Genomic DNA, 54,678 nt, shown 5'->3' with positions numbered 1-54,678 from the left:
CCGTCCGTTCTGCTACCAACACATTGTACGAACCAGAATCCTTTATAAACCACTGGACAGGTCAAATACATATCAGTGTCCATTTCCCGCGACATCACTGCGCGGGTCGCCGCGCTGCGGGAACAACAACGCTTGCGCGAGGCGCTGGAGCGGCATCGCGAGACGCTGGAGGAGCGGGTTGAAGAGGCAATGAAGGCCTTGCGGGCGATCGAAGCGGAGCAGCGCGAAACGGCGGCTGCGCTGGCGCAATCGCAGAAAATGGATGCGGTCGGCAAGCTGACCGGCGGCGTGGCCCACGATTTCAACAACGTGCTGCAGGTGATTGGCGGAAACCTTCAACTTGCCGTGCAGGAATCGAACGGCAACGAAACCCTGACGCGGCGCCTCGCATGCGCGCATGAAGCGGTGGAGCGCGGCGCGAAGCTCGCGTCGCAACTGCTCGCGTTCGCGCGCCGGCAACCGCTTGAGCCGGTGGCGCTGGATATCTCGCGGCTGCTGCGCAGCTCCGGCGACATGCTGCGCCGCGTGCCGGGCGAAACCATCGAACTGGAAACGGTGGTGTCGGGCGGCCTGTGGAATACGCTGGCCGACCCGAATCATTTGCAGAACGTGATCGTGAATCTGGCGATCAACGCACGTGACGCAATGGACGGCGCGGGCCGGCTGACCATCGAGGCCGGCAACGCGATGCTCGACGACGACTACACGCGCCATCATGACGACCTGGCGAGCGGCCAGTACGTGATGATCGCCGTCTCCGACACCGGTTGCGGCATGACGCCGGAAGTCCTCGCGAGCGCGTTCGAACCCTTCTATACGACCAAGCCCGAAGGCCGCGGCACGGGCCTGGGCCTGAGCATGGCGTACGGTTTCATGAAGCAGACGGGCGGCCACATCAAGCTGTATAGCGAGCCGGGCCACGGCACGACGGTCAAGCTCTATCTGCCGCGCTCGATGGAAGACGAGACCGCGCGCGCGGAAGCCGCGAACGATCCGGTCACGGGCGGCACGGAAACGATCCTGGTGGTGGAAGACGATCCGAACGTGCGGGCGACCGCGGTGGACATGCTGACCCAGCTGGGTTACCAGGTGCTGAAAGCCGTGGATGCCCAGAGCGCGCTGAGCGTGCTCGAAAGCGGCGTGCACGTCGATTTGCTGTTCAGCGACGTCGTGATGCCGGGACCGATGCGCAGTGTCGAACTGGCGCGGCGCGCGAAGGAAATGCTGCCGGCGCTGGAGGTGCTGTTCACGTCGGGGTACACCGAAAACGCGATTGTCCACGGCGGGCGGCTTGATCCGGGCGTGGCGTTGATCAGCAAGCCGTATCGGCGGGATGCGTTGGCGCGCAAGGTGCGCTGGATGTTCCGCACGCGGGTCTATGAAGCGCCCGATATGCCGGACGCGCCGCAGGCGTCTCACGCTCCCGCCGTGCCAGAGCCTCAGCCGCTGCGCGTCCTGATTGTGGAGGACGACGCCAACACCCGCGAAGCGACGCGCGAGCTGCTTGAACTGCTCGACGCCAAAGTAATCGCGGTGGACAGCGCGCAGGCAGCGCTGGACCTGATCACACAGCAATTATTCGATGTCCTGCTCACCGATGTCCGCATGCCCGGCATGTCGGGCCTCGACCTGGCGCGCGCGATGAAGCGCGTGCAGCCGCACGTGCATGTGGTGCTGGCATCGGGTTATGGGACGGGCATTGCGGCGGAGCTTGGCGACGAGCTGAGCAGTGCGACGCTGCTGCCAAAGCCGTTCAACTTCGATGAACTCGAACAGGCGGTGTTCAGGAAGCCATGACGGCTTCAGGTGCGCTGGCAGCATGCACGACCGGGCCGCAACCCGGCCGGGCGGGTTCGCCCATTGGAATGACGATCCGCACGGTCAGGCCACCGTCTGCCGCGTTGCCGATATCGCAGCGGCCGCCAAGCTGGTGCGCGAGGCGTCCGACAATGGCGAGCCCCAGGCCGCAATGACCGTCACCCGCACGTGCCGGGTCCAGGCGGACAAACGGCTTGCGGGCATCGTCCAGACGCTCGGGCGGGATGCCGTCGCCGTAATCGCGCACCGTGATGAACCACTCGCCGTGGCGCTTTCCCGTGCTGATATCGACGGGCGGGGCGCCGTGTTCCAGCGCGTTATCGACCAGATTGGTCACCAGCCGGTCCAGCAAGGTGCGCTGCAAGTGGAAGCCATGGCCTGCGGCCAGGTCGAGGCGGAACAGGGGGGTATCATCGCCGGCTTCATCCTGCGCAAACTGCTCTGCGAGAAAAGCGTCCACGTTGATGGCCGGTCCGCTGGTCGACGCGTTGCCCGCGAATTCGAGGAATTGCTGAACGATGCGCGTGAGTGAGTCGATGTCGCGAATGAAATGCGCGCGCTCGGCGTCGTCCTGAACCAGGACGCTTGCACGCAGCTTCAGGCGCGTCAGCGGCGCTTTCAGATCGTGCGCGATGCCGGCGAGCATGACGGCTTTCTCGTCGTCGGCGTCGTTGATTCGCCGCATCATCTGGTTGAATGCCCGGATCAGGTCGCGTAGCTCACGCGGGCCGCGCTCGTCCACCGGGACTGGCCGCTCACCCGCGCCGAACTGACGCGCGCCTTGCGCCACGCGCGACAACGGCCGCTGCAGTTGCCATGCGGCGACCAGCGACAGGATCACGGCCGCCAGCAACATTCCCACCGATTCAACCAGGATAGGCGGCGCGGGCGGCAGGTCGACCGGCGTCACGATCCAGTTCGGGCTGTTTGGGTAACGCACCCAGAGACGCTGGGCGTGCTTGGGGCCATCGACGGCGAGCCGTGTACCCGGCGGCAGGACGTTCCTCAACTCACGCAACAAATGCACGACGGGACCGTTGTCGGGCTCGCGCAGCGTGATGCCTTCGGGCAGGTTCGACGACAACACCAACTGCACGCTCAGCGCGGGCGCGAGCCGTACGCCTTGACGCGCGTCGTCGTTGGCGGCGGCGAGTACGAGCATCAAGCCGCGCGCGTAACCTTCTGCATCGTGATGCGGCCGCTGCACGGTGAGCACCGCGAACCAGCAGGCTTGCACGGCGAACAGCACGACCAGGGAAATGAGCGCCATGCGCCCGAACAGCGTATTGAACGGATTGCCGCGACCCGAGCCGTTACGGCTCCAGGCACGGCCCGGGGCGGCATGACCTGACCCGATGCGGGCGCGTTTGCTGCCGCGCGAATCCGCCGTGCCGAAAATGCTCATACCGTCGACGCGCGGTCGGGCGTGGATGCAGCGGGCGCCGGCTGCGTCGCCGTGTCCGCCGCCGCGTTTGTATTGCGCGCGCCGTCGGGATCGGGAATGAACACGTAACCCTGGCCGCGGACGGTTTGCACATGACGTGGGCTGGCCGGATCTTCCTCGATGATTCTGCGCAACCGCCAGATTGGTACGTCGAGGCTGCGGTCGCTGAAAGTGCTGTCGTCGCGATGCACGAGATCGTGGATCAGCACGCGGGACAAGACTTTATAAGGATGCCGTACGAGCACCTTGAGCAACGCGAATTCGCTGTCGCGCAGGGGAATGCGCTCGTCGCCGCTTACGAGCGCACGCGTGACGAAGTCGAGTTCGAAGCGGCCGAAGCGTTCGCTTGCGACGGCTTCCGGACGTCCCGTGGACGCAGGCGCGCGCCGCCGCAACACGGTATCTATGCGCGCGAGCAGTTCGCGGGGATCGAAGGGCTTGGCCAAATAGTCGTCCGCGCCGAGTTCCAGCCCCTCCACCTTGTCTGTCACGCTGTCGCGAGCAGTGACGAAGATCACAGGGATGTCGTCACCGGCAGCGCGCACCTGGCGAAGCGCTGCAATACCGTCCATGTTCGGCATCATGATGTCGAGCACCACGATGGACGGACGGACATATTCCAGCCGCCGGCGCAGGCCGGTGCCATCGTGAAGGACGGAAACGTCGAGCCCGCGCGCTTTCAGGAAGCGGCTTAGCAGATCGCACACCGCCAGGTCGTCGTCGACGATCAATACAGAGGTAGTCATGGTGAAATTTTAGCTGGCATCGTAAAAGTGCGGTTTTTCATCTACTCGAAGATAGTTACCGATTCTTACTCGAAACTGCCGCAAAAATGACCTCCCGGTGCGGCCCGAAAAGCCCGTGCGCGTTGACCCGGGCGGCTAAGCGCTTTGATCCGATGTATTAAGCGCCCGCTTGCCGTGCAATTCGATGAAAGAAGCGGAAAGGAATCAGTGTCGCGAAAAGGCGCTTTGGCGTCTTAGAATGAATCACATGACTCATCATGTTCTCCTCGTCGACGACGACCCCGTAGTGCGCGACCTGGTTCGCGAATATCTGCAAGGCAACGGCCTTGCAGTCTCGGTGCTGCACGACGGTACTGGCCTCAAGCGGCGCCTCGACGCCGAGCGGCCGTCCATTGTCGTGCTCGACGTAATGATGCCCGAGCAGGATGGCATCAGTGCGTTGCGCGAATTGCGCGCGGCCGGCGACGACATCCCCGTGATCTTCCTGACAGCGCGTTCGGACGTGATCGATCGCGTGATCGGCCTCGAACTCGGCGCGGACGACTATCTGGCCAAACCTTTCGATCCGCGCGAACTGCTCGCGCGCATCCGTACGGTCCTCAGACGTCGCGATGCAGCGGCGCCGGGTGCGCCGGAGGACCGGCCTCCTTACCGCTTTGGCCCCTATGAAGTCGATTTTGCCGCCCGCGAATTGCGTCACAACGGCGAACGGGTGCCGTTGCGTTCCGGCGAATTTGCCACGCTGAAGATCTTCGTGAAAAACGAGATGGTCGTACTGACGCGTGCGCAACTGAACGAGAAGCTGCGCGGTCAGGCCGGAACGTACCGGGACCGCAGCCTCGACGTATCCATATGGCGGCTGCGGCGCCTGCTGGAAGCCGATCCCTCCGATCCGCGCTACGTCCAGACCGTATGGGGACAGGGTTATATCTTCGTGCCGCACGGCGAGACCGGCGCGGTGGAGCGTGCCATCCGGCGCGCGTCGACCGAAGCGTGACAACGCGCGAGGCCGTCCCGGGCCTTGCATGCAAAAACCTGCGAACGGCCGATGAAGATGTATCCGCTGAAATGATCCGTTACCAACTGCATCAGTTATTTCTTCTGTACACGCATAAGATCGGTTCCATAGTCCCGACCACGGGATATGGAGAACTCAAATGAAACGCGTAGCTGCAGTGTTGGTGTTGGCCGGAAGTCTTGCCATGTCAGGTCAGGCGTCCGCGCACGGGGACGGTGGTGCGGTAGTCGGCGCGCTGCTGGGCGGGGCGGTGATTGGCGCGCTGGTGGGGTCCGCGGTGGCTCAGCCGGTATACGCGCAACCTGTGTACGCACAGCCGGTGTATCAGCCGGTCTATGCACAACCTGTTTATGCGCAGCCGGCCTACCAAGCCGGCCCGCCGCCGGGATACTGCTTCGACGACTATCGCCGTGCCTATGTGCCGTGCGGCCCGCAACCGGGCTATTACCAGCAAGGCTGGTAAGACCGAAATACCTCGCAATGACAAAACCGGGCTGGTCAAGCCCGGTTTTTTTGTTTTGCGCGTATCGAAACAGGTGGGTGTTCCAGGCAAAAGCGGGTCAACAAGCCAACTCACGGTCACAAATACTGCTGGTGCATGATGCCCGGAATGCCCGCCACGCAAGCTTTATCGGCCAAAATTATCGGTCAAAAAATAGCCGCTCGCGCGGCATACTCCTTGCGCTTGGATCGACTGCGAACAGCAACTCGACCACTGCATCGCCAGAAGGTAGTGGGACAATGTCGAAGCCGCTGCTGATAGCTGCTGTTGGCTGTCGGAAGGACTGCCCAATGTGCGATCAAACCAACCCTGGCGCGAGCGGACACAACCTTGGAGCCCTGACGCTTTGCACTCTTCGGATTCCGCCGCACTCGACTTGCCGCTGCCGCTGCGCAGTTTCGCTGCAACCCGGCGAATCCTGCTGGTCGTGCTGGCGGCATCGATCCTGTTTCCGGTCGTGTTCCTGCTCGGCTACGGTTATTACGACTACCAGCGCCGCATGAACGAATCCGACGACGTCGCCGACCGCGTGTCCCGAGTCGCTGACGAGCAAGCCGTCAAGGTGCTCGATCTCAATCGCGAAATCTCGACGCGTATCGTGGAAATGCTCGCTGACAGCGACGACGTCCAGATCCGTGCAAACCAGAAAGCCATCCATGACCGCCTGAGCGTGATTGGCGAATCGTTTGCGCAGGTGGCGGCAATCACCATCTTCGGCGTGAATGGCGAGATGCTTGCCAGCAACCGTTATTTCCCCGTGCCGGCCGTTTCGATCGCCAATCGCGACGACTTCATCTCCGCTCGGGCCATCCGCCCCGACCCGTATTTCTCCCTGCCGCTGGTCGGCCGCGTCCAGCAAACCGATGTATTCACGACCAGCGTCGGGCGCAGCTTGAACGACGGCCGGTTTGCGGGCGTCGTGTCGATTGCGCTGAAACGCGATTATTTCACCGGGTTTTATCGCGACCTGTCGAATGGTGAACCCGGCATGAGCGTCGGCCTGTTTCGCCGCGACGGCGGCATTCTCGTGCGCGAACCTCCCAGCCGTGCCGGCATCACCCACGCTCACGACACAGAGTTCACCAGCGCCATGCGCAACAACGAATTGTTTGGGCGCGTGCGGATACGCTCGAGTATCGACGGCCTGGAGCGCGTGGTGGCTTTTCGTCGTGTGGGGGACTACCCGCTCTACGTGACGAGCGGCATTCCCACCGGCGCGATCTTCGCGCAATGGCGCCAGCACTACACGCTGATCGCCGTGATTACGGCGATACCGTGCATCGCGGTCTGGCTGCTCGTGCTGTTCTCGCTGCGCCAGTTACGGGCGCAGCAAGCCGCGTGGGAGCGCTGGCAGGCGGAGGTCGCCATGCGGCTGTCGGCCGAGGCATCCAGCCGCCAGTTGCGGCGCATGGGCGCGCTCGGCAACCTGGTCGCCAACGTGGCGCACGACTTCAATAACCTGCTGATGGTCGTGGCGGCGAATATGGAGCTTGCGCGCCGCAAGAATTTCAACGGACTGGAAAGGGAAGTGCTGGCAGTCGAACGGGCGACCGCCGGCGCTGAAGCGCTCGCTCGGCGCTTGCTCAGCGTCGCGCGCAAGCAACCACTCAAGCAGGCGCCGATCGACCTCTCTGTCTGGTTGTCCGCGGCAACCGGGTTGATCGAAACGGCGGCCGGCGAGAAGGTGCAGGTGAGGGTCCAGGTGTCGTCGGACATGTGGCAGGTTCGCGCGGACGCCACCGAACTCGAGTTCGCGATCATCAACATTGCCGTGAATGCCCGCGATGCCATGCCCCAGGGCGGCCGGTTCGTGATCCGCTGCCAGAACGTTCGCGTGACGGCCGACAACGTCTTGCCCGACGGTGAATATGCGCTGCTCGCTTTCACCGACAGCGGCGAGGGCATGCCTGAAACCACAGCGCGGCGCGCGTTCGAGCCGTTGTTCACGACCAAGCTGAGCGGATCGGGCACGGGCCTGGGGCTCGCGCAGGTGCTGGCGGCGTGCGAGCAGGCGGGGGGCACGGCGCGACTCGCCAGCGTGCCGGGGCGCGGCACGACCGTGCGGCTTTATCTGCCCCGGTACCACGGCCCGGCCGCCGCGCCGGTGACGGCTGCGGTGGACGCAGCCGGCATCGATACACCGGACATCCCGGGTGCAGCAGATTCCACGGGCAGGACGGCGCCGGCGGGGCGGCACCCGGGGTCGATCCTGCTGGTTGAGGACAACGAGGAAGTCGCGGCGGGCGTGGCGGCGGTGCTCGCCACCTTTGGCTGCGACGTACGCCACGAACTCACCGCGGACAAAGCCTTCGACTTGCTCAACGAAGGCAGCCGCTTCGACCTCGTGTTGTCGGATATACAGATGCCTGGGCGGCTCAACGGCATCGATCTGGCGGAGAAAGTCCGCGGGACCTGGCCCACGCAGCGGATCGTATTGATGACCGGCTATGCCGACGAATTCGAGCGCGCGCGTCACACCGGGGTGACGATTCTCGCGAAGCCATTCAATATCGACGAGTTGCGGGAACTCGTGCTGCGCTAATTTTGCGATGGGCCATTCGAGCGGACGGGATAACGGCTGAGCGTTGAAGCGAGGAAGCTGGAATCAGTCGCGGGTCGTTTCGGTGTCGGCGTCAGCCGCGGCGTCGGAGCCGAATTGCGGGGCGAACGCCTTGGCTCGCAGGCTGACTTTCTCCGCGTAGGCTTTTGAGCCGCCATAGCTCTTCAGGGCCGCGCCCACGTCACCGCGAGCGGACTGGACATAACCGTGAAGAATCGCCGATCCGGCTTCTATATTCGCAGTCGCTTCAGTCAGGTCGATGTGGCGCACGAGTTGTTTGTGCGCGGTCGGCACGACCTGCATCAGGCCGGTTGCGCCATTGGCGCCACGGGCTTTTTCCTTGAAGCGGGATTCAACGGAGATGATGGCGAGAAGGAGGGCGGGAGGAAGGGAGTATTTGGATGCCGCGGACATGACCGCGGCTGAAATCTGCTCCGCTTTTGCCCGCGCGACGCCGAACTTCTGGGAGATCAGGCGGGAGACCTGGTGAGTGGCCTCGGTGGTGGCGTCGCTGGCTGCGGCGTCTTGCTGGACCGCTTCCGGGGCTCGTTCCTGGGCCACCGCGCCTTGCATCGGTCCTAGCGTTGCGCCTAGTGTCAGCGCAGCAAGCCAAAGGAGTCTGCTCATGGGAAGTGGCCTTGGAAGGGAAGGTCGCATTATACAGACGAGAAAAATCCTTGCAAATCATGTGTTTGCTTGGTCGCGAGAGCGGTCCGGGTGGTATTTGGGCGGTATTTGGCGCGCAGGCCCGCGCGCACCCCGGCGTGCTCAGGCACTCGTTACCGCGGCCGACGTGTGGGCCGACGGCCGGACGCAGTCCCGCCCTGCGGCCTTCGCTTTGTAGAGCTGCTGGTCGGCGGCGCCTAGCAAGCCGTACGCACCGCCGAGGCCCGGCGGCGACGCCGTCGCGCAGCCAATGCTGACGGTCACCGTGCCAAGCGGGCTGGCCCGGTGGGGGATCGCGCAGGCCAGCACGTGCTGCCGGATTGCTTCGGCAATATGCAGCGCGCCTTCGGACGGTGTATCGGGCAGCAGCACGACGAACTCTTCGCCGCCGTAGCGCGCGGGGACATCGCCCGGACGGTGTACGGCCGTGGCAATGCTGTGCGCGATAGTGGCGAGCGCGTCGTCGCCGAGGGCGTGGCCGTAGGTGTCGTTGTAGGGCTTGAAATAATCCACGTCGATGAACAACATCGACAACGGCGTGCCCGCCCGCCTCCCGCGGCGCCATTCGTCGTCCATGCGTTCGTCGAACGCGCGCCGGTTTGGCAGGCCGGTGAGCGCATCCGTGCCGGCCAGCAGGACGAGTTCCTCCTGCGCGCGGCCGCGCTCGCGCAGCGACAGTGCAAGCAGCCACGACACTGCGACGAAACTCAAACCCGACAGCAGCGTCAACGCGCCGACAATCCGGCTGCGCTCGCGCCACGGTCCCAGTACGTCGTCTTCCGCCGGGGCCACGGCCGCGATGAACGGCGTCCCCGGGACGCGCGAGAACGTGTAGAGGCGGCGCACGCCGTCGACCGGTGAGACCGCCACGTACGATCCCGACCCGGCATTCGCCATGCGCGAGAAAGTGAGCGAGCTGGCGATCTTGTGGCCGACGATGTTCTCGCGGAAAGGCTTGCGGGCGATCATCGTGCCGTCCTGATGGATGATGAAGATCGATCCCTCGGCGCCCACGTTGAGCTTGTCCAGCAGCGAATTGAAATAAGCGAGGTTCATTGCCAGCAGCGCGATGCCGGCGAATGAACCGTCAGGCGCGTTGACGCGCCGGCTCATGCCGATCGTCGGGGTGCCGCGCAAACGCGACGCAAACGGATGCGAGAAGTACAGGCCGGCCGACGGGCTGCGTTGCTGGGCGTAGAAATATTCGCGGTCGGCGAAGGAGCCCGCCGGGAAGGGGGCGTCCTTGGCCTCCGCCGTGACGTTGCCGTGCGCGTCCAGCACGTAGGCGCCGCTGATGTAGGCCGCGGAGATTGCGCGGTCGAAAAGGATCTGGTGGCGCAGGGCGGGCGGGAGCTCCATGATGGCCGGATTCTGCGCGCCCTCGACCATCGCATTGAGTGACAGATTGTAGATTTCGACGTTGCGGGCGATGTCGCTGCTGATGATCGCGACGAGGTTCGCCGAGGTTTCGCGCGCGTGGTCGAGCACGCCCTGGCGCCCCTGATACAACGTGCCGATGGACAAGCTCGCCATCAGCACCGCGACGACGGTACCGGCAACGCCCGCAAGCAGCGGATGGCGCGAGAGCGCGCTCGCCATGCCGACCGCCGTCCAGCGCGGCCGGATGCGGCGCTTCCTCAAACCCGTGGCGGGGGGCGAGAGAGGGTTCATCGCGGGCGGCTCGTCGCGATGCATGGACTGCGCCGCGAACGACAGGACCGGCAGCACGGCGCGCAGTGCGGCGCGGGGCGCGCACAGTCAAACAACGGCATGGATTTCGGGTTTGGCATCGTGCGGCAGGTTGGATCGGGAGGTTCACTACGTCTGGCTTGCAGGCCGCATTGTATCGGCTCGAACTTTCTTTCCCGCGCGGCCGGCGGCCAAGATTAGCCGGGTTTGCCACCTGCGTGGACCGGTGCGGACCCTTGATCCATGTCTATGCGCACAGCAGAAGCGATCCGGAAGTGTGCCAAAAGTATCCCTTCACGTTGCCGGCGAAATCTTACAAACTCATTTCAGTCGTGATAGCCTCCATCCGTCTTTGGGGAGTAGCCGGCTTCCATTCACTGGGAGCGCTCATGTCAACACGCTTGGTTCGATCGAACCGTGGCATGAGCAACCGTTAGCTTTTTGGTTGGCAAGACCATCGATGTGTCGGGGAGACCGGTCGGGCTCGCCGCTGCATCGCATGTTCTCGCCCGACCTGAATGGCTTAACAACAACCCACATCCCCATGAATATCGCTTCTACTCTCCTGCTCGCCTTCGCCATGTCGACGGACGCCTTCGCCGCTGCTGTCGGCAAGGGCGCCACGCTGCACCGCCCGCGGATTCGCGAGGCGCTCCGTACCGGGCTGATCTTCGGCGTGATTGAAGCCCTCACACCGCTGGTTGGATGGGCGCTCGGCAAGGCCGCCGCGCCGTATGTCGCGTCGTGGGATCACTGGATCGCGTTCAGCCTGCTGCTTGTGCTGGGCGTACGCATGATCAGATCGGGCCTGCGCACGCCTGCGCCGGACGTCGAGAAACCCGGCAGTCACGGTTTCTGGCTGCTGGCGCTCACCGGATTCGCGACGAGTATCGACGCAATGGCGGTGGGAGCGGGACTCGCTTTCATCGATGTGAATATCCTGTCGACCGCCGCGACCATCGGACTGGCGACGCTGATCATGGTGACCCTGGGCGTGATGATCGGGCGTTTTCTCGGCAAGGCTGTCGGGCAACGCGCGGAGATTGCGGGCGGGTTCATTCTTGTTGTTATCGGGTCGGTGATCCTGGCCGAGCATCTCGGCTATATCAGTTGAGGTAGCAAGCGGATCGGAGGTTGCCCCGGCGCTGAGCAAGAGCGAAGGCCGGGGCAGCGAGCACCGATAAAGCCACTTGATAATTGATAAGGGTTGCGAAATAGTTACCAGGGCGAGCCGGCTTTGAAAGCGCCGTGTCCTGTATATGGAGCCATGATGGTGTCGATAGAGTCAGGCTTTGTCGAGCCTCATCATGGCAGCATCCTTTCCATCAGGCGGTCGCGATCTATCAACTGATGTTTGAGCGCGCCCGCTGCATGCAACACGATCAGCGCAATCAGGATCCAGGCGGAGAACATATGCACCGTGAAGAAAATCTTGCGCAGGCCGGGGTCGTCCCAGCCCCACATGGGCAGTGGGATGCCCCAGAAGCGCGTGGCGAACTTGTTGAATGTCGAGCCCAGGTAACCCGTCAGCGGCATGACGATCATCGCCACGTATAAAAGACCCTGCGTCATGATGGCGGCGGCGCGTTGCCACGCTGGCATGGGGGGAAGCGGAGGCCGGCCTGCAACCAGGCGAACCACGATGCGAATCAGCACAAGCAGGAAAACGGTCAAGCCAAGCGACTTGTGGAAATTGATCAGGCTCGACTTGAAATCGAGCCCTTTCGGCAGCCCGACCATATAGAGACCAATGCCGAGCATGATGATGATTGCCAACCCGATCACCCAGTGCAGCGCTATCTGCGCGGGTGAATAACGCGGCTCGCCCGCACTTGCGTCGAGCGGCGTGTTGGACGAATGCGCGATGTTCATGCTCGCCTCCTTCCGTTGGTTGCGGCGTGGGCCGCGTCGCGGCTTTTCTTTACTGGCTTCCTTACTCGAACCCGTACGCGGTGCCCCGGGAATCGCTTTGCGGACTGCTCCACATTATGCCGAATTCGGTGTTCGTCCAGCAGGCGCTCTTCGGCGACAGGCTGCCATATATCAGACAAAAGGCGTCGTGCGTGAATGCGGGAGGAACAGCATATTTCGAGCACGCTTGGGAACGGCGCGCACCAATGAAACGCTTACGTGCCGCAACTTCCTGGTCCTGCGAGCGGGACCAGGAAGACCGGGGTTCCGTCAGAAATTAACGACGGTACGTATCCCGATCACCGCTTCGTCATGCACTCGCCCGGACGGATTCACGGGGTTAGGAATTCCACCTGCCGGCCGGAACGCGTATTGGAAGTCGGCCTGCAATTGCCACCATGGCGCGACCTGATACTGATAGGTCGCTTCAATGATCGTTTCAGCACTGCGCTGCGGATAACCGGGCGTTGAAAACGATGCAGTATCCTGAGCGAGGCCCTGTGCATTCGACCCGATTTTGGCGTAGCCAACCGCGAGTCCGGCAACGTCATTGTCCCGGCCCTTGAACGGCGCTTTCAGGGTGATACCCGCGTTCACGCCGAGGTCGACCAGATTGCGGTCACCCGGTGCGCCCATCACGCGGGCAAACACACCGACCGACTGCGGGCTGTCGGCGCTTGGGCGCCAGACCATCTGATCGGCAACGGCGTAGACGCTGTAGTCGCCGCGATGATTGGCGGGGATTCCATTCGAAGCGGGGTTGGCCAGCGACAAGCCGTTCGTGTCGTGCTGCAGGTCGGCGAAGTTCTGGGTGTTGTACCAGAAGCCGAGTTTATAGGTGCCTGGCAGTCCGCTTGGCTGAGGCGCTTTCGGATCCGCCGGCGGTTGATTGATTGCGTATTGCACCTCCGCGATGAACAGTGCGCCGTTACGTAAATTGAAGTTCGTGCCGCTGCTGTTCTGCTTTTGCGGGTCGCCGCTATTGCTTCCTGCCGGGTTGCCGTCGAACACGCCCGCCAGCACGGTCACCGTGTCCGATGCTTTCGCCCTGAAACGAACGCCAAGCGAGGACAGTGGGTAAGCGGGGCCGCCCGAGGGCATGTCGGCGGAAGGCAGGACCGGCCAGCCGAACGTTGCATTCATGAACGGCGTGGCGTACTGGCTGATCATGAATTCCTGATCAAGACTTTGCTGGCCAAGCTTTACGTCGAGCCGTCCGTCGAGCAGCGATTGCTGGTACCAAAGCTCCCACAAGCGAGTGCTTGCTTCCGCCTCGATCCCGCTTGCGGACTGCAGCGTGAGCAGGGAGCGCTGGGTCAGGTTGCTACCGTGAATTTGCAAGCCGGAGACATTGAACGTACCGCCCGGCAGGCCGAAGGCTTTGGACGTATCGACCTGGACGCTCGCTTGGGTCAGTCCGTCGTAGGCACCTTCACGCGACACGCCACCGGACAGGTTACGCAGATATTCGCTGGTCTCCTGAATGCTGAGGGTGACGCCGTAATTACCGAGCCATGGACGCAGCCCGCCCATATCCCCGAACAACGTCGAGCGGTCCCAAAGGCCGGTTGGTGCCGGCGCCGCTTGCGTCCCGGTGGTTTGTGCGTCGGCTGCGCTTGCGCCCGGTGCGTCGACACTCGTCTGTGCGACCGCGGTCGATAGCGCGCCTAGCGACAGCAATAGGGAAATCCCGTTGCGAACATTGGACCGTGCCCTGCTTGAGATGCGTGGTGTTTGCGCGGCGTGGAAGGTTGGCGTTGCTGTTCCTTCGAAAAAATTCGAAGGTAAATTCTTAAGGTGTTTATTCATGGTCTGTGGAGAGATAGATGGTTTTACGATCTACATTTTTTTCTCGGTGAAAGTCAGAGGTGAGTCAAAGGATTAAATACGTGTTGTGCAGCGCTTAGGCAAACCACCAGCTCGAACGTACTGCGCGTCCGAGCTCGTCGCCTACCGAGGTAGCGGACAAAGCGCCTGCGATAACAATGGCTGCAGCGGTTAGTGCAACGAGCAGGCAGACCGTCGGCGTGAGCGAGCCGCCGACGTAACCGGCCTTGCGCGGCACGGCACGAACGACGTCGACCCAGAAGCGGCGAGAACAGGCTTTGCCCAGTATGGCGAGGCAAAGCACGGCCCATCCCAGGGACGGGTCGCGAGTGAACAAGCGGCGCGGCGGCTGTAATACCGGACCGATGCGCGAGATAAGCGAAATGACAAACATGAGCAGACTCCCGTCCGGCTCGACTGAATCGAGCGACGTGCAAAGACATGACGCGCCTTTGCAAGTGAACTTGCAAAGGCGATCAGACAAAGGGGAGCGTGCTGCAGAAGGACGGGCATGAAGCCGGTCCTGGATGAAGCGCGCTAACCCGACCAGGCGAGTTAGCGGCTAAGGAATGTTCCTGTGGCGCTATCTCGCGGATGCTTCGCCGGCGCTGGCCGGCATCGAACTTCCACTACCAGGGCATGTGTCCACGAGGGACTCCTTGTGATGAGACGGGCGGATTGTATTCTCGGCGCAAACTCGTTGGCAAGTAAAAATGACGTAAGAAAATCAAGCCGTGTATTCAATGAGACAGCCGTCATGGCTGCATTCCCTCCAAGTCTGGAATGGGCCTGCATTAGCCGCGAATTCATTTCATTGCGCTTACGCACACATTGCTGCCAGTTCAAAAAAAATGCCTTGAGGATGCCCATAACCACGCATCAAAACTATTTCTGCTCTGCTTAACAAATGGGGTTGACTTGACATTTGGCGCCCGCCTAGAATCCGGTCATCGTGACAAATGGGGCTAATGCCTTGGACAGTTGTAGTAGTCGACCTTCGAAGTTTTTCTCTGCCTGACAGGCAGGACGTTCGCGCTTGATTCCCTAGCCGCCGTCTTGCCAGCAGGCAGACGGTGCGCGTCTTGGTAAATATGCAGTAAATACCCCCGTGTACCCTGAAACAAGCGTATTGACGCCAGGCTAGCCTGCGTCCATACAAATCGCGTTGCGAGCCAACCCTCGCGACTGGTTCCGCTCGCGCCTTTTGCATAGAAAGACGCGCCGTGCGGATGACGACGTGCGTGCACACGCAATAAAGGAGCCGCCATGCCGGGCAGTGACAGTTATCCCTTACGCCGCAGCACTTTCACCTTGGCCAGGGAAGGCGAGTAGGTCCATTTCGTCACGCGCACCGCGTGTGCGAACTCCGATCTGCCGGCTTTCCATTCACTGAAAAGCCATATTGTCGGAGAAGCATCATGAACTTCGGTTTACTCGTCTCGCACCTTCCGCGCGTCCAGGAATCACGCCTTCACTACAACACCATGCTGTCGCTGGAATCCACCAGCCGGCATCGGTTCGCCAATGCATGGCGCGCATTCCGCCAATTTGTATTTCACGCCTGATCAACGTTCCCGCGCCCACGCTTCGGTATCCTGAGTTTTATAAAGGGATGACCCAGGTCGTTCGTATGCGGGACAAACACGGCACTTCCTCTATCGGCCACCAAACTTTCTGGAACAATAAAAAATGTCCACTCCATCTCAAGTCCTACCACCACGCAGCGCTGTACTCGATGACGCCCACGTTGGAGACATCAAGGGCGCACTCGGCACGATTGCCCAACATGACACGGGCGCGCGCACCAATTGGTGGGCACGCTTGCGCACGCTCCTGGCCATTCTCGGCCCCGGCCTGATCGTGATGGTCGGCGACAATGACGCCGGCGCTTTCGGCACCTATACACAAGCGGGTCAGAACTACGGAACAACGTTGCTCTGGACACTGCTCCTGCTGGTCCCGGTCCTGTTCGTCAACCAGGAAATGGTGCTGCGCCTGGGAGCCGTTACCGGAGTTGGTCACGCTCGCCTCATCTTCGAACGGTTTGGAAAGTTCTGGGGCGCCTTTAGCGTCATCGACCTGTTTATTCTCAACGCGCTGACTATCGTGACCGAGTTTATCGGCATCACGTTTGTCCTCGATTTCTTCGGCATTTCCAAAGTCCTGGGGGTGTGCATTGCCGCAGCCCTGACCATGGCGGCCGTCAGTACAGGAAGCTTCAGGCGCTTCGAGCGGTTCGCGATTGTTCTATGCCTGTTGAGCCTGCTGCTGGTTCCCGTGCTGGTGTCTATCCACCCGCCCGTGTCGCAGATGGCAAACAACTTCTTCGTGCCGACCTGGCCGGCGCAGTCGAAACTGAGCGACGTGATGTTGCTCGTGATCGGCATTGTTGGCACCACGGTGGCGCCCTGGCAATTGTTCTTCCAGCAAAGCTACGTAGTCGACAAGCGCATCACGCCGCGTTTCATGAAGTATGAAAAAGCCGACCTGTGGATCGGTATTGTCTTCGTGATAATCGGCGGCGTAGCCATGATGTCCTTCTGCGCCGCGCTGTACGCCGGCAAGCCCGAGTTCGGCAATTTCACCGACGCGGGCGGGGTGATCGCGGGCCTGAGCAAATACGCGGGACGCACGAGCGCCACGCTGTTCGCCGTGGCCCTGCTTGACGCATGCATCATTGGTGCTGCGGCTGTGTCGCTGTCGACCGCCTATGCCATTGGCGACGTATTCAAGATTCGCCACTCGCTGCACCGCGGCGTGTCCGACGCAAAAGGTTTTTATCTGGTTTATTTCGGCATTGTGGCTGCTGCTGCGGCACTCGTGCTCATTCCCGGCAGCCCGCTCGGACTGCTTACGGAAGCCGTACAAACACTCGCAGGCGTCTTGTTGCCGAGCGCGACCGTGTTCCTGCTGTTATTGTGCAACGACAAGGCGGTGCTGGGACCGTGGGCCAACTCGAAGAAGCTCAACGTTTTCACGGGCGCTGTCATCTGGGTCCTGGTGATGTTGTCGATTATCCTGACGGCATCCGTTGTGTACCCGGACATCAGCGGCGAGACCATCCTTGAAGTGCTGGGCGGCGGGACGGCGTTGGCTGTTGTCGGGTATCTGGCCATGGTGGTCTTTCGCAAGCGTGACCCTGAGGCGGCGGACGGCGCGCAAGGGCGCACCGGGCGGCGTTGCCTGAAGGAAACACGGGCCGCGTGGCGCATGCCGCCTCTGGATGAGCTGCCGCCCCCCAACCTTACGCTGACAAAGCGCATCTGGATGGGCGTGCTTCGCGGTTACCTGATCGTGGCGGTCGGGCTGGTGGTGGTGAAGGTCGTGCAGATGATCTGGTTGCGCTAACGGGAATGAGCGGGCGTGGCTGCGTGCGGCGGAACGGCGCCATGCCCACTTGTTTTTGTCCTGGCGGACTGGCGTGTTTTAATCGCAGGTCTCTCAAGCCCATTGAACACGCAATCAATGCAATAGCCGACGAAGGACAGGCGATGGACCAAATTCAGCTTCGCCGCACAATAAGCCTGGCGCGCCGCTTGGTAGGGCTGCTTGTTCTTCTGCTATTCGCCTTTCTCAATCCCGCTACGCGGTCATTCACGCCCAACCTGATGCACGTGTCGGCGCAGTCAGGTGTCACAGTTGATAAACACCTGACTGCTCCAGTCCATTGCCGAATCTACGGGAAATATTGCCTGGGCAAATTCCTGGGCGGCATGTAGGGAGCGCGGGAGATCGCGGGCAACAATTCGCACGTTGGGATCATCGAAATAAATCATACAAACCTCTCGTGCGGAGCGCTTACCCGGGATCGAGCATCCGGTCGTTGATCGCTTGTTGTTCGCGGCTGCGGGTGAGAAGCCAGCGATGAAAAACACGGCAGTGCGGCTGGTCGAAGCTGCTGGCCTGCCAGGTCAGGAAATAGGGTGAGGGTAGTACAACGCCGACCGGAAACGGCAGAACGAGCCGGCCCGCTGTCAGGTCGTCGACAATCATCGATGTCTGCGCCAGCACGAACCCATGACCGTCAATGGCTGCTTGTATTGCGAGCCCCGACAACGAAAACACCAGGCGATTGACGCGCACGTCCTCAGGACAATCAACGCCATTGGCCGCGAACCATTCGCGCCAGGATGGCGGCGAGGAGAACTTGGGAAACCAGTCTATCGACAGCAACGGGTAAGCGAGGATGTCCTCCAGCTTCACAAGTGGCCGCCTGGTCTCGAGCAACCGAGGGCTGCATACGGGTACGACGCTGTCGCGAAACAGTTCGACCGTGGTGCCCGCATGATTGATGCGCTCGCCGTAGGTAATGCGAAAGTCGATCTCGGGGCCGTCGGGCGACGGCTCCGAATGGGTGCCATCCAGATACACATCCAGTTCCGGGTGCGCGCTTTGCCACTCGTAGATGCGCGGCGCAAGCCACTTTGACAGCAACGAGGGCAACGCGCTCACGCTGAGGCTGCGCCTGTTCCTTACACGTTCCATCTCGGCGCCTGCTACCCGCAGGCTTTCGAACGCCGCCGCGCAGGTCTCGTGATAACGCACGCCTGCGGCGGTCAGACGAAGGCGCTTGCCTTCTTTCGCCAGCAGCCGCATGCCCAGCGAATCTTCCAGGATCTTGATCTGCTGGCTGACCGCACCCGGCGAAACGCCGAGCCGGCGCGCTGTCTCGACCACACCCCCGCAACGGCCCAAGGTGTCGAATACCTGTAACGCTCGTAGTGGTGGGAGTGTGTCCATGCTTAGCGGGTGGAGACTCAAGTCGTTTTAGAAATTCTAAACGATGTCAAAGATTTAGCCCTCTGTTCTTTTCAATTTTGAATTCCTAAGCTGACCCCAGGTGATTGAACGGATAGAGCGGCCGCAATGGCCGTCAGCCGAATGGAGCGGAGGGGTCAATGTTCTTAAGAAACGCGTGGTACGTGGCGGCATGGAGCAGCGAGATTGGCGATGGCCTACATCCTGTCACGCTGCTTGGCGAACCGGTGGTTTTGTATCGCACTCCTGGCGGCGCGGTGGCCGCGCTGGAAGACGCTTGCCCGCACCGGAAGCTGCCTTTGTCGATGGGACGCCTGCAGGACGGCCAGATCGAGTGCGGTTACCACGGCCTGACATTCGATTGCGCGGGAACCTGCGTGCGAGCACCGGGCATGGCGAGAATCCCCCCGGCCGCACGTGTTCGCAGCTATCCCGTTGAAGAGCGTTACGGTCTGGTCTGGATCTGGATGGGCTCGCCGCAGCAGGCGAATACGGACGATATTTTCGCAGTCGAGGAATGGGACGATCCGGCCTGGGGCATGAACCAGGGCGATGCCATGACGGTCGCGTGCAACTATCTGTATGTAACGGACAACCTGCTTGATCCGTCCCACGTTGCGTGGGTTCATCCGTCTTCGTTCGGCAACGCGGCGTGCGAATCCGAGCCGCTGAAAACGACGGTGACCGATAACGGCGTGGTTGTGTCGCGATGGATGCGAGACGTGGATGTGGCACCCTTCTACGCACGTTTCGTCAAATTCCCCGGACGGTGCGACCGCAAGCAGCATTATGAAGTGCGGTTTCCATCGCATGCGATCATCAAGGCGGTGTTCACGCCGGCGGGCACCGGTACCGACGAAGGTCCGCCGCACGAGCATGTCTTCCTGATGAATTCGTACAACTTCATGACGCCGATCGATGAATCGAACACGCGCTATTTCTGGTTCCAGATGCGCAACTTCGATCAACGCGATGAAAACGTGTCGCGTCAGTTCAACGAGGACGTTCGCCACGCATTCGAAGAGGACCGTGCGATCCTGACGGCCGTCCACGCGGGCATGGCAAACCGGCGAACACCTAATCTCGATTTGCCGCTCGATGCCGGGCCGTTGCGCTTTCGACGCAGCCTGCAACGGCTGATCGAGGCGGAGACGCCGGCTCCGGAACCCGCCGCGCTAGACTGCGTTCGTTAGCCATGCAAGACGCAACAGAACCGCGAGCGTTCAGGCGAGTGCGCGTAGTTGACGTACAGCTTGAAAGCAGCGTCATCAAATCGTTCGCGCTTGAAGCGGTGGACGGTGCGTTGCTGCCGGCTTTCCTGCCGGGACAATTTGTTCAGGTGCGTGTCCCCGGTGCTGACGGGCAGAGCTTGCTGCGGCATTACAGCTTGTCCGGCGATCCTGCCGAGCGCACACGCTGGCGCATTTCGGTCAAGCATCAACTGGCGCCGCCGGATCGGGGCGAGCTTCCTGACGGGCTGGTGTCGAGCTATCTGCATGGCGTTATCGAGGCAGGCGCTACGCTCGATGTTGCCGGTCCGGGCGGTGCGTTCGTGCTCGATGAGCATAGCGATCGACCCGTCGTGTTGTTAAGCGGTGGTGTTGGCGTGACGCCGATGCTCAGCATGTTGCATCGCCTGTGCGCGACGTCCCGGCGTCGTGTCTATTTCATACACGCATGCGAAAACGGCAGCGTGCATGCGTTTCAGGATGAAGTGGCGCGCTTACAGGCGAGCAGGGAGGGTGTGCTGACGCATATCTGTTACCGCACGCCTGAGCCATTGGACGTCGCGGAGCAGCGCTTCGACAGTCACGGCCTGATCACGCGCGAGACCATGCAGCGCTTGCTGCCGCTCGACGACTACGACGTTTACCTGTGCGGCCCGACGCCCTTCATGCAGGCGAACTTCCGCTTGCTGCGCAGCCTTGGTGTCGACAAAGCCCGCATCCGGCATGAGTTCTTCGGACCTACCTCGGTGCTTGAAGCGGAAGAGGCCGACGTGCCGTGTTCGTCCAAGCCTTCGGTCACATCGGATGAGTCGGTTCCGACGGTCTGTTTTGCGCCCTCCGGCAAGACTCTTGCATGGGACGCATCATGTCATTCATTGCTGGATTTTGCCGAAGCTGCGGGCCTCAAACCGTCTTTCAGTTGCCGCGCGGGATTGTGCGGGTGTTGCGCCAGCCAGTTGGTCGACGGGATGGTCGAGTACTTCGAGCAACCGCTCGATGAGCCGCGTGATGGCGAAGTGCTGCTGTGCTGTGCAAGGCCGTCGTCCGCTGTCACCATAAGAATTGGTTAGCAACGCAAACTAGTTGATCGAAAGCGATCGTAAATTCTGGAAAGAGAACATGAACCGGCACTTTATCGAAGCACTAGGTTTTACCGCACAGCGTGAGCGTTTTATGGAAGCCGCGCTGGCTGCCGGCGCGGATCTCACGGAGTTCCGGCATCCAATGCGCGGTCCCCGTGGAGAAATGCTTGCCACGGACGTAGCGTTGATCGGCGATCCGCTTGCTCCCAAGCGCTTCATTGTCATCTCCGGCACGCATGGGATCGAGGGGTACTACGGCTCCGAAGCGCAGATTGCGTTTCTTCATTCATTGCAAAAGCGTGCTTTGCCGGCGGACGTCTGTGTGATCGTGGTGCACCTGATCAATCCGTGGGGAACGGCCTGGTTACGTCGAGTGAATGAGGATAACGTCGACCTCAACCGGAACTACGTCGCGTTCAATGAGCCCCTGCCCGACAACGCGCGCTATGAAGCATTTCACGATATCTATCTGTGCCGTGACCTGGACGGTCCCGCCCGCCGCCGCGCCGACGAGCGGTTCGCAGCGGAGATCGAAAGGTCAGGGCTCGCCACGGTCATGAGCATTGTGGAAGCGGGTCAGTACGCTCACGCCGACGGCATTTTCTTCGGCGGCCAGCAGGCCACCTGGAGCAACCAGACCTTGCGCGCCATCGGGAAACGTTTTATGGAAGGCGCACAGACAGCAATGTGCTTCGACCTGCATACCGGGGCAGGTGCGTTCGGTCATGCCATGTTGCTGGCGGTGGCGCAGGAAAGCTATCCCGCACTCGTCAAGTCACAGTCCGTTTTCGGCCCGTGGCTTTACACGATCATTACCGGACCTGGCGCTACCACCGATTCGGGAATTGCCGCGACTGCGACAGGTTATACATCACAGGCGCTGCTCGATTCGTTGCCCGGTACCGACCTGATGCAACTGGTCATCGAATGCGGGACCTACGATGGCGCGCGAGGACATAGCACGCTAAGGGACGATCACTGGCTGCACCTGTACGGCGATCCTGAAGACGAAACGGGACGCCGGATCAAGGCCGCGCTGGCGGAACATTTCTACCCTGCCGACCGCGACTGGCGTGAACTCGTCCAGCTACGCACGCGGCAGATTTTCGAACGCGGGTTGCTGGCTCTGCAGACCGCCTAGTGCCCGAACCTCACGCAACGCTAAATCTCAAAACCCGCTATAGAAGCGGTTTTATCAACCTTAGCCGGCAACGCATTCAACGATGCGGCTATTCCGTCGAACTGGAGCATCCATGAAAAAGGCACTGGCTGGCATGGCGTTGTTACTTGCCGCGTTCTGCGTGCAAGCGAAGGACGCAAGTGAACTTCGCTTCGGCGTTGACCCGACTTATGCGCCGTTCGAATCGAAAGCGCCGTCGGGACAACTGGTGGGCTTCGAGATCGACCTTGGCAACGAAATCTGCAAGCGGCTCGATGTCAAATGCGTCTGGGTCGAAACGGGTTTCGACGGCATTATTCCGGCGCTGCAAGGCCGCAAGTTCGATGCCATTCTGTCGGCTATGTCGATCACCCCGAAGCGCGAGGAACAGGTTGCATTCTCCGTGCCGCTGTTCAATACGCCTAGCCGTCTGATCGGAAAGGAAGGCGCGGATATCAAGCCGACGGTGGCTTCGTTGACGGGCAAGAAAGTCGGGGTCGCGCAGGGCTCTACGCAGGAAGCCTACGCGAAAGCGAACTGGGCGCCCGCCGGGATCGAGGTGGTGTCGTACGCGAATCAGGAGCAGGTGGTCACTGATCTGCTGGCCGGCCGTATAGATGTCACGCTGACGGACATGATTGCCGGCAGCCAGGGATTTCTCAAGACGCCGCAAGGCAAGGGTTTTGCGTTTGTTGGAGACCCGGTGAGCGATGCGAAGACCTTGGGCAAGGGCGCCGGCATTGGTGTGCGCAAGGACGATACCGCATTGCGGACGAAACTTGATCACGCGATCGATTCGATGAGGAAGGACGGAACCTATCAGAAAATCGAGCGGCGCTATTTCGATTTCGATATTTCGGGAAGTTGAAAATGTATGATCGGGCGAGAGGCGAAATCGCTCGCAGTGTGGGCAGGAGCGTTCGCGTGGTCTGAACCCGTTGAGTGGAAGCCGCATGAAAATTCTTGTCGCGCGTATGAATCACGAGACCAATACGTTCTCGCCGGTGGCTACGCCGCTGGCGGCGTTCGGTCGTAACGGTCCTGCGTTCGGCGAGGACGCATACAACGAGAACAAGGGCATGCGGACCGCCATGTCCGCGTTCATCGACGCCGCCGAACGCGCGGGCGCGCAACTTGTCACGCCGGTTTCTGCATCGGCGAATCCAAGCGGTCCGGTCGCGGCTGCAGCGTACGACCTTATCTGCAACGCCATTGTGGAAGCCGCGCACGGTTGCGACGCCGTCATGCTCGACCTGCACGGCGCAATGGTCGCGGAAAATTCGAATGACAGCGAGGGTGACCTGCTCGAACGCGTGCGTGCCGCGTTACCGGATGCGCCCATCGCCGTCGCTCTTGATCTGCACGGGAACGTCACGCAGAAGATGATCGACAACGCGGATGTCATGGTCAGCTTCAAGACCTATCCGCATGTCGATATGTTCGAATGCGGCGCTCACGCGGCGCGGCTGCTGTTCGATCTGCTCGATGGCCGCGCGCAGCCCGTGCTTGCGTGGGCGCAGCCGCCGCTGCTCACCCATACGTTGCGCAGCGCGAGCGCCGCCGGGGCGATGAAACGCGCGGTGGAAGCGGCCCGGGCCGCCGAGCGCGAGGGCATGCTCGCGGTCTCCGTGCTGGCGGGATTTTCGCTCGCCGATATCCCGGCGCCCTGCATCAGCGTGGTGGTGGTTGGCGACGGCGATCGCGCGGCGGCGGCGCGTGTGGCCGACCGTATTGCGCGGCAAATCTGGGACGATCGCGAAGGGTTTTTCTATCGTAGTCCGCCGCTTGCAGACTCTGTGGCGGAGGGCGCCACGCTCGCCCGTGGCGCTGATAAACCGGTGCTGTTGCTGGACCACGGCGACAACTGCATGTCGGGCGGCACGTGCGACACGATGGACGTGTACGAGGAAGCTGTCGGCCAGGGCTTGACGGGGATCGTGATGGGGCTGCTATGCGATCCGGAAGCGGTCGCTGCATTGTTCGCGGCGGGAGTGGGCGCGACCGTCACGCTTGGCGTTGGCAACAAGCTTAGAGGGGGAGCCGCGAAACCGCGTCGGCCGGTCATGCTGACTGGCGTTGTGCGGGCGTTGACCGATGGGGAATACGTGATCAGCGGACCGACCTATACGGGGCAGCGCGCGCACATGGGCCGCACCGCGGTACTCGACGTAGAGGTGGCTAAGATCGTGTTGACGGAGCGCACCCATGAGCCCTGGGACCTTGGCGTGTTCGAAAGTGTGGGCATCGATCCGCGGCGCGCGACGTTCCTCATCCTGAAGTCGCGTATGTATTGCCGCCCGGTATTCGTACCGATCGCGCACGGCCTGGTGGAATGCGACAGCCGTGGCGTGACCAGTTCGGATTTCGGCTTGTTCGAATTCAGGAACGTCCGGCGGCCGGTCTATCCGCTGGACGCCGGCACGACCTGGTAATCGCAGCAGGTTTTCAGAAGGTCCCGGGCAGCAGGATCCGGTCGTTCACGCGCCGGATGTCGGTGTGTCCGCAAAAGGCCATGGTGATGTCGAGTTCCTTGTGGATGACCTGCAAGCATCGCTCGACCCCCGCCTCGCCCATTGCGCCCAGCCCGTACAGGAAACTGCGGCCGATCAGCGTACCCTTCGCGCCGAGCGCCACGGCTTTCAGCACGTCCTGTCCGCTCCGAATGCCGCCATCCACCCACACTTCAATCTGATTCCCCACCTCGCTCACAATCCCGGGTAGTGCGGAGATGGACGATGGCGCACCGTCGAGCTGGCGGCCGCCGTGGTTGGAGACGATCATTGCGTCGGCCCCGCTGTCGGCGGCAAGGCGCGCGTCTTCCGCATCCATGATTCCCTTCAGGATGAGCTTGCCGCCCCACAGCTTCTTGACCCACTCGACATCTGCCCAGCTCAAGCCCGGATCGAATTGTTCGGCGGTCCATGAGCTCAGCGACGAGAGATCACCCACGCCCTTTGCATGACCGACGATGTTGCCGAAACTGCGTCGCTTGGTGCCAAGCATGCCGAGGCACCAGCGTGGTTTGGTCGCGAGGTTCATGAGGTTCGGGAGGGTCAGCCTGGGCGGCGCCGACAGCCCGTTCTTGATGTCCTTGTGGCGCTGGCCGAGGATCTGCAAGTCGAGCGTGAGCATCAGGGCGCTGCACTTCGCCGCCCGGGCGCGCTCGATCAGCCGCACGATGAAGTCGCGGTCACGCATCATGTAGAGCTGGAACCAGAACGGTTTGCTGGTGTGTGCGGCCACGTCTTCAATCGAGCAGATGCTCATGGTGGACAAGGTGAACGGGACACCGAACTTCTCCGCCGCGCGCGCCGCGAGGATCTCGCCGTCGGCATGTTGCATGCCGGTCAACCCCGTGGGGGCAAGCGCCACCGGCATGGCGACCTCCTGACCCACCATTTCCGTGCGTGTGCTGCGGCCGGCCATGTTGACCGCTACGCGCTGGCGCAGCTTGATACGCTGGAAGTCGCTTTCGTTGGCCCGGTAGGTACTCTCGGTCCACGAGCCGCTATCGGCGTAATCGTAGAACATGCGCGGGACGCGCCGCTGCGCGAGCACGCGCAAATCCTCGATGCAGGTAATCACTGGCACGTTTCTCTCTCGCTACGGGAACGGGAGGATGAGTATACGGTTTAAAGAGCCTGAATTTAAGCTGAAGTTGGCTCGTTCAGATGCGAATCCCTCAGCGCAGACAAGGTATTCACGATTTCGCCGAACAGGGGCCGGTCGGCGGCCTGCTCGCTCAGGCAGCTGTCTTTCAGGTTGGTGAGCATCGCCATGCTGCTTTGCGCGGACGCTTGTACATTGCATCGCTCGATCAATTCTTCGAGCAGGCAACCAAAGGCCCTTACTTCCAGGCGCTGGAGTGCGGGGGCCAGCGCTTGATCGTCGGCTGCATAGAAAGATGCTGCGCCAAAATCCCCCATCAGCGCGTGACCCTGGCCGCCATGCAGAATGTTGTGGGCGTACAGGTCACCATGCATAATGCCCTGCTCATGCAAATGCCAGGCTGCCGACGCAATACCCTGCGCGACGCTTAGCGCTGAAGCCAGGTCGAAGCGGGTGTCGAGGTCATAGATATCGCGCGTGCAGGACGCGAGGCTCGGCGGACCGGCCAAGTTCCTGAGTTGCGGGTCGATCAACTCCATCACGAGACCATGGACACCGGTAGGGTGGTCCTTCACCTTGCCGAGTACCGGAATCAGATTGGGATGGGCGCCAGCAGCAATGCACGCCGCCATCTCGCAGTGCGGCAGACCATCGCTCGTCACCGCGCCCTTGAAGAGTTTGACGGCGACGGGCCGGGCGTCGTCGTGCGCTGCCGGATAGGCTGCCCGATGAATGACGCCTGATGCTCCCTCGCCCAGCCGATGCTGCAGATCCAGCGCTTGCCACGGGATATGGGCAACGGGCGTATCCGTCATTGCGTCGGCTTCCAGCCTTTTGTTGAATGGATTCCCCGCGTAGGCCAGCCACGATAGCCGGGGCAACGACGCCACCCAGACCGGCAGTTCGGCAAGCTGATTAGCTGCCAGCCGGATCAATTCGAGGCGAGTGCATGCTGCCAACTCCACGGGCAACGTGCGTAACTGATTCCCGGCCAGCATCAGCTTCTGCAACCGGGTGCAGTTTCCGATCTCGGGCGGTAGCGTTTCGACTTGATTGTCGGTCAGGATCAGCCAACGGAGTTTGGGCGGTAATGACGCACCGGATACCTTGCGGATGCGGTTTGCCTTGAATCCCACCATGCTCAATTGCGTGCACTGCCCGAGGATCTCCGGCAGTTCGGTGAACTGGTTGTTCGAGCAGAAAATAGTGTGCAGGTTCGTCAGGCGCGGCAGATCGTCGGGCAGCGACGAAAGCGCGTTGCCGGACAGGTCGAGGATTTCGAGCGTGTCGGACAGATCGAATATCTCGCGCGGAAATTCGGTCAGGCCGCAGGCTAGTGCGAGTCGCTGGGTACCGGCAAGTTGTCCGGCGCGAAGTTGTTCGAGTGTGCTGGTCACAGTGGAGGGGATATCCAGGATGAGCGGCAGGTTGGCTTTGCCGGTGCGGGGTCGATTTTACCGAGTATTTTCGACACCCATGTCGGCCGCCAGATCTCCCCTGATGCTGCCGTAGCAGGCTGTTGAATTTGGGTCCCGTCTAAACGGGGTTTGAGGGGCAGGCGTTATCTTTACTCTTACGAATTGTTTTCATATCAACTTACTAAATGTCAGGATCGGCCTTTTCCAGTCGACCCTTTGCCTCGCTAAAGTTTTTGCGGGGTACGTCGTTAAGCTTAAAGGTTCAGTCTTGTTCCGCTCGTCGCCAGACACTCGCGTAGCTTGTCCAAAACGCTCAACAAAAAAACTACGGAGCTTCGTCCATGCCGCTCATCAAACTCACCATCAAAGCGCGGCTCGCGTGGGCCATGATGATTCTGTCAGCACTGCTGCTCGCAATCGGCGTTATCGGCTTGATCGGCATTTCAACCGTTGTGGACACAAATCGCGAGCTCTACCAGGAGCGCCTGCCCAAGACCGTGGCCGCGGATAACATGCTGCTGTGGATGGGACGTCAGCGCACCTCGCTGGACCAGGCATCCGTGACCACCGATCCCGCCTGGGCCGAGCGCATGTATCAAACGGCCGACGATGTCAAAAAGCAAGCCCTGGATTGGTGGTCCAAATACCAGGCCCTGCCGCAAACCGAGCGCGGCAAGCAGTTGGCGCAGGACGTCACCGACGGCCTGGCGCAGACGGAACAGGCAATGGACGGTTTTCGCACCGCCATCAAGAGCGGCGACCGCCAAGCCATTTCGGATGCTGCCCGCAAGGTCGGCACCGTCTACACGGCGATGCAAAAAAGCGGGACTACGCTTAACGAGTACGAGACCGAGCAAGCGCGGCTCAGCTATGAGGCATCCGAGCACCGTTACAGCACTTTCCGTCTGGCATCCAGCCTGATGATCATCGTGGGCCTGATCGTCGCCGCGTACGCCTGGTTCTCGCTGCGCCGTGCCATCTCGGACCCGATCAACCATGCGCTCAAGCATTTCGACGACATAGCAGCGGGCGACCTCACGCATACGGTGCGGGTGCACTCCTCCGATGAAATGGGCCAGCTATTGGCCGGTTTGGGCAAGATGCAGGACAACCTCGTCAAGACCGTGACCACCGTGCGTATTGGCAGCGAAGCGATAGCATCAGCCACCAAGCAAATCGCCGCAGGCAATCTGGACTTGTCGGCTCGCACCGAACAACAGGCCGCGTCGTTGGAAGAAACGGCGGCGAGCATGGAGCAACTGACCAGCACCGTCAAACACAATGCCGAGAACGCGCGGCAAGCGACCACGCTGGCAGGCAACGCTTCGGATATCGCAGGGCAGGGCAACGAGGTCGTCAGCCGCGTGGTCGACACGATGGACGAGATCAAGGAAAGCTCATCCAAGATCACCGAGATCGTCGGCATTATCGACAGCATAGCTTTCCAAACCAATATCCTCGCGCTCAATGCCGCCGTGGAAGCGGCCCGGGCCGGCGAACAGGGCCGTGGTTTCGCGGTGGTGGCCACGGAGGTGCGCACGTTGGCGCAGCGCTCGTCAAGTGCCGCCAAGGAGATCAAGGCCCTGATCATGCACTCGGTGGACCGTGTGCAATCGGGCGCAGTACTGGTTCACCAAGCCGGCAAGACCATGAGCGAAATCATCGGCGCGGTGAAGCGCGTAACCGACATCATGGGCGAGATTTCCGCGGCATCAAGCGAGCAAAGCTCCGGGATCGACCAGGTTTCGCACGCCGTCACACAAATGGACGAGGCCACCCAGCAAAATGCCGCACTGGTCGAACAGGCGAGTGCTGCGGCGCAATCGCTCGAACAGCAGGCCTTGTCCTTGAAGGACGCTGTCTCCGTTTTCCGGATCGCGGGCCAAGCCACCCATGCCGCCGCACGCGCAACCCCGACGCCGGCAATGCCCGTCGCCGGCTTTCGCCCAGCCGGCCCGCGCCGCGCACTGGCGGGCAGTAACAACAACACCACTGGTACATCCAAGGCAAGTCCGCCGCCTAAGCCGATACCTCAGGAAACCAGTCGCGCCGGCGAGTGGGAAACCTTCTAAGGCCGCGGCGCCTGGCCTCCTCGTCGCTCTTCTGCCGAACACTGAGCCTCTAGCCACGCGACGCGTTCATCCAGCGGCCCCATCGACACCAGAGGATAGGAAGTTGAGTCAAAACACATCAGATACCGGTCCACGCCGTCACTTCTTGCGCACGGTCATGGCGGTAGTGGGCACTGTGCCGCTTGCGCCGCAACAGTTGGCTGGCGCCGGCATTGCGGCGCTGGCCGCCGGTTCCGCAGCGGCGGCGGACGCACAACCGCCCGCTGGCACGCCTGTCCTGGTCGGCTACGCATGTTTCAGTGCGGACGAGGCGGCCTTTGTAGAGAGCATGGTCAACGTGATGTGCCCCGCCGATCAATACACGCCCAACGGGGTCGATTGCGGACTGGCCATCTTTATTGACAGGCAACTCGCGGGCGCATTCGGGCAGGGGGCCGGCCGTTACATGTCCGGCCCGTGGGAAGCCAGCAAACCGCAAATGGGCTTGCAGTTGCCGCTCACGCCCGCGCAATTCTTCAGTGCCGGGGTGGCTGCGGCCAATCGCCAATGCCAGGCGCAACTCGGCAAGACCTTCGATCAACTGGCGCCGGTTGATGCGGACGCCTTCCTGAAAGATCTCAGCCACGGCAAGGTCAAGGACGACGAACTTACGCTGGCGCCCTGGTTCAACGAACTGATGTACCCCTTGTTCGAACAGGCCTGCTTTTCCGACCCTCTCTACGGTGGCAACCATGACAAGGTGTTCTGGAAGATGGTCGGCTATCCCGGCTTACCGGCCACGCACACGCTGGACATGCTGAATTTTCGCGGCAAGCCCTATCCCGGCGCCCGAGATCCCAAATCAATCGTTGACTTCAGCTAGAGAGCCAGGTGCATGATCAAAAAATTACCCAAGCGCACCGTCGTGATCATCGGTGGCGGCTTGACGGCGGGTTTGATTTCTCGCCAATTGACTTCTCAAAGCGTGGATGTGCTGGTGCTGGAGCGCGGCGGCGAGCACGCTGAGGGCGCCGAGGCGAAGCTGCCGACGCAGCGCGACGAATTGCGCTGGGACACCCGCCAGGGCCTGGTGCAACGCTGGAATGTGCAGACCTATACGCTTCGCCACAACCGTCAGGATGCCGCAGCACCAATACGCTGGATGGAAGCGTTTCTGCCGGGCGACGGCGTGGGCGGTGCCGCCAACCATTGGAACGGCCACACCTGGCGCTGGTCCGAGTACGAACCCGCCCTGCGCACCCATTACGTCGATCGCTACGGCAAGAACGCGATCCCGGGCAACGTCACGCTGCAGGACTGGGGTATCACGTACCGCGAAATGGAGCCGTACCACGAGCTGTTCGAAAAGCTGTTCGGCATTTCGGGCCAGGCCGGCAATATCAATGGCAAGAAGCACACGGGCGGCAACCCGTTCGAAGCGCCACGGCGCGGCGACTACGCGCAAAAGCCGCTGATCACCACGCAAGCGGGCCTGCAGTTCACGGCGGCGGCCCAAAATCTCGGTTATCACCCGTTTCCCATGCCGGTTGCCAATTCCTCGGGTACCTACACCAACCCGGACGGACAAAAGCTCGGTCAATGCCAGTATTGCGGCCACTGCGAGCGCTTTATCTGCGAGGCACAAGCCAAGGGGACGCCGGACGTCTTGCTGTATCCCATGCTCAGGCAGCGCAAGAGCTTCGAGCTGCGCCAGCATGCCCACGTCCTGAATATCGACTATGACCGCGCCGGGAAGCGCGTGACCGGGGTGCGTTATATCGATGTACAGTCGGGCCAGGAGTATGAGCAGCCCGCCGACGTGGTGGTACTGGCAGCATTCACCATGACCAACAACAAGCTGCTGCTGCAGAACGGCATCGGTCAGCCCTACGACCCGGCAACCGGTCTGGGCGTGGTCGGCAAGAACTTCTGCTACCAGACCAACTCCGGCATGAACCTGTTCATGAAGGACAGCTGGATGAACCCGTTTCTCGCCACCGGCGGCACGTCAATGTGCATCGACGACTTCAACAACGACAACTTCGATCACACCGGCCTGGACTTTCTCGGTGGCGGCCTGATCAGCGCAGGCATGTACAGCGGGCGTCCGATCAAGAGCCGGCGCTTGCCTCCCGGCACGCCGCAGTGGGGCACGGCGTGGAAGAAGGCCAGCGCCGACTGGTATGCGCACTCGATGGGCTTGAGCGTGCAAGGCAGTTGCTATCCGAACACGGAAAACTTCCTTGACCTCGATCCGGTCTACAAGGACGCTTACGGGCAACCGCTGGTGCGCATGACGTTCGACTGGCGCGCCAACGAAGAAAAGATGTCCGCGTTCGTGACCCGCAAAATGGAAGACATAGCGAGGACCATGGGCGCCGATATTGTCGGGCCGGCCGCACCGCGCAAGAGCCCGTTCGATACGCGCGTGTATCAGACTACCCACATCACGGGCGGCACCATCATGGGCGCCGACCCGCACTCGAGCGTGGTATCTCCGCGCCTGCAGCATTGGGATGCGCAAAACCTGTTTGTGGTCGGCGCGTCGGTATTCGTGCATAACGCGGGGTATAACCCGACCGGCCCCCTGGCCGCCATGGCCTTGCGCCTGGGCGAGGATCTGGTCGACTACGTGCAGCGTCCGCGCGAGCTGGCGTGAAGCTGGTTTTCTAACGTGATGCCGGACCAGCGGCACGCCACAATTCAGAAAGGAAATTCCAACGATGTCTATTGACAGACTCGCGTTAGCCGCCGTGCTGATCCTGTGCGCCACCAGCGCGATGGCGCAAAGCGCCGGCACGCAAGCCTATGCACAATGCATGGCCTGCCATGCGACCAGCGCCGCCAACGGCATAGGCCCGGGCTTGCAAGGCATAGTCGGGCGCGCCAGCGCCTCGCAGCCGGGCTTTCGCTACAGCCCTGCAATGAAGCGCGCCAAACTGACCTGGGACGAGAAGACCCTGGACGCCTATCTGCAAAATCCGCAGGCCGTGGTGCCGGGCAACTTGATGCCCTATTCAGGAATGGCTGACGCTGCACAACGTGCCGATCTGATCGCGTATCTGGCGACACTGAAGTGATCGGCCGTTCCGCACGATAGAGCCGGCTAGATCTGCGCGGACCCGCCATCGACGAACAGTTCGCTTCCGGTGACAAAGCTGCTGTCGTCAGAAGCCAGGAACAGTGCCGCGCTCGCGGTCTCCGAGGGGTCTCCAAGGCGGCCAAGCGGCGTAGTGGTCTGCACGAACCGGATCATCTCCTTGCTTGCCTCTTCCGAGGTGGCGAGGCCATGCCATCCCGGTGTGGCGGTTGCGCCCGGAGCAAGTACATTGACGCGGATCTTGCGCGGCGCGAGATCGAGGATCCAGCTTCGCGCGAAGTTGCGGATCGCGGCCTTGCTTGCACTGTAGACGCTGAATGACGGCGTGCCGGTGACCGCTGCAGTCGATCCCGTGAGAATGACCGACGCACCGTCCTTGAGCAGCGGAAGCGCTTTCTGCACCGTGAAAAGCGTGCCCTTCACGTTGGTCGCGAAGGTCTTGTCGAAGTGCTCTTCCGTGATCTCGCCGAGTGCTGCAAATTCCCCGCCGCCGGCGTTCGCGAACAGGACGTCGATCGTTCCCGCCTCCTCTTTTACGATGGCAAATAGGCGGTCCAGGTCGGCGAGATTGGACACGTCGCCCTGAATGCCGCGCGCATTTTCTCCCACCTCGGCCACCGCCGCATCGAGTTCGTTCTGACGCCGGCCGCTCATGAAAACACGCGCACCCTCCTGCGCAAAACGCTTTGCCGTTGCGAGGCCGATGCCACTGTTTGCACCCGTTACCACTGCCACTTTGCCGCTGAGCTTGCCCATCTGACATCTCCTGGTCGAGTTCGAAGATTCATTATGGTCGGGTACATTCTGTTAGGCTAGTACCTACCTAAAGGTATGTGTGGAGATTCTTTTTATGGAAAACCGGATGTATAGCTGCGGGCTCGAGATAGCCCTCTCGGTTGTTGGCGGGAAGTGGAAGCCGATCGTGCTGTTTCATCTGAACAGCGGGCCGCGCCGGTTCGGCGAATTGAAGCGTCTTGTCGCGGGCATCAGTGAAAAGGTCCTGATCCAGCAAGTTCGCGAGTTGGCCGAGGATGGCATCATCGTGCGGCGTGATTACCATGAAGTGCCGCCAAGGGTCGATTATGAAATGACCGAGTTTGGCAAGACGCTGGCGAAAGCACTCATGCCGCTCTGTGCCTGGGGCGATGAAAACCGGGAACGCATAGACGGTTTGCTGCTGGACAAGGCAAAGGCTGAATAGGTGATATCGGTGTACTGATAAACAGGATGTAAACACGCGTGTGGAATAGCGCCGCTGATAGGGCTCGTTTGCATGAACCCGTGAACTCACGATGCCTACCGGCTGCGCATGCTTGATCGCTGCAGATTGCACCCCAAGGATCTCCTGCTGGAGAAAACTCAACAATGGCAACCGATGTGAAAACCAACTCCGCCTCGCCCGATCCCGACCATGTGCCTCGTAGCCGCCTGAGTGGCGCTGAACGGCGCGAGCGCTTTCTCGACATGGCGGCGGAAATCATTGTCGAGAGCGGGGTATCGGCGGTGACCATGGAATCCGTGGCGGCGCGCTCCAATGTCGACAAGCGACTGGGTTATCGATACTTCACCAACCGCGACGACCTCATAGGCGCGCTCGTTGAACGTGAGTTCGAGGTCATGAGGCAACACGTTCATCAAGAGCTTCCCGTGATCACGAGCTTCGAGGAACGCTTGCGAGTCAATGCGCGCTTATGGCTCGCGACAATCGCCAAGCGCGGGCCGTTGCTGCGCCGCTTGCTTTACGGCGAGGGACCACATGAGCACTACGCGAGCACGATTCTCAACGCCGCGGTTGCCGACTGGGCCGCGATGATCGCCACTGAGACCGGCCTCGACGCTACGGTCGCGGAGGTCGTGACCCGCATGCTGCTCGCCGCCATGTCCGGCGCTGTCGATGTCATGCAGACGGGTGTCAAACCCCTCGACGAAGTCGCTGATCTTTATTCCACGATCGCGCTGGCCGGCATGCGAGCGGTCGCTCATCAACGTTACTGCGGCGGTCCACGCGGATAGAACCGCGGGTCGCCAATTCATTGTGGTTGGCCTACGGGCACAAAGGCGCCTGAGGCCATGCTCGCCTGCTGGAAGACCGCGCAGTTCCTGACGCACTGGCTGCAGCGTTCAACGGCTTAGCCGGACGAGCAGGAGGCCGCCCACGCCGGGCGTAATGCTGACTCGGTTCTTCACATCTGCTCCTTCAGGAATGACGCAACCTGCTGGCGTATTCCTGAACTGGAGGCAATGACATGCCCTCCATCATGCTCAAGGATCAGAGGCTTATTGAACTTCGATGCAAGCATGCGAGAGTAGTCGCTTCGTACGACGGAGTCCGAACGGCCGATCATATGAATCGAAGGGATATCGTAGTTTGCTGTTGACGCGTAGAGTCTTGCCAGACTCGGATCGTTGGCAAGGAAGCCTCCGGCCATGAGGGCGAAGTTGAACGCAAGCGGCGTGTGTTCGCTTGACGTTCCGTCCGGTGAACGTAAGCCGACAAGCAGGCCGGCTAGCGCTGCGCCCTGACTGAAACCGAAAACACCGTCGAACGGCGCCTCATTCTTAAAGAGGGAAACCAGCCAGTCGCGAGTGTTGGGCCAGCCCTTATATACCGTGTTGCCAAGGCCAGGATCTGCTCTCGAAGGATTCGTTGACAGCGTGTCCTGAACCGCATGCCACCAGCCAAAGTCTCCGTTTGCGAGAGACGGGGCATCGACGAACACGAACTCCGCCAAAGAATCCATGCTGCTGGTCAGTGGGCTCATCTGATCGCGAAGAACCTTGGCGCTGCCGTGATATCCGTGCAAGCAAAGAACACGCAATTTTTTCATGATTGCCTCTTGCCGCCTGAATCCAGGAATTCGACCGGGATTCAGTATCTGTATTCAAGACGATGCAGGTGAGCTTGCGCCTAGGGTAAACCTCTCCGGGTCAGCGCCCGTAGCTGGCGCTGAAGCTGGCGGTCCCGAGCAGCTTGTCGCCCAGTCCCTTGTTCAGGATGAACGAATGAAGTCCTGATGTCGCCGTTTTGGGAATTCCGCTTGCAGCTTCGAGGTTGTCGACAGCGAGGGCGTAAAGAGTGAACACGTAATGATGCGGCTTATCGCCAGCGGGAGGGCATGGGCCACCGTAGTTGCCATTGCCTCCTGTCGCGCCGGTATCGAGGAAGTCGTTCGCTCCGTTGACCGCGGGCGCCGGCAGCATGTTCGGAGCGTTTCCGGCGCCCTGCGGCAGACCGGTCGCGCTCGCCGGGATGTTGTACACGGTCCAATGCCAGAAGCTGTTGCCCGCAGGCGCATCCTGGTCCTGAACCTGCAAGGCAAGCGACTTCGTTCCGGCCGGCAGGTTCGACCACTTGATGGCGGGCGATACATTCGAGCCCGTGCAACCAAAGGCGTCCAGTGTGAATTTCTTGTCGAACGTCCCTGACGCCAGGTCGGGACTCGACACCGTGAACGCGGGGCTGCCTGCGACCGCATGGGTCGCGCTAAAAGCGCCCGTCAAAAGCGTGGCAAGGACCAGGGCCGAGGCGGGCAACCGGCGGGCCAGCCTTCGAGCCAGGCAATAGGTCGTTGTTCGTTCGTCCGCACATGCGTTGGGACTGGCTTGGAGGTTCATCGATTGGCTCCCGGTGGTGTAGCCGCCAATTTACTGTCGCGCCTGGTCGTCGGCCAGCCGTTTGCTTCATGGGAGCATTGTGAAAAATGCAAGAGTGAACGTGTCTTGCAAGCGCTCCCGGATCAGACGAGAGAGTAAGTCGCCGATTGCGCATCGCGAAGCATGGCGCTCTGCAGCGCTGCCGAATCTACCGGCAGGGCGGCCAGCCCGGGGAGTGCGTCTTGACCTGATGGAACGGCGCCTACCTGCTGCTTGATAAAGTCGACAAAGGCCCTCACTCGCTTGGGGACGTAGAGCCGCGATGTATAAAGCAACCACACCGAGTTATCGAAGTCGGTAGGGGTGGCGTCGTGATGAGGGAACATGTCGACCAGTCGACCCGATGCCAGGTCATCGCGCACCAGCCAGTCCGCCAGCAGCGTCGGGCCTAGTCCGTCCAACGCCGCACGGTGCAGCGCCAGCGAATTGGACACGACCAGCCAGCCATCCACGTTGACAGCCTCTATGGCGCCAGCCGAATCGCGAAACCGCCATTGCGTGCGATATCCGCGCAAGGAACACCGCAGGCAATCGCGCTCTGCCAGTTCGGCTGGCGTATGCGGGCTACCGTGTTGTTTCAGATACTCGGGGCTCGCGCACACGTGATACCGGATCTTTGCGAGCCGGGTGCCGATCAGCGATGTATCGCTATCCTGACGAAGACGTACAGCGACGTCGACGCGTTCGGCTAACAGGTCGACGATCGAGTCCGTCAGCAGCAGGTCGATTTCCAGCGCGGGGTAGGCCACCCGAAGCGCGGGCAGCAACTTCAGGATGACGGCGTGCCCGTAGGTGACCGATGTCGTCACCCGGACCACGCCCGCGGGACTGCCTGCCAGGTCGCGCGCCTCGTCGGCAGCCTGCTGCAGCTCTTGCAGTATCTTGCACGCGTTCTCGTGATAGACCTTGCCCGCTTCGGTGAGTACCAGCTGGCGCGTGGTCCGTTCCAGCAGCCTTAGCCCGAGGTCTTTTTCGAGTGAGGTGACGGCTCGCGTGGCCGCGGAAGGATCGATATCGAATTTTCGGGCCGCTGATGCAAAACTGCCCTGCTGAACGACTTCGACAAAGATCTTCAGGTGCTCGGTATCCATATCGATGGTCCCAGATGATCTCGAGAGAAAATAAACGCCCGACTTATAGCATGGGAATTGTGCGCCTCTTTGCCGACTGACTTGATAAGCGTTCGATTGCGTCCGGTGGCGCCTGCGCATCGGCCATTTACCCCGGCCATTTATTCGCCGGGTAAGCGAATCGAAAGTGCATGCCTTTGCGCAGCCCTGTAGAATCTTTTGACCAACAATGAGCCAGGGTTGCAATGAAACTGACTGACAACCACATTCAAGCGCACTCAATCCCTATCTCTATCTGTAACCAGCCGCCCTTTCGAATCCTCATCGCATGAACGACTCCACACGTTTGCCCGGTCATCGCTTCCTGCATTCACCGGGCCCCAGCCGCGTGCCCGATGAAGTCCTGCACGCAATGAGCCGTCAGCCGATGGACCTGGCTGACCCGCGCCTGGACCGCTGCATCGCCGCGTGTGAAGCGGGCCTGAAGCGCGTGCTGCAGACGGAGCAGGCCGACGTCTTCTTTTATGCCTCGAACGGGCATGGCGCGTGGGAGGCAGTCATCGCCAACGTGGTTGCTCCGGGTCAGGCCGTGCTGGTGGCCGGCACGGGTCACTTCTCGGAATCGTGGGCGGTGCAGACCGAGGCAATGGGCGGCCGTGTGATTCGTACCCCTTGGGTCCAGGGCCGTCCTATCGATCCGGCGGATGTGGAAACGGCACTGCGCGAGGATGTGAAACGCGAGATCGTCGCGGTCTTTATCGTTCACACGGACACCGCCAGCGGCATCACCAATGACCTGCCTGCCATGCGGGCGGCGATCGACCGGGCCGATCACCCGGCGCTGTTCGTGGTCGACGTGGTGGCATCGCTCGCAGCCGCGCCGTTCGCCATGGATGCAACGCGCGTCAACGTGGTCCTCGGCGCCAGCCAGAAGGCGTTGATGGTGCCGCCGGGACTCGCGTTCGTCGCGGTGGACGCCACGGCAATGGAAGTCTCGCGCCGCAATTCCACGCCGCGTTTCTACTGGGATTGGGAGCGGCGCAAAAGTCCGCTGTCGTACCGCAAGTTTTGCGGCACGCCGCCGCAAAGCCTGATCGCCGGATTGGAGGCGTCGCTGGGGCTCATCTTCCGCGAAGGCCTGGCCGAGGTGCTGGAACGCCATCGGCGCTTGGCGGAAGCGGTGCAAGCAGCGGTGCAATGCTGGAGCGAGGGCGGCGCGTTGCGCTTTTTCTGCGAGGTGCCGGCGGCGCGTTCGGTGTCGGTGACGACCATCGAGGTGAGCGAGGGTATCGATCCGGAAGCAATCCGCAGCGTTGCACGCGAGCGCTTCGAAGTTGCGATTGCCGGTGGCCTGGGACCACTCGCGGGTCGCGCATTCCGTATCGGGCATCTCGGCGACATCAACCCCGCGATGATCCTTGGATGCCTCGGGGGCGTCGAAGCCGCCATGACGGTGCAGGGTGTTCCGTTTGGCCGAGGCGGGGTTGAGCGCGCGATCGCACGGCTGGCGTTGGACTGAAGATCCGGGCGGGCGGGTCTTCTTCGGGTTAGTCGGGATACGGTTATCGCTGGTTATCGGCCCGCAGAAGATCACTGCTTCAGACTCGCGAGTACGCCTTAAAAAAGAATGAATCCAAGTGTGTTCTTCCGAACCGCCGAGAGCGCGCCGCGTTGCTATAAAACGAGGGCACACTCGGGGAGAACACCATGACAGAAGAACAAGCGCGCGGCATTCTTGCCGCGAAAACAGCTGCTCGCGAATATATGCTTCGACGGCTTGCCGAAGACAGGACCTGGGAGCTTCGGATCAGTCCCGTCATGACCGCGACCATTGTCCGTCATAGTTTTGACGGCCTTGCCGGACTAACCAATGCTCAATTGGCTCAGGCAGCCCAGGACGCGGGAATTTCAGATAGTGACCAGCAGGCCATGAGCATGACGACCGTACTCGCACAGTTGGTGCCGGCGGCATGACTTCAGTCGCAGGCACGAAGGCACGGTCTCTTGTTGATTCAACGAGCGTGTCTGAATGCTCCCTAATGCTCCTCAACGCGAGCACGATCCACCGGCCGCTGATCAAACCAGCTGCGATTCCGTCATTCGCCGCATGGCTTGCGGCGACTGCCCAAACGCACGCAGGAACGCGCGCCGCATCCGTTCACGATCGCCGAAACCACTTTCGCGTGCGACGACATCGACTGAATGCCGTCCCGTTTCCATCATCAGGCGAGCGGCTTCCACGCGCAGATTTTCTATGGCCCGGGCGGGCGACTGTCCCGTCTCGCCGGTGAAGATCCGGCTGAACTGGCGCGGGCTGAGGTGGGCAACTTCCGCCAGTTCTTCAACCGACAGCTTCGCCGTCAGGTTCGACTTTGCATAGGTCAGCGCGGTCTGCACCCGATCCGATTTCGCGTCGAGTTCGAGCAGCGCGGAGTACTGCGACTGGCCACCGGCGCGCCGATGATAGACCACCAGTTTTTTAGCCACGAGCCGCGCTATATCCGTGCCCAGATCCTTCTCGACGAGCGCCAGTGCAAGGTCGATCGCGGCACTCGCGCCGGCGGACGTCCAGATCGGTCCATCGACGATAAAAATCCGGTCCTCCTCCATCTTGACCTTTGGATACGCACGCTGAAGCGCCCGGGCGTAGAACCAGTGCGTGGTGGCGCGGCGACCGTCCAGCAGCCCCGCCTCGGCCAGCACAAACGCGCCTGTGCAGGTCGCGGCAATGCGTTGCGATGTCTTCAGCGCGTCGCGAAGATATGCAGCCACGCCGGCGGAGTGCGGCGTGCCCGTGTTGTCGCCGGTGACGATCAGCGTGTGGAATTCACTGCCCTTGAAACTGGCGGTCTCAATGCCGAAGCCTGACGAGGAGCGCACCGCGCCGCCGTGTTCCGACAACAACTGCACCGCGTATGCGGGTTGCGCGGCAGTTGCATTGGCAAATTCGAATACGGTCGAGACCGCCAGCCCGAGCACCTGAAAGTCGGGATAAACAATGATTCCGATCGTTCTCACATGGCCTCCTGCACGCCGGGAAAGGAGTTCCGGCCGATGTCCTAAAAAGTTGTATATATGTCATTGAGGACATGATCGCACACTTCTAGTATTCCGTTCACACACCGGCGCCTCTGCCGGAACACCTGAAAAACTGGAGAACGGAAATGAGCAATGTAGCGAACAAAGGCACGGCCGTCGTGACGGGCGCATCAAGCGGCATTGGCGCGGACTACGCGAAGCGGCTCGCCGAACGCGGTTATGACGTCATCCTCGTCGCACGCAATCGCGACCGCCTCAACGCACTCGCAAGCACGCTGACCACGTCAACCGGACGGAATTTCGAAGTGGTCGTCGCGGACCTCGGCACGCCGGAAGGCGTGAGAAAGGTCGAGGACGTGCTGCGCAACGATTCCAGCATCACGATGCTCGTGAACAATGCGGGCGTGGGCGCGACCGCGCCGCTCGTGGACTCGGACATCGACAAGATGGACGCGATGATCACGCTCAATGTTGTCGCGCTCACGCATTTGACGAAGGCGGTCGTACCCGGTTTTGTCGCGCGTGGCGGTGGAACGATCGTGAACATTTCGTCGATTGTCGCGGTATCGCCCGAGACGCTGAACGGCGTGTATGGCGGCAGCAAGGCGTATGTGCTCGCGTTCAGCCAGTCGCTGCACCATGAACTGGGAGCCAAGGGCGTGCGGGTCCAGGCCGTGTTGCCGGGCGCAACCAGCACGGAGTTCTGGGACGTTGCGGGCACGCCGGTGAGCTATCTGCCGGAAGGTATCGTGATGACGTCGCAGGACATGGTGGACGCAGCGCTCGCGGGCCTCGACCAAGGCGAGCTGGTCACGATTCCTTCCTTGCCGGAAGCGGCAGACTGGAATGCGTTCGAGGCAGCTCGCCAGGCGTTGGCGCCTAACCTTTCGCATCGGCTGCCGGCGGCGCGTTACGGCGTGACGCGCGGGACGCAGCACTAAGCGGGTGTAGTGAGCGGACCAATGCCGGCGCATTCCCTTCATCCGCGCTTAAAGGGAACGCGTTGGCATTGGGTTGAGTTGAAAAATCCTTAAGCGTATTTGTAAGCTTCGATTAGCGGGCTGATTACGACAGTTGCGTTTCACCAAGGCCTTTCCATAGCGGACCAGACGTCATTGCGCTAGCTCCCTAAGGCTGTCTAAACGCTCCTTGGCGTCCCCATCCTCCGAATAGCGTGCAGCAATGCGCTCATTTCCGGCCGTCACGCCGATAGCAACTATCGTAACCTTCGTGATGAGCGCTTCCTTCTTTTTGTCAGGCGTTTAAATCACGGCCCATCGATTCCATGCCGCGTGGAGCGAGGCGATCGCACCGTGACCAGAAACCGCTGACCCTGGCTTCGAATACCTATTCATGACATCTGTCCCCACGCACGCGCCTTCCATTGCGGACTGGCATCAGTCGGCAGCTTCGCTATGTCTGGCCGGGCAGTACGCGCAAGCGTTGTCGCTAGTCAAGCCGATGCTCGAACCGCATCCGGCCTTGACGGGAAGCGCGCTGGCGGAGGCCTTGAATCTTGCGGCGGTCTGCTCGCTAGGCCTGGGCCAACTGGACGACGCGCAAGCGTATTGGCGGCAGGCGATTGAGACCCGGCCCGATTTCGTCGATGCCTACAACAATCTCGGCATGCTGCTGAAGGGACTCGGGTGCCTGCCGGAGGCCGAGGCCATCTACCGGCAACTGCTGAGCATCCGCCCGGACCTCGCAGAGGCCAGCAACAACCTGGGCGCGGTGCTCTACGACCTTGGACGCCTGCATGACGCCGAGGCGGCCTACCGGTATGCGCTTGCGCTTCGCGCGAATTACACACAGGCCCACTACAACCTCGGCATCGTGCTCTATGACCTGCGTCGTCTGGACGAAGCGGAAAGCGCCTACAGGCAGGCGCTGCTGCTGTCTCCCGATTCAGGGGCTTACAACAACCTGGGCAACGTGCTGAAGGAGCTTGGCCGCCTGCCGGAAGCCGAGGCGGCGTACCGGCAGGCGCTGGTCCTCAAGCCTCAATACGCCGAGGCGCTGAACAATCTCGCGAACTTGCTCAAGGAGCTGGGGCGTCTCCCCGAAGCGGAGCTTGCTTGCCGGATGGCACTGTCTATCCGCCCTGATTACGCTGAAGCTCACCTTAACCTGGGTGCCTTGATGGGAGCGCTCGACCGCCTTCCCGAAGCCGAGGCGTCTTACCGGCAGGCGCTCGCTTTCCGCTCCGACTATGCGGAGGCTCACTACAACCTGGGCATCGTCCTGCACACGCTCTGCCGGTTGCCCGAGGCGGAGATTGCCTACCGGCAAGCGCTGCTGATCCGCCCGGATATTGTCGAAGCCCATAACAACCTGGGCAACGTGCTCTGGGCGCTACGTCGCTCGAGTGAGGCCGTTGCGTTTTACCGGCAGGCGCTGGCCCTTCGACCCGACCTTGCCGAGGGTCACCACAATCTTGGCAACGTCCTGAAGGAGCTTGGTTACCTGAGCGACGCCGAGGCCGCTTTCCGGCGGGCACTCGCGATCCGCGCCGACTATCACGACGCGAAAGTCAGCCTTGCAAGCTTGCTGCTCAGCATGGGCGAATTCGAAGAGGGATGGCAGTTTTACGATTCCCGTTATGACCAGCCACGATTTATTCATCATCGGACGCAGTCCTTGCTGCCTTGCCCCCGGTGGCGAGGTGAAGCGCTGGCGGGCAAGTCGCTGCTGGTCTGGCAAGAAGACGGCCTTGGCGACATGGTCCAGTTCGGCCGCTATTTCCCCCTGCTCAAGGCGCAGGGCGCGGTGCAGATCGGGTTTGCCTGCGCGCCTGCGCTGCATCGGCTATTCGCCGCTGTAGAGGGCGTCGATGCGGTCCTCGATCACGAGACCGCGCTGGCCCGGGCGCCCGCGTACGACTACTGGACGAGCCCGATGAGCGTGCCGCTGCATCTGCGCACGACCACGGATGCGATTCCCGGTGCGATCCGTCTGACGCCCGACCCCTTGCTCGTCGACTATTGGCGTACGCGGCTGGCGGCGCTTCCGTCCGGCCCGAAGATCGGGCTGGTCTGGAGAGGCAATCCAAAGCATCACAACGACGCCAACCGGTCGCTGCCGTCGCTGGCGACGCTTGCGCCTCTCTGGAACGTACCGGGTGTCAGCTTCGTGAGCCTGCAAAAGGGGCAGGGAGAAGAAGAGGGACAGTCGCCGCCTGCGGATCAACCGCTGCTGCACCTCGGCACAGACCTGAACGATTTCGCCGATACCGCTGCTGTTATCGGCGAGCTCGATCTGGTGATTTGCGTCGATACCTCCGCAGCACACATTGCCGCGTCGCTGGGCACGCCGTGCTGGGTCTTGCTGCCACGGGAAGACATTGACTGGCGCTGGATGCGCGAGCGTGAAGATTCACCGTGGTATCCACACACGCTGCGCCTGTTCCGGCAAACCGCCGATGAGAACTGGTCCACGGCTGTCGAGCGGGTGCGGCGTGCCTGCATTGCGGCATTCTCGAGCCGGAGTCATTCGCCGGCAGGATGACGCGGACACCTCCCGCTTCCGAAGCGGTTTCATAAAGAAAACCGTTCACTGTGGCAGAGGTTTTGCGATATTTGAGGGGGGATGTCGATTGCCGGTTGCCTCGCTCGTCGTTAGGGAAAGCAGCCGTCCTGGCCGCCGCTATCAGGCAATATGCCTTTCTCAACCCGAGGTGACCCGATGACGTTGAAACTCTACGCCCATCCTTTTTCGTCGTACTGCCAGAAGGTCCTGGTCGCGCTATACGAGAACCGGACCCCGTTCGAGTGGCGCGCGTTGTCGCATGAAAACCCGCAGGTGATGGAGGATCTGACGGCGCTCTGGCCCATGAGACGCTTTCCCGTGCTCGTGGATGCCGGCCGTACCGTCATCGAGGCGAGCATCATCATCGAGCACCTCGGGCTGTATCATCCGGGCCCTGTGCGGCTGCTGCCTGAAGATGCCCGCAGCGCAATGGAAGTGCGCTTCATGGATCGTTTCTTCGACAACTACATCTCGACCCCGCAGCAGAAGATCGTGGGCGACAGCTTGCGGCCGCAAACGGAACGGGACCCGCGAGGTGTTGCCGACGCACGTGCGATGCTGGACACCGCCTACGGCTGGCTCGATAACGTCATGGCCGACCGCGAATGGGCCGCGGGCGATCACTTCAGCCTGGCCGACTGCGGCGCTGCGCCGTTCCTGTTTTATGCAGACTGGACGCATCGCATTGACGCGTCGTTCCCGCACGTGATTGCGTACCGGCAACGACTGCTGGCGCGTCCGTCATTCGCGCGAGCGGTGGACGAAGCGCGTCCGTACCGGCCATTTTTTCCGTTGGGAGCACCAGATCGCGATTGAATCCGGCGAGCCGAGGGCTGCCTCGGCAGCCTGTCAGTTCCAGCGGGATAGGGCAAACCCGATGTGCCGCATCCATTCCCTTCGTCCCCTTTAGTTTTCCCTTCAACCGGACGTTATACCGGAGGACGTCACGCGGAATTCGCGGACCCGGCATGTCGAGACGCCGCCGGGGAATTCCACGCAAATTAAAACACCGGGGGACAAGGGATGACGGCTTTCGGATTCGGGCAACGCGGGCGCACGCTGACTGCGGTCGCGAAGATCGCCGAGCATGCGGGCAAGCTGGGCATCGAGATCTGCGATGTGTCGGGACATGTCGAGGAAGTGGCGGCCCGCGCGACGCGCCAGACGGATGTGTGCCACGCTTTGCAGCACTCCGCGATGTCGACCATGGAAGGCAACCAGCGGATTGCCGCGGCGGCGCGTCAGATGCGTGTTGTCGCGGACCAGGCAGCGTCCGATGTCAGCCAGTCCCAGGAGACCGTCAGGGTGTCGCTCGCGGAGATTCATAACCTGGTGGACAGCGTCTCGGTGATGGCGGCCGAGATCGAGACCTTGCGGGAGTCATTGAGCGATGTCAGCAAGATTTCCGAAGAAATTTCGGTCATCGCACGCCAGACCAATCTGCTGGCCTTGAATGCCGCGATAGAAGCGGCCCGCGCGGGAGAGTCCGGCAAGAGCTTTGCCGTGGTCGCCGCCGAAGTCAAGGCGCTGTCCGCCAAGACCGCCCAGGCCACGTCGGAGATCGGGACGACACTCACCCGGTTGTCGGGTCAGGCTGACCTGCTGATGGCCGAAGGTTCCGCCAGCGCAGTGCGCGCGCAGCGAGTCAAGGAGGGCACGCATGCGATCGGCGAGGTTGTGTCGGCGACGGGGAAAGCGATCACCGAGCTGAGCGTCGAAGCCGAACAGATCGCTTTGCAAACCGAAACGATCGACCAGCAATGCAGTGGGCTCGCATCACAGGTGTCCGAGATGGTCACGGGAGTCGAGCAGTCAAGCGGCAGTTTCACGAAGGCACGGGACCAGTTGAGCAAGCTGCTTGGCGTGTCCGAAACCCTGATCGAGTTGACGGCGGAAGCGGGGATCGACACACCTGATACGCCGTTCATAGAGGCGGTCATGACGGCCGCGCAAAAGATCGGCCGGGCATTCGAGCATGCCATATCGCGCGGCGAGATCTCGGCAGCCGATCTTTTCGATCATGCCTATCACCCGATTGCCGGCACCAATCCCGAGCAATTTACTACCCGCTATATCCAGCTTGCCGACCGCATCCTGCCGGAAATTCAGGAGCCCTTGCTGGCGCTGGACAAACGCGTGGTGTTCTGTGCCGCCGTCGACACCAAAGGCTACTTGCCCACGCACAACAAGAAGTTCTCGCAATCGCAAGGGCCCGATCCTGTCTGGAACGCCGCCCATTCGCGTAACCGGCGCATCTTCAACGACCGGACCGGTCTGGCTTCAGGGTCACATACCAAGCCGTTTTTGCTGCAGACGTATCGGCGTGACATGGGCGCCGGGAAATATGCGCTGATGAAAGACGTGTCCGCGCCAATCATGGTCGAAGGCCGCCATTGGGGCGGATTGCGACTTGCTTATTGCGTCTGACTGGTAACGGATTGATCGGCGCGCATTGCTCTTCGAGGCGTTCGGCAACCTGCTCACCTGTACAAAGCGCTGCGCGAAAGTGCGCTATCAACTCACCGGAATGTATAAACCCGATGGCGCTCGCCGGTCTGGCAAGACCGCGCGAGAATCGTATCCATATGCTTAGCCATGCGAATAAAGCGTAGAGTTCAGATAGTCAAGCTGACCATCCTGCTCGGCATGCACCAGCTCCTGATAAACCTGCGCCCGGGTTTTCGGTGCGACGGCCTGTCCATACGGCGGAACCCATTGGCCGGCGCTCTGGACGGTAGTCTGGGCAGGCTGCGTCGACGGCGCGGTTTGTGCTGCGAATGCGGAACCGGTGGCCAACAATCCTGCAAAGGCGAGGGTGATCATCGAGATCTTCATGGTGTTCTCCTGGGACGAGGTTTAGCGAAGGGTCAGCGAATTACCGGACTTGCGACGGACAGTCGTTGTTGTCCGGTTCATGCAGGTTAATGACTGGCCGCTATCCGGAGGACGGCGCATTCATGAAGGTTTATTTAGAACCGGTTTTATGGGTCATCGAACAGTAATGGCGTATTGAATGATTGGATGACAGACGTTTAATCGCTCAAGGAACGGCGCTGCAGATGCCTCTCGGCAATCAGTCAATCGTTCAAGCGTTTCTTCTGAGATCGCGGACGGTCAACAAGTTGTTTTCCAGCAGGGTCTGGCAATGTCTGTTGATGTTGCAGAGGAATTGCGAAGGATGTTTGCAGGCAGGTCGCTGACGAGAAGCTCCCCATCAGCTTCGGGAGCATCTATCGCGTGCTCCAGCAGGTTGTTGAAGCAAAAGTCCTGCACCCGGGTCCACGGACATTCCAGGGGAACAATAAGGCGTTCAACGCCTCTGCTTGATCGGCAGGGATCTTCGTCGGTTACCGCAGCGGTTAAGCGTCGCAAAATCCAGGCACACGCAGGTCCTTGCAACGAGTAGGTTCGGGCAGCGTGATCAACTTTACGACGGCGTACGCCTGAATGTTGTCACTAATGCGGCATGCGTCGCGCCTGCAGCGACCCTAAACGCTGATAGCCGCCGCCGCCTTTGCAACCGCTTTTCCCCACTCGTCAAGGCGCTTGGGTTCGTAGCGGGATTCCGGCATGGAGATGCAGATGCTACCGACCGGAGCGCCGTCCGAATCGATGATCGCGGCGCCGATGGCGCACACCGCGCGTCGATACTGCGACAGGTTGATGGAATATCCGCGCTGCCGGATGCGTTCCAGTTCGAGTCTTATCTCGGCGGGATCGCACGGGGTGGTCTCGCTGAATTTCGGCAGGTCGCGGCCCAGGATCTCGTCCACCTCGGCCTCGCTCATGTACGCGAGCACGGCGAGGCCGGTGGCGGTCGCGTGGAACGGGCTGAGGTCGCCGATAGGACTGAAAGTGCGTACCGTCTGCGTGCAATCGGCGCGATCGATCAGCACCATCGACTTCGTGCTGTCGGGAATCGACAGGTGAACGGTCTCGTTGGTCAACTCGCGTAGCTCGCGCATCGGCTCGCGTGCCGCGGCATACAGTGCGCCACCGCGAAGCGCGGCAGGCCGCACGCCGAGGATCCGCGCGCCCACTTCCCAGCGCGTCAGGTCGCCCCCGGTCTGACGCAGCCAGCCGGCTTCCAGAAAGGTCAGCAACACGCGCTGGACGCTGGATTTCGGCATGTCCAGCAAACGCGCCAGCACGCCCACGCTGACCGGCTGGTTTTGCGATACCGCTTCCAGTATCTCCAGGCTCTTCAACAAACTCTTCATGCACTCCTCCCGTGATTCGAGGCCGCAGGGAAACACGCACCCGTCGCGGCGCACGCTTCGTCCGCTTGCACAGCAAAAAAGCGCGTGTTACTTTGCACCCATCAAATATGGAATGACGTGCCGCATTATGGCACGATATTAAAAATCTCGGAATCCCGAAAACAATCTTTGCAATGACATTTCCTCTTCATGTGCCCGCGCAGGTAGTTGCCGCTAACGGCGCCCAAATCCCCCGGATCGGACTGGGCACGTGGCAATCCACTCACGATGAAGGCGTCCGTGCCGTGCGCGCAGCCCTTGACGCCGGATACCGGCATATCGACACCGCTGCCCGCTACGAAAACGAGCAGGCGGTCGGTCAGGCGCTCGCCGTGTGCGGCGTGCCGCGCGACGAGGTGTTTGTCACCACGAAGGTCTGGCATACCGAGTTGCGCGCGGCCGACTTCCGGCGCGCGGCAGAAGCGAGCGTCGCGCGGCTGGGACTCGATCACGTCGACCTGCTGCTCGTGCACTGGCCGAACCCCGGCGTGCCGCTGGAAGAAACGATCGGCGCGCTCAACGACGCGCAACGCCGCGGCCTGACGCGTCATATCGGCGTATCGAATTTTCCGGTGGCGCTGCTCGATCGTGCCGTGGCGCTCTCGCCGTTGCCCTTGGTCGCGAACCAGTGTGAATACCACCCGTATCTCGATCAGGCCAAGCTGCTCGCTGCCTGTTCGCGGCATGGCATGGCCCTGATCTCGCACTCGCCGCTTGGCAGCGGCAAGCTGCTTGCAGACCCGGTGATCGCGGACATGGCGCGACAGCACGGCAAGCAACCCGCGCAGATCATCTTGCGCTGGCTGATCCAGCAGCCCGGGGTCGCGGCGGTGCCGAAGTCATCGAATCCGGTGCGTATAGGGGAGAACCTCGCGGTATTCGATTTCGAACTCGATGCCGCGTCGATGGCGCGCATCGGCGCGCTCGCCCGCGCCGACGGCCGCGTGAGCAAGCCGGCGTGGCATCCGGAGTGGGACACCCCCGACGCCTTGCATAACCCCTTACTTAACCCCTTACCCGCAGCGCAGCCATGAACCCGATCGATACCATCATGAACCCGGCATCTGTCTCGCTGAGCGATGCGATCCTTGCGACCGACCGGCGCCACTTCATGCATCCCGGGACGCATGCGTCGGACCATGCTTCCGGCGAACTGGAAGGGCGCCTGATGAGGCGGGCGTCGGGCATTCGCATAGAGGATCACGCGGGCCGTTCCTACATTGATGCATTCGCCGGGCTGTATTGCGTGAACATTGGTTACGGACGCGAAGAGATGGCCGGGGCGATGGCGGCCCAGAGCCGCAAGCTGTCGTTCTATCACACGTATGCAGGCTTCTCGAACGACCCGGCCGTCGAGCTGTCGCAACGTCTGATAGAGGACTGGTCACCGCCCGGAATGAAGAAGGTGTTCTATGGCATGTCCGGCTCGGATGCCAACGAGACACAGATCAAGCTGGTCTGGTATTACAACAATGTGCTCGGGCGGCCGCGCAAGAAGAAGATCATCGCGAGACACCGCAGCTATCACGGTTCGGGTATTGCAACCGGCAGCCTCACGGGGCAAGCGAAGTTCCACGCGGCATTCGATCTGCCCATGCCGCAGGTGTTGCATACGGCGTGTCCTGACTTCTATCGCGACGCACGTAGCGGTGAGAGCGAAAGCGCGTTCGTGGCGCGTTGTGTCGAGCAGCTTGAACGCCTGATAGCAACCGAAGGGGCGGACACGATCGCCGCATTCTTCGGCGAACCGGTCATGGGCTCGGGCGGCATCCTGCCGCCGCCGGCCGGCTACTGGCCGGCCATCCAGGCCGTGCTGAAGCGGCACGACATCCTGTTCGTCGCCGACGAAGTCGTCTGCGGTTTCGGGCGTCTTGGTTCGCGCAACGGTTCGGCGCATTACGGCATTGAACCGGATCTGGTTTCGGTCGCGAAGGGACTCACAAGCGGGTACCTGCCGTTGTCTGCCGTGATTGTCGGCGAGCGGGTATGGGACGTGATCGAACGCGGCTCGCGTGAGCAGGGTGCAATGAGTCACGGCTGGACTTACTCGGGCCATCCGGTGTGCGCCGCCGTAGCGCTGACGAACCTGGACATCCTTGAACGCGAGCAACTGACGCGTAATGCTGCTGACGTCGGCGCGTATTTGCAAGCGAGCCTGCACGCGGCATTCGACGATCACCCGCTCGTTGGCAATGTACGAGGCGAGGGGATGCTGGCCGCGATCGAATTGATGGCCGACAAGACCGAACGCACACCGTTTTCGCCCGCGCTCAAGGTCAGCAGCCGGGTCGCACAGGCGGCGCTTGCGCGTGGCCTGATCGTTCGTCCGCTTGGTATTAACGACATCATCGGATTTGCGCCGCCGCTGGTCGCCACGCGAGCGGATATCGATGAAATTGTTGGTCTTACGCGGCAGGCGCTGCATGCGGCGAGCGAGGATTCTGCCGTGCCTGGCTGATGCATCTTTAACGCACTGAAGCGACAGGGTTTCAGTGTGTCGTAGTCCTGTTATTCACCGCCGCCGCTCCTGGCGAGGGCGGTGTTTCCGATTGTCTGCCGCATAAGGCACAGATTACTCACCCCATTTTCGTGACCGCTTGCACGCGATAAATGTGCGTGATACTTTGCATCTCAACAAGTTTATGGAACACCGTGCCACAATGTGGCACGGGAAGTCCAGACCCATCAGGGACCTCACCGTGTCGACGCGCAGCCAAGTGTTTTCCTCCGACTTCACCGATACCCCGTACTGGTGGAAAGACTGGCATCCGCACGACGACCTGATATCCGAGGTGCCGCGTGAGGTCGACGTGGCGATTGTCGGCGCGGGTTATGCGGGGTTGTCGTGCGCGCTCGAATTCGCGAAGCATGGCCTGAGCGTGGCTGTGCTCGAAGCCGACGTGCCCGGCATTGGCGCGAGCACGCTCAGCGGCGGGCAGGTGTCGGGAGGCGTAAACGTGGGCAAGGCGCCCTCGGGCAAGAAGCTGGACACCGCCGTATCCGAACAACGCCAGCAGGCGCTCCTGCGCGAAGCTGCCGCTTCCTACGGCGTGTTCGAAAGCATCCTCAGGGACAACGCAATCGAATGCGCTTATTTGAAGGCCGGCCGCATCAATGCGATGTGGACCGATGCGCATCTGGCCGCGTGGAAGAAGCGCATCGTGAACCTGAATGCGTACGCGTCGGCGGGCGCCAGGATCCTCTCTCGCGACGAACTGCGAAGCGAACTGGCGAGCGGCATTTACGCGGGCGGCGTGTTGCTCGAGCGCGCGGGACAAGTGCACCCGTCGATGATGTTCGCCGGACTGCTCGCCGCCGCGCGCGGTGCGGGCGCCACGGTGTGCAGCAAGGCTCCGGTCAAGAGCGTGACGCGCTCCGGAGCGGGGTATCGCGTCGAGACCGCGCGGGGGACGCTCGCGAGCCGGCACGTGGTGATCTGCACCAACGGTTATACAGGCGAATCGATGCCGGACCTGAAACGCCGCGTGGTGCCGGTCGTGTCGCATCAGATCGCGACCGAAGAGTTGCCCGCCGACCTGCAGGCTTCGCTGATACCGAAGCGTCGCGGTATCTCGGAGACGCGCCGCGTCGTCAATTACTACCGCTATTCACCCGACGGCAAGCGCTTCCTCTTCGGTGGCCGCGCACGCTTTTATCACCTCGACCGGCGCCAGTCGGGCGCTATCCTGCACGCGCAAATGGTCGAGCGTTTTCCGCAGATGGCCGACGTCAAGGTGTCCTATAGCTGGGGCGGCACGGTGGCGCTCACGCTCGACTTCCTGCCGCACCTGGGCCGCACCGCCGACGGTATCCACTACGCGCTCGGCTGCAATGGCAGCGGCGTGGTGATGATGACTTACCTCGGCTACAAGATCGCGCGCCTGATCCTTGAAGGGCAAGCACCCGAGAGCAGCGCCTATGGCACGCCGATGCTCACGCACCCGCTGTATCGCGGCAAGCCGTGGTTCATGCCGGCGCTTGGGAGCTATTACCAGATCCGCGACGTCATCGACAAACTCAGGCAGCACGCCTGAGCGGCGCGCTCTCAACCGGGACCTTCCATGATGGCAACAGCAACCAGATCACCGGCGCCCGGCAGCGGCGAGCGTTCGGAGCGTTTGCTTCCTGATGGCGTCAGCAAGCGTTTTGGCGCGGTGACCGCGCTCGAGACGATGACGCTGGATTGAACGGCGGAACAAGCAGATCGGCCGCTGAAAGGCCTCGCGAAGCGACGCCGCCGAAACAGCGGGCGCGTCCGGACGCTTCATCATTTTCGACAGGCAAGGACAAGGCAATGGGTTTGAGAATCGGAGTGGATATTGGCGGTTCGTTTACCGACTTCGCAGTGCTCGACGAAGCGACGCGGACCATACGAACCTTGAAGGTGTTTTCGCGTCCGGACAGTCCGGGGAGTGAAGTGCTTGCCGGAATGGAAGGCCTGCGGGAACGTTATGGTATTGAGCCACGTGAGGTGGTTTATTTCACGCATGGTACGACCGTCGGCGTGAACGCGGTCGTGCAACGCAAGGGGTTGAAACTCGGTCTTGTCACCACGCGCAACTTCGAGGACGTGCTGGACATCGCGCGACTGAAGATTCCCGACATGTACCACCTGATGTCGAGCCGTCCCGCGCCCCTCATTCCACGCGACCGGGTGTTCGGCGTGGCGGGCCGGCTGACGGCGGAGGGTGACGAGGAAACACCGGTCGATGAGACCAGCGTGCTCGACGCGGTGCGCGGCATGCAGGCGGCCGGTTGCGAGGGCGTGGTGGTGTCACTGCTGCATTCGTATCGCAATCCGTCGCACGAGCAGCAGGTGAAGGCGATTATCCAGCAGGAAATGCCGGGTATGTTTGTCTCATGCTCGCATGAAGTCTGGCCGATCATCCGTGAATATGAACGCACCGTCACGGCGACCATTGGCGGCTACGTGCAACCGCGCGTGTCGAATTACCTCGCGAAGTTGCAGGCGGCGCTGGCGGAAAGCGGGATTGGAGCGGACCTCAAGGTCACCAAGTCGAACGGCGGTGTGATGAGCGCCGAGAACGGCAAGCAGAACTGCGTGCAGATGATCCTGTCCGGCACCGCGTCCGGCGTGATCGGCGCGGCGTATCTCGCGAAGCTCTGCAAGGTGAAGGACTGCATGAGTCTCGACATCGGCGGGACGACAGCGGATATTGCGTTGATCGTGGACGGCAAGCCGCAGTACGCGACGGGCGAATATATCGGCGAATTCCAGATCCATATTCCGTCGGTCTCCGTCTCGTCGATCGGTGACGGAGGCGGCTCGATCGCCTGGGTCGACGAGTTTGGCGTGCTCAAGGTCGGACCGGAAAGCGCCGGGTCGAATCCCGGCCCGGTTTGCTATGGCCGCGGAGGAACCCGACCGACCATCACTGACGCATTTGCCGCGATCGGGGTGCTCGGCAGCGCAGCGCTCGGCTATAACGCGGTGAAGGTGGATGTCGATGCGTCGCTGCGTGCAATTGAACCGCTGGCGCGGCGCCTGGGACTCGACGTCTACAAGACAGCGGCGGCGATCATCGAGGTATCGATCTCCGGCATGTATGCAGGCGTGAGCCGCTTGAGCTCGCGCTTCGGTATCGACCCGCGTACCTTCTCGCTGATGCCATTCGGCGGCGCGGGGCCCATGCTCGGCTGTTTCCTCGCCCGCGCGCTGAATGTGCGCAACCTGCTGGTCCCGACTACGCCCGGTGTGTTGAGCGCGCTCGGCGGCTTGATCGCGGACACCAAGAACGACTTCGTTCGCACGACGTATTATCCGCTCGACCGCGCATCCCTCGAACGGCTTGGTCACGACCTCGCGCTGCTGGAAGCCGATGCACGCGCCTGGGTGATCCGCGAGACCGGCACGGACGCAACGGCTGAACTCGTTGTCTCGGCGGACATGCGTTATCGCGGCCAGTCGTTCGAGATCGATACGCCGCTTACCGCCGATGCAATTGTCAACGGTGACATCGAAGGGATCGCGCAGGCGTTTCATCGCGAGCACGAACGCCTCTTTGGTCATAGCGATGAAAAGTCCGCCATTCAAGTGGTCGCGCTCAGGCTCGTCATCACGGCGCCCACGCCCAAGCCCGAGTTGCCAGGGATTGCGGCGGGCGAAGGCACCCCAAAGGCCGAGTCCGAGATCGATGCTTACCTCGATGGCGTGTGGCGCCGCGTCCCGCTCTACCGGCGTACGGCGCTGCTTGCCGGGCATCGGTTCCCGGGTCCCGCGATCGTTGCGCAGGACGACACCACCACTTGCGTGCTGCCGGGTTTCAACGCCCGTGTGGACGAGTACGGCAATCTCTTTCTCGAAGCTGTTTGAATAGCTGACTTTGGAAACGCAACATGACATTCGATAAATCCGTCCTCCAGATTTTCGCGAACTACTGCGTCGCGGCTGCGGAAAGCATGGCCTATACGCTCGTGCGTACTGCGCATTCCGCTTTCGTGAAGGAAACGGAAGACTTCTCCTGCACGCTGATGAACACCCGCGGCCTCACTTTCGCTTCGCCGAAGACACTGGGCGCCACGT

48 protein-coding genes and 1 riboswitch (1 of these 49 cut by a window edge) are annotated in these 54,678 nt (G+C 61.6%); of the genes, 31 read left to right on the top strand and 17 right to left on the bottom strand.

The annotated features are described in order from the left end of the window. Window positions 1–75: 75 nt before the first annotated feature. The gene (locus AWB69_RS10405) at window positions 76–1,797 is read left to right on the top strand and encodes a response regulator (protein WP_062084807.1); all 1,722 of its coding nucleotides are present in this window, start codon (window positions 76–78) and stop codon (window positions 1,795–1,797) included. On the opposite strand, the gene AWB69_RS10400 is transcribed toward AWB69_RS10405, so the two are convergent. Together AWB69_RS10400 and AWB69_RS10395 are read right to left on the bottom strand one after the other, a co-directional pair. Beyond that, window positions 1,784–3,088: an ATP-binding protein gene (locus tag AWB69_RS10400; protein WP_062890647.1), complete on the bottom strand. Its 1,305-nt coding sequence runs from the start codon at window positions 3,086–3,088 to the stop codon at window positions 1,784–1,786. The two genes, AWB69_RS10405 and AWB69_RS10400, sit on opposite strands and share 14 nt — an antisense overlap. Window positions 3,089–3,219: 131 nt before the next feature. Further along, the gene (locus AWB69_RS10395) at window positions 3,220–4,008 is read right to left on the bottom strand and encodes a response regulator (protein WP_062084806.1); all 789 of its coding nucleotides are present in this window, start codon (window positions 4,006–4,008) and stop codon (window positions 3,220–3,222) included. 247 nt (window positions 4,009–4,255) lie between these two features. On the opposite strand from AWB69_RS10395, the gene AWB69_RS10390 reads away from it, so the two are divergent. From AWB69_RS10390 to AWB69_RS10380, 3 genes are all read left to right on the top strand, one after another. Next, entirely contained in the window at window positions 4,256–5,005 is a 750-nt protein-coding gene (locus AWB69_RS10390) for a response regulator (protein ID WP_062084823.1), read from the top strand. A 160-nt stretch (window positions 5,006–5,165) separates the two neighbouring features. Then, complete coding sequence (locus AWB69_RS10385; RefSeq protein WP_062084805.1) at window positions 5,166–5,489, top strand: hypothetical protein; 324 nt, start codon at window positions 5,166–5,168, stop codon at window positions 5,487–5,489. Window positions 5,490–5,874: 385 nt separating this feature from the next. After that, the gene (locus AWB69_RS10380) at window positions 5,875–8,070 is read left to right on the top strand and encodes a hybrid sensor histidine kinase/response regulator (RefSeq protein ID WP_062084804.1); all 2,196 of its coding nucleotides are present in this window, start codon (window positions 5,875–5,877) and stop codon (window positions 8,068–8,070) included. 63 nt (window positions 8,071–8,133) lie between these two features. Here AWB69_RS10380 and AWB69_RS10375 read toward each other — a convergent pair whose 3' ends face one another. Beyond that, a complete protein-coding gene (locus AWB69_RS10375; protein ID WP_062084803.1) occupies window positions 8,134–8,715 on the bottom strand; it encodes a transglycosylase SLT domain-containing protein in 582 nt (193 codons plus the stop codon). 141 nt (window positions 8,716–8,856) lie between these two features. Beyond that, the gene (locus tag AWB69_RS10370; protein WP_231937053.1) at window positions 8,857–10,449 is read right to left on the bottom strand and encodes a sensor domain-containing diguanylate cyclase; all 1,593 of its coding nucleotides are present in this window, start codon (window positions 10,447–10,449) and stop codon (window positions 8,857–8,859) included. A gap of 336 nt (window positions 10,450–10,785) precedes the next feature. Continuing rightward, a riboswitch (yybP-ykoY riboswitch) is annotated at window positions 10,786–10,967 on the top strand. 20 nt (window positions 10,968–10,987) lie between these two features. Here AWB69_RS10370 and mntP point away from each other — a divergent pair. After that, window positions 10,988–11,557: a manganese efflux pump MntP gene (gene mntP, locus AWB69_RS10365; protein ID WP_062084802.1), complete on the top strand. Its 570-nt coding sequence runs from the start codon at window positions 10,988–10,990 to the stop codon at window positions 11,555–11,557. Window positions 11,558–11,748: 191 nt separating this feature from the next. On the opposite strand, the gene AWB69_RS10360 is transcribed toward mntP, so the two are convergent. The 3 genes from AWB69_RS10360 to AWB69_RS10350 all read right to left on the bottom strand — a co-directional run bounded on the left by AWB69_RS10360 (window position 11,749) and on the right by AWB69_RS10350 (window position 14,575). Continuing rightward, window positions 11,749–12,315, bottom strand: a complete 567-nt coding sequence (locus AWB69_RS10360; protein WP_062084801.1) for a cytochrome b — start codon at window positions 12,313–12,315, stop codon at window positions 11,749–11,751. A gap of 309 nt (window positions 12,316–12,624) precedes the next feature. Continuing rightward, a complete protein-coding gene (locus tag AWB69_RS10355; RefSeq protein ID WP_082913341.1) occupies window positions 12,625–14,163 on the bottom strand; it encodes a carbohydrate porin in 1,539 nt (512 codons plus the stop codon). Between the two features lie 94 nt (window positions 14,164–14,257). Further along, window positions 14,258–14,575 (bottom strand): hypothetical protein, encoded by a 318-nt coding sequence (locus tag AWB69_RS10350; RefSeq protein WP_062084800.1) that lies wholly within the window; start codon window positions 14,573–14,575, stop codon window positions 14,258–14,260. A gap of 1,024 nt (window positions 14,576–15,599) precedes the next feature. Between AWB69_RS10350 and AWB69_RS48610 the strand changes: the two genes are divergently transcribed. The 3 genes from AWB69_RS48610 (at window position 15,600) to AWB69_RS47570 (ending at window position 17,900) form a co-directional block, all read left to right on the top strand. After that, window positions 15,600–15,746 carry a hypothetical protein gene (locus AWB69_RS48610; RefSeq protein ID WP_197500205.1) on the top strand — a complete coding sequence of 49 codons (147 nt, stop codon included), beginning with the start codon at window positions 15,600–15,602 and terminating at the stop codon, window positions 15,744–15,746. Between the two features lie 124 nt (window positions 15,747–15,870). Beyond that, entirely contained in the window at window positions 15,871–17,529 is a 1,659-nt protein-coding gene (locus tag AWB69_RS10345; protein ID WP_062084799.1) for an NRAMP family divalent metal transporter, read from the top strand. 143 nt (window positions 17,530–17,672) lie between these two features. Then, on the top strand, window positions 17,673–17,900 hold the full coding sequence (locus AWB69_RS47570) for a hypothetical protein (protein WP_156528799.1): 228 nt from the start codon (window positions 17,673–17,675) through the stop codon (window positions 17,898–17,900). A gap of 79 nt (window positions 17,901–17,979) precedes the next feature. Here AWB69_RS47570 and AWB69_RS10340 read toward each other — a convergent pair whose 3' ends face one another. Then, window positions 17,980–18,921, bottom strand: a complete 942-nt coding sequence (locus AWB69_RS10340; RefSeq protein WP_062084798.1) for a LysR substrate-binding domain-containing protein — start codon at window positions 18,919–18,921, stop codon at window positions 17,980–17,982. A gap of 158 nt (window positions 18,922–19,079) precedes the next feature. Here AWB69_RS10340 and AWB69_RS10335 point away from each other — a divergent pair, with 158 nt between their 5' ends. From AWB69_RS10335 to AWB69_RS10315, 5 genes are all read left to right on the top strand, one after another. Next, window positions 19,080–20,132, top strand: a complete 1,053-nt coding sequence (locus tag AWB69_RS10335; RefSeq protein WP_062084797.1) for an aromatic ring-hydroxylating dioxygenase subunit alpha — start codon at window positions 19,080–19,082, stop codon at window positions 20,130–20,132. Between the two features lie 2 nt (window positions 20,133–20,134). Beyond that, window positions 20,135–21,238, top strand: a complete 1,104-nt coding sequence (locus AWB69_RS10330; protein WP_062084796.1) for a 2Fe-2S iron-sulfur cluster-binding protein — start codon at window positions 20,135–20,137, stop codon at window positions 21,236–21,238. 49 nt (window positions 21,239–21,287) lie between these two features. Continuing rightward, window positions 21,288–22,391 carry a DUF2817 domain-containing protein gene (locus AWB69_RS10325; protein ID WP_062084820.1) on the top strand — a complete coding sequence of 368 codons (1,104 nt, stop codon included), beginning with the start codon at window positions 21,288–21,290 and terminating at the stop codon, window positions 22,389–22,391. Between the two features lie 112 nt (window positions 22,392–22,503). After that, the gene (locus AWB69_RS10320; RefSeq protein WP_062084795.1) at window positions 22,504–23,277 is read left to right on the top strand and encodes an ABC transporter substrate-binding protein; all 774 of its coding nucleotides are present in this window, start codon (window positions 22,504–22,506) and stop codon (window positions 23,275–23,277) included. 85 nt (window positions 23,278–23,362) lie between these two features. Continuing rightward, window positions 23,363–24,841: a M81 family metallopeptidase gene (locus tag AWB69_RS10315; RefSeq protein WP_062084794.1), complete on the top strand. Its 1,479-nt coding sequence runs from the start codon at window positions 23,363–23,365 to the stop codon at window positions 24,839–24,841. Window positions 24,842–24,854: 13 nt separating this feature from the next. Here AWB69_RS10315 and AWB69_RS10310 read toward each other — a convergent pair whose 3' ends face one another. Together AWB69_RS10310 and AWB69_RS10305 are read right to left on the bottom strand one after the other, a co-directional pair. Next, window positions 24,855–26,000 (bottom strand): alpha-hydroxy acid oxidase, encoded by a 1,146-nt coding sequence (locus AWB69_RS10310; RefSeq protein WP_062084793.1) that lies wholly within the window; start codon window positions 25,998–26,000, stop codon window positions 24,855–24,857. A 56-nt stretch (window positions 26,001–26,056) separates the two neighbouring features. After that, the gene (locus AWB69_RS10305) at window positions 26,057–27,415 is read right to left on the bottom strand and encodes a leucine-rich repeat-containing protein kinase family protein (RefSeq protein WP_062084792.1); all 1,359 of its coding nucleotides are present in this window, start codon (window positions 27,413–27,415) and stop codon (window positions 26,057–26,059) included. Window positions 27,416–27,777: 362 nt separating this feature from the next. Here AWB69_RS10305 and AWB69_RS10300 point away from each other — a divergent pair, with 362 nt between their 5' ends. The 4 genes from AWB69_RS10300 (at window position 27,778) to AWB69_RS10285 (ending at window position 32,567) form a co-directional block, all read left to right on the top strand. Continuing rightward, window positions 27,778–29,508, top strand: a complete 1,731-nt coding sequence (locus tag AWB69_RS10300) for a methyl-accepting chemotaxis protein (RefSeq protein ID WP_062084791.1) — start codon at window positions 27,778–27,780, stop codon at window positions 29,506–29,508. A 103-nt stretch (window positions 29,509–29,611) separates the two neighbouring features. Continuing rightward, the gene (locus AWB69_RS10295) at window positions 29,612–30,370 is read left to right on the top strand and encodes a gluconate 2-dehydrogenase subunit 3 family protein (RefSeq protein WP_062084790.1); all 759 of its coding nucleotides are present in this window, start codon (window positions 29,612–29,614) and stop codon (window positions 30,368–30,370) included. 12 nt (window positions 30,371–30,382) lie between these two features. Further along, a complete protein-coding gene (locus tag AWB69_RS10290) occupies window positions 30,383–32,146 on the top strand; it encodes a GMC family oxidoreductase (protein ID WP_062084789.1) in 1,764 nt (587 codons plus the stop codon). Between the two features lie 64 nt (window positions 32,147–32,210). Next, window positions 32,211–32,567, top strand: a complete 357-nt coding sequence (locus AWB69_RS10285; RefSeq protein ID WP_062084788.1) for a c-type cytochrome — start codon at window positions 32,211–32,213, stop codon at window positions 32,565–32,567. A 26-nt stretch (window positions 32,568–32,593) separates the two neighbouring features. On the opposite strand, the gene AWB69_RS10280 is transcribed toward AWB69_RS10285, so the two are convergent. Further along, window positions 32,594–33,343: an SDR family NAD(P)-dependent oxidoreductase gene (locus AWB69_RS10280; RefSeq protein ID WP_062084787.1), complete on the bottom strand. Its 750-nt coding sequence runs from the start codon at window positions 33,341–33,343 to the stop codon at window positions 32,594–32,596. Between the two features lie 94 nt (window positions 33,344–33,437). Here AWB69_RS10280 and AWB69_RS10275 point away from each other — a divergent pair, with 94 nt between their 5' ends. Continuing rightward, window positions 33,438–33,788, top strand: coding sequence for a winged helix-turn-helix transcriptional regulator (locus AWB69_RS10275; protein WP_062084786.1), 351 nt, complete (start codon window positions 33,438–33,440; stop codon window positions 33,786–33,788). A gap of 164 nt (window positions 33,789–33,952) precedes the next feature. After that, window positions 33,953–34,600, top strand: coding sequence for a TetR/AcrR family transcriptional regulator (locus AWB69_RS10270; protein WP_062084785.1), 648 nt, complete (start codon window positions 33,953–33,955; stop codon window positions 34,598–34,600). A 170-nt stretch (window positions 34,601–34,770) separates the two neighbouring features. Here AWB69_RS10270 and AWB69_RS10265 read toward each other — a convergent pair whose 3' ends face one another. The 3 genes from AWB69_RS10265 to AWB69_RS10255 all read right to left on the bottom strand — a co-directional run bounded on the left by AWB69_RS10265 (window position 34,771) and on the right by AWB69_RS10255 (window position 37,332). Then, window positions 34,771–35,415 carry an alpha/beta hydrolase family protein gene (locus tag AWB69_RS10265; RefSeq protein ID WP_062084784.1) on the bottom strand — a complete coding sequence of 215 codons (645 nt, stop codon included), beginning with the start codon at window positions 35,413–35,415 and terminating at the stop codon, window positions 34,771–34,773. A gap of 100 nt (window positions 35,416–35,515) precedes the next feature. Continuing rightward, complete coding sequence (locus AWB69_RS10260; protein WP_082913339.1) at window positions 35,516–36,202, bottom strand: YbhB/YbcL family Raf kinase inhibitor-like protein; 687 nt, start codon at window positions 36,200–36,202, stop codon at window positions 35,516–35,518. Window positions 36,203–36,324: 122 nt separating this feature from the next. After that, window positions 36,325–37,332 (bottom strand): LysR family transcriptional regulator, encoded by a 1,008-nt coding sequence (locus AWB69_RS10255; RefSeq protein ID WP_063977780.1) that lies wholly within the window; start codon window positions 37,330–37,332, stop codon window positions 36,325–36,327. Between the two features lie 307 nt (window positions 37,333–37,639). On the opposite strand from AWB69_RS10255, the gene AWB69_RS10250 reads away from it, so the two are divergent. Further along, entirely contained in the window at window positions 37,640–38,830 is a 1,191-nt protein-coding gene (locus AWB69_RS10250; protein WP_063977779.1) for a pyridoxal-phosphate-dependent aminotransferase family protein, read from the top strand. 188 nt (window positions 38,831–39,018) lie between these two features. Further along, window positions 39,019–39,285 (top strand): hypothetical protein, encoded by a 267-nt coding sequence (locus AWB69_RS10245; RefSeq protein WP_062084783.1) that lies wholly within the window; start codon window positions 39,019–39,021, stop codon window positions 39,283–39,285. A 102-nt stretch (window positions 39,286–39,387) separates the two neighbouring features. Here the strand turns inward: AWB69_RS10245 and AWB69_RS10240 are convergent, their stop codons facing one another. Beyond that, the gene (locus AWB69_RS10240) at window positions 39,388–40,329 is read right to left on the bottom strand and encodes a GlxA family transcriptional regulator (RefSeq protein WP_062084782.1); all 942 of its coding nucleotides are present in this window, start codon (window positions 40,327–40,329) and stop codon (window positions 39,388–39,390) included. Window positions 40,330–40,475: 146 nt separating this feature from the next. Here AWB69_RS10240 and AWB69_RS10235 point away from each other — a divergent pair, with 146 nt between their 5' ends. The 4 genes from AWB69_RS10235 to AWB69_RS10220 all read left to right on the top strand — a co-directional run bounded on the left by AWB69_RS10235 (window position 40,476) and on the right by AWB69_RS10220 (window position 46,302). After that, window positions 40,476–41,291: an SDR family NAD(P)-dependent oxidoreductase gene (locus tag AWB69_RS10235; RefSeq protein ID WP_062084781.1), complete on the top strand. Its 816-nt coding sequence runs from the start codon at window positions 40,476–40,478 to the stop codon at window positions 41,289–41,291. A 412-nt stretch (window positions 41,292–41,703) separates the two neighbouring features. After that, window positions 41,704–43,854: a tetratricopeptide repeat protein gene (locus AWB69_RS10230; protein ID WP_062084780.1), complete on the top strand. Its 2,151-nt coding sequence runs from the start codon at window positions 41,704–41,706 to the stop codon at window positions 43,852–43,854. Between the two features lie 177 nt (window positions 43,855–44,031). Continuing rightward, window positions 44,032–44,691: a glutathione S-transferase family protein gene (locus AWB69_RS10225; RefSeq protein ID WP_062084779.1), complete on the top strand. Its 660-nt coding sequence runs from the start codon at window positions 44,032–44,034 to the stop codon at window positions 44,689–44,691. Between the two features lie 207 nt (window positions 44,692–44,898). Continuing rightward, entirely contained in the window at window positions 44,899–46,302 is a 1,404-nt protein-coding gene (locus AWB69_RS10220; RefSeq protein ID WP_062084778.1) for a methyl-accepting chemotaxis protein, read from the top strand. 162 nt (window positions 46,303–46,464) lie between these two features. Here AWB69_RS10220 and AWB69_RS10215 read toward each other — a convergent pair whose 3' ends face one another. Beyond that, window positions 46,465–46,710 (bottom strand): DUF4148 domain-containing protein, encoded by a 246-nt coding sequence (locus AWB69_RS10215; RefSeq protein ID WP_062084777.1) that lies wholly within the window; start codon window positions 46,708–46,710, stop codon window positions 46,465–46,467. Window positions 46,711–47,363: 653 nt separating this feature from the next. Further along, complete coding sequence (locus tag AWB69_RS10210) at window positions 47,364–48,095, bottom strand: IclR family transcriptional regulator (protein ID WP_062084776.1); 732 nt, start codon at window positions 48,093–48,095, stop codon at window positions 47,364–47,366. A gap of 173 nt (window positions 48,096–48,268) precedes the next feature. On the opposite strand from AWB69_RS10210, the gene AWB69_RS10205 reads away from it, so the two are divergent. The 6 genes from AWB69_RS10205 to AWB69_RS10185 form a co-directional block, all read left to right on the top strand. After that, on the top strand, window positions 48,269–49,168 hold the full coding sequence (locus tag AWB69_RS10205) for an aldo/keto reductase (protein WP_062084775.1): 900 nt from the start codon (window positions 48,269–48,271) through the stop codon (window positions 49,166–49,168). Then, entirely contained in the window at window positions 49,165–50,592 is a 1,428-nt protein-coding gene (locus tag AWB69_RS10200) for an aminotransferase (RefSeq protein ID WP_156528798.1), read from the top strand. Before AWB69_RS10205 ends, AWB69_RS10200 begins: the two co-directional genes overlap by 4 nt. 241 nt (window positions 50,593–50,833) lie before the next feature. Continuing rightward, window positions 50,834–52,168: an NAD(P)/FAD-dependent oxidoreductase gene (locus AWB69_RS10195; protein WP_062084816.1), complete on the top strand. Its 1,335-nt coding sequence runs from the start codon at window positions 50,834–50,836 to the stop codon at window positions 52,166–52,168. A 27-nt stretch (window positions 52,169–52,195) separates the two neighbouring features. Continuing rightward, window positions 52,196–52,321: a hypothetical protein gene (locus tag AWB69_RS50305; RefSeq protein WP_269447476.1), complete on the top strand. Its 126-nt coding sequence runs from the start codon at window positions 52,196–52,198 to the stop codon at window positions 52,319–52,321. 107 nt (window positions 52,322–52,428) lie between these two features. After that, window positions 52,429–54,468 carry a hydantoinase/oxoprolinase family protein gene (locus tag AWB69_RS10190; RefSeq protein WP_062084774.1) on the top strand — a complete coding sequence of 680 codons (2,040 nt, stop codon included), beginning with the start codon at window positions 52,429–52,431 and terminating at the stop codon, window positions 54,466–54,468. A 23-nt stretch (window positions 54,469–54,491) separates the two neighbouring features. Continuing rightward, window positions 54,492–54,678, top strand: the 5' portion of a protein-coding gene (locus AWB69_RS10185; protein WP_062084773.1) for a hydantoinase B/oxoprolinase family protein. It continues 1,829 nt past the right edge of the window; 187 of the gene's 2,016 nt are visible here — the first part of the coding sequence; it begins with the start codon at window positions 54,492–54,494; the stop codon falls past the right edge of the window.

Source organism: Caballeronia udeis (assembly GCF_001544555.2).
GTDB classification, from domain to species: domain Bacteria; phylum Pseudomonadota; class Gammaproteobacteria; order Burkholderiales; family Burkholderiaceae; genus Caballeronia; species Caballeronia udeis.
This window is presented reverse-complemented; position numbering and strand designations above follow the sequence as displayed.

Excerpts from the sequence above, each read along its gene's own strand:
- AWB69_RS10400 (WP_062890647.1), bottom strand. The coding sequence starts at position 3,088 with ATGGCGCTCATTTCCCTGGTCGTGCTGTTCGCCGTGCAAGCCTGCTGG.
- AWB69_RS10395 (WP_062084806.1), bottom strand. The coding sequence starts at position 4,008 with ATGACTACCTCTGTATTGATCGTCGACGACGACCTGGCGGTGTGCGAT.
- AWB69_RS10390 (WP_062084823.1), top strand. The coding sequence starts at position 4,256 with ATGACTCATCATGTTCTCCTCGTCGACGACGACCCCGTAGTGCGCGAC.
- AWB69_RS10385 (WP_062084805.1), top strand. The coding sequence starts at position 5,166 with ATGAAACGCGTAGCTGCAGTGTTGGTGTTGGCCGGAAGTCTTGCCATG.
- AWB69_RS10375 (WP_062084803.1), bottom strand. The coding sequence starts at position 8,715 with ATGAGCAGACTCCTTTGGCTTGCTGCGCTGACACTAGGCGCAACGCTA.
- AWB69_RS10370 (WP_231937053.1), bottom strand. The coding sequence starts at position 10,449 with ATGCATCGCGACGAGCCGCCCGCGATGAACCCTCTCTCGCCCCCCGCC.
- mntP (WP_062084802.1), top strand. The coding sequence starts at position 10,988 with ATGAATATCGCTTCTACTCTCCTGCTCGCCTTCGCCATGTCGACGGAC.
- AWB69_RS10360 (WP_062084801.1), bottom strand. The coding sequence starts at position 12,315 with ATGAACATCGCGCATTCGTCCAACACGCCGCTCGACGCAAGTGCGGGC.
- AWB69_RS10355 (WP_082913341.1), bottom strand. The coding sequence starts at position 14,163 with ATGAATAAACACCTTAAGAATTTACCTTCGAATTTTTTCGAAGGAACA.
- AWB69_RS10350 (WP_062084800.1), bottom strand. The coding sequence starts at position 14,575 with ATGTTTGTCATTTCGCTTATCTCGCGCATCGGTCCGGTATTACAGCCG.
- AWB69_RS48610 (WP_197500205.1), top strand. The coding sequence starts at position 15,600 with ATGAACTTCGGTTTACTCGTCTCGCACCTTCCGCGCGTCCAGGAATCA.
- AWB69_RS10345 (WP_062084799.1), top strand. The coding sequence starts at position 15,871 with ATGTCCACTCCATCTCAAGTCCTACCACCACGCAGCGCTGTACTCGAT.
- AWB69_RS47570 (WP_156528799.1), top strand. The coding sequence starts at position 17,673 with ATGGACCAAATTCAGCTTCGCCGCACAATAAGCCTGGCGCGCCGCTTG.
- AWB69_RS10340 (WP_062084798.1), bottom strand. The coding sequence starts at position 18,921 with ATGGACACACTCCCACCACTACGAGCGTTACAGGTATTCGACACCTTG.
- AWB69_RS10335 (WP_062084797.1), top strand. The coding sequence starts at position 19,080 with ATGTTCTTAAGAAACGCGTGGTACGTGGCGGCATGGAGCAGCGAGATT.
- AWB69_RS10330 (WP_062084796.1), top strand. The coding sequence starts at position 20,135 with ATGCAAGACGCAACAGAACCGCGAGCGTTCAGGCGAGTGCGCGTAGTT.
- AWB69_RS10325 (WP_062084820.1), top strand. The coding sequence starts at position 21,288 with ATGAACCGGCACTTTATCGAAGCACTAGGTTTTACCGCACAGCGTGAG.
- AWB69_RS10320 (WP_062084795.1), top strand. The coding sequence starts at position 22,504 with ATGAAAAAGGCACTGGCTGGCATGGCGTTGTTACTTGCCGCGTTCTGC.
- AWB69_RS10315 (WP_062084794.1), top strand. The coding sequence starts at position 23,363 with ATGAAAATTCTTGTCGCGCGTATGAATCACGAGACCAATACGTTCTCG.
- AWB69_RS10300 (WP_062084791.1), top strand. The coding sequence starts at position 27,778 with ATGCCGCTCATCAAACTCACCATCAAAGCGCGGCTCGCGTGGGCCATG.
- AWB69_RS10290 (WP_062084789.1), top strand. The coding sequence starts at position 30,383 with ATGATCAAAAAATTACCCAAGCGCACCGTCGTGATCATCGGTGGCGGC.
- AWB69_RS10285 (WP_062084788.1), top strand. The coding sequence starts at position 32,211 with ATGTCTATTGACAGACTCGCGTTAGCCGCCGTGCTGATCCTGTGCGCC.
- AWB69_RS10280 (WP_062084787.1), bottom strand. The coding sequence starts at position 33,343 with ATGGGCAAGCTCAGCGGCAAAGTGGCAGTGGTAACGGGTGCAAACAGT.
- AWB69_RS10275 (WP_062084786.1), top strand. The coding sequence starts at position 33,438 with ATGGAAAACCGGATGTATAGCTGCGGGCTCGAGATAGCCCTCTCGGTT.
- AWB69_RS10270 (WP_062084785.1), top strand. The coding sequence starts at position 33,953 with ATGGCAACCGATGTGAAAACCAACTCCGCCTCGCCCGATCCCGACCAT.
- AWB69_RS10265 (WP_062084784.1), bottom strand. The coding sequence starts at position 35,415 with ATGAAAAAATTGCGTGTTCTTTGCTTGCACGGATATCACGGCAGCGCC.
- AWB69_RS10260 (WP_082913339.1), bottom strand. The coding sequence starts at position 36,202 with ATGAACCTCCAAGCCAGTCCCAACGCATGTGCGGACGAACGAACAACG.
- AWB69_RS10255 (WP_063977780.1), bottom strand. The coding sequence starts at position 37,332 with ATGGATACCGAGCACCTGAAGATCTTTGTCGAAGTCGTTCAGCAGGGC.
- AWB69_RS10250 (WP_063977779.1), top strand. The coding sequence starts at position 37,640 with ATGAACGACTCCACACGTTTGCCCGGTCATCGCTTCCTGCATTCACCG.
- AWB69_RS10245 (WP_062084783.1), top strand. The coding sequence starts at position 39,019 with ATGACAGAAGAACAAGCGCGCGGCATTCTTGCCGCGAAAACAGCTGCT.
- AWB69_RS10235 (WP_062084781.1), top strand. The coding sequence starts at position 40,476 with ATGAGCAATGTAGCGAACAAAGGCACGGCCGTCGTGACGGGCGCATCA.
- AWB69_RS10230 (WP_062084780.1), top strand. The coding sequence starts at position 41,704 with ATGACATCTGTCCCCACGCACGCGCCTTCCATTGCGGACTGGCATCAG.
- AWB69_RS10225 (WP_062084779.1), top strand. The coding sequence starts at position 44,032 with ATGACGTTGAAACTCTACGCCCATCCTTTTTCGTCGTACTGCCAGAAG.
- AWB69_RS10220 (WP_062084778.1), top strand. The coding sequence starts at position 44,899 with ATGACGGCTTTCGGATTCGGGCAACGCGGGCGCACGCTGACTGCGGTC.
- AWB69_RS10215 (WP_062084777.1), bottom strand. The coding sequence starts at position 46,710 with ATGAAGATCTCGATGATCACCCTCGCCTTTGCAGGATTGTTGGCCACC.
- AWB69_RS10210 (WP_062084776.1), bottom strand. The coding sequence starts at position 48,095 with ATGAAGAGTTTGTTGAAGAGCCTGGAGATACTGGAAGCGGTATCGCAA.
- AWB69_RS10205 (WP_062084775.1), top strand. The coding sequence starts at position 48,269 with ATGACATTTCCTCTTCATGTGCCCGCGCAGGTAGTTGCCGCTAACGGC.
- AWB69_RS10200 (WP_156528798.1), top strand. The coding sequence starts at position 49,165 with ATGAACCCGATCGATACCATCATGAACCCGGCATCTGTCTCGCTGAGC.
- AWB69_RS50305 (WP_269447476.1), top strand. The coding sequence starts at position 52,196 with ATGATGGCAACAGCAACCAGATCACCGGCGCCCGGCAGCGGCGAGCGT.
- AWB69_RS10190 (WP_062084774.1), top strand. The coding sequence starts at position 52,429 with ATGGGTTTGAGAATCGGAGTGGATATTGGCGGTTCGTTTACCGACTTC.